Here is a 57,671-nt window from a genome sequence, read left to right on the forward strand (position 1 = left end):
GAGCACCTCTACCGGGAGGTGCGGGCCCCCAGGATCTACGAGGGCGCCAGCGAGGTGCAGCGCACGATCATCGCGAAGGAGCTCTACCGGGAGGTGGCGGCCCGATGAGCCTCGAACGCGTCAACCCGCCGGAGCTGTCCCCGGCGACCGGCTTCTCGCACGCGGTCGTCGCCACCGGCGGCCGGCTCGTGTTCCTGGCGGGCCAGACCGCCCTCGACGGCGCCGGCAAGGTGGTCGGGCAGACCCTGCCCGAGCAGTTCGAGCGGGCCCTGACCAACCTGCTGGCCGCCCTCGCCGCCGCGGGCGGCACCCCGGCCGACCTGGCCCGGGTCACCGTGTACGCGGCGGACGTGGCCGCCTACCGGGAGCACGCGAGTGAACTGGGGCGCGTGTGGCGGGCGTTGGCGGGTCGGGAGTATCCGGCGATGGCCGTGGTCGGCATCGTACGACTGTGGGACACCGAGGCCCTGGTCGAACTCGACGGCATCGCCGTGCTGCCCTGATCGGGGCCCGGCGCGCTGTCCCTCGGCGCGCTATCCCTCCAGGAGGGCGCCCATCCACTCCTCGATGCCCGCGACCGTGCGCGGCAGGGCCCCGGACATCAGGCGGGCGCCGTCCGAGGTGATGACCAGGTCGTCCTCGATGCGCACGCCGATGCCGCGCAGCTCTACGGGGAGGGTCTCGTCGTCGGGCTGGAGGTAGAGGCCGGGTTCCACGGTGAGGACCTGGCCCTCCTCCAGGACCCCGTCCAGGTAGGCGTCGGCCCGCGCCCGCGCGCAGTCGTGGACGTCGAGCCCGAGCATGTGGCCGCTGCTGCACAGGGTGTACCGCCGGTGCAGGTCGCCCCGCGCGTCCTTCAGGACGCCCCACTCGGCCAGCCCCTCGGCGATGACCCGCATCCCGGCCCGGTGGAAGTCGCGGAAGCTCGCGCCCGGGCGCAGCGCCGCCATGCCGGCGTCCTGGGCGGCCAACACCAGTTCGTACACCTGCCGTTGGACAGGTGAGAAGCGTCCCGACAGGGGGAGCGTGCGGGTGATGTCGGCGGTGTACAGGGTGTCCGTCTCGACGCCCGCGTCGAGCAGCAGCAGGTCGTCGCCGTTCAGCCGGCCGTCGTTGCGGATCCAGTGCAGTACGCAGGCGTGGGCGCCGGAGGCGGCGATCGTGTCGTAGCCGGTGCCGTTGCCCTCGGCCCGGGCGCGCAGGTTGAAGACGCCCTCGATCCAGCGCTCGCCGCGCGGGTGGGCGAGGGCGCGCGGCAGGGCCCGTACGACGTCCTCGAACCCGGCGGTGGTGTGGTCCACGGCCCGTTGGAGTTGGTCGACCTCCCACGCGTCCTTGACCAGCCGCAGTTCCGACAGGGCGCCGGCCAGCTCGTGGTCGGTCGCGGCGTCGCGGGCGGGCGGGGAGCCGAGGGCGTCCAGGTGCGCGCAGCGGATGCCGGTCAGCCGTTCGGCCTCCGCCAGGTCGGGGCGGCGGCCGACCCAGAACTCGCCGTGGCGGCGGTCGCGGTAGAACTCCTCGTTGCCGCCGGTCCGGGGCGAGCGCGGTCGGAGGTACAACACCGCCTCGTGGCCGCTCGGCCCGGCGGGCTCCAAAACCAGGACGTGTCCCACCTGGTCCTCGCCGGTGAGGCCGGTGAGCCAGGCGTACGCGCTGTGCGGCCGGAAGCGGTGGTCGCAGTCGTTGGAGCGGACCTTCAGCTCGCCCGCCGGTACGACGAGCCGCTCGCCGGGGAAGAGCGCCGAGAGGCGGGCCCGGCGAGCGGGGGTCACGTCGTGGGCGGCGACGCGGGCCGTGGCGGGCAGCGGGGAGGCCGCCCAGTCCGCCGCCATGAAGCGGGACAACTCGGCTGATACCGGCAGATCGTGACTGCCGATGTGGAGGCCGGAGGGGTGGTCGGTCATGGAGGCTCCCTCAAGAAGTACCGAACTGGTGGGCGCACAGGTCTTGTCAGTGCAATTTCACATTACTATGTTACAGCTCACACCTCGGCACGTTAATCCCCGTCAAACGCCGTGTGACGCAAGGCAGTTCCACCACTTCCCCCACCTCCCTGCCCACCAGGAGTTACCGGTGTCCCAGCACAGAGCTGTGCGTACGTCCCTCCTCTCCGCCGCCGTGGCGGTCACCCTCCTCGCCACCGCCGGCCAGGCCGTGACCCAGGCGTCCGAGCGGGGCACCCCCGCCGCCGTGAGCGGCGCCTCCGCGCCCGGCACCTTCGGCCCGGGGGCCGCGGCCGCCACGCCGAACCCCTTCGACGAGGTCGAGCGCCTCGCCAACGCCAAGGAGCCCGTCGAGGCACCCGCCCTGGCCCCCGGCGGCAAGGCCGCAGCCGGCGGTCAGGTGCCCGGCGCCGCACCGGCCGCTTCGGCGCCGGTGTCCGCCGCCGCCACCGAACGCTCCGAGAAGAGCCGCAAGGCCTCCGCCGAGGCCGCGCCCGTGGCGCGGAGCGTCGCGGCCGGCGTCCCCTGCACCCTCGACGGGATCACGAACCTCATCCCGGAGCAGTTCGCCGACTTCCTCGGCGACCAGGCCGTCCTCGCCGACGGCTGTCTGCGGGGCCTCATATGGACCTGGGACGCCCGCCTGACGTCCGTCATGTCCGACGCCCACGTGCAGGCGGTCTCCCGCCGGATCTCGACCCTCTCCGCGGCCCACGACGGCCGCAACTCCTCCCACCTGGAGGAGATGTTCACCTATCTGCACGCCGTCGCCTACCACGACCACGCGCGTTCCGAGATCGACGTCACCGACGCCCCGACGGTCAACGCCATGCGGCAGGCCATCGCCGACTTCGGCGCCGCCGCCCGCACCTTCGACGTCACCCGGACCAACGCCAACACCCTGCGCGAGGCCCTCTACGCGGCCAGCGCCCCCGGCCTGCGCCACCACCAACTCGGCCTGATCAAGAAGGTCCTGGCGACGATGGACCCGGCCCATCCGGCCACCCACCTCGATACCGCCTGGGCGGGCGCCGCGCTGGCCGCGCTCTCCGTCAACTACCTGGGTGTCTACCCGGGCAACCAGGACGCCGCCTTCCACGCGGCCGCGGCCGGCGACCCCTCGTACCGCGCCGCGTTCAAGACCTTCGCGACCCACACCCACCTCAAGGGCACCGCGAACGCCTGGGTGGTGCGCGACGCGCTCAGCGAGTACGCCCGCTTCGGCGAGATCGCCGGCCTGCGCGCCGGCATAGCCGCCGACCTCGGCGCGATGCTGGACCAGGTCAAGCGGGACTTCGGCAACGGCAGCGAGCAGTGGGCCAAGCTCGTCTCCTGGCTCAACTACTACGACGCCTGCAAGCCGTACGGCGTGTGCAAGGAGGACATCGAGAAGCAGATCTTCCCGTACACCTACACCTACGACAACGGCGCCATCAAGGTCCGCACCGGCCTCGACCGGGTCACCGTCGACCAGCTGTACTACGCGAGCAAGCAGGTCAAGGCCCAGTACCACCGCGTCCTCGGCACCGACCAGCCGCTCGCCGGTGACCCCAACTCCACTCTGAACATCGTGCTGTACGGGTCGCGCGCCGACTACGAGAACTACCACCCGATCCTGACGGGCTACGACACCAACAACGGCGGCATCTACATCGAGAACGGCGCCACCTTCTACACCTACCAGCGCCGCGTCCCGCAGGACTCCTCCCTCACCCTGGAAGAGCTCTTCCGCCACGAGTACACGCACTACCTCAACGGCCGCTACGCCGTACCCGGGTTCTTCGGCGAAGGCCCCTGGTACGAGGGCGACCGTACGACCGCCATGGACGAGGGCACCGCCGAGTTCTTCGACGGGGCCACCCGCGACAACGGCATCGCCGTCCGCAAGTCCCTCGTCAAGAGCATCATCGCCGACACGGCGAACGGCGGCCCGCGCATGACCGTCGAGCAGCTGCTGAACGCCACCTACGACGGCGACGGCTTCCGCTTCTACAGCTACGCCGGGACCTTCTTCGAGTTCCTCTGGACCGAGAAGCCCACGCTGCTGCGCGAGATGTACACCCACCTGCGCGCCAACGACGTGGCGGCGTACGACTCCTGGCGCCACCGGACGGGTGCGGACACCTACCTCCAGCGCGACTACACCCGCTTCCTGGACGCCCAGATCGCCAAGGTCGACCAACTGCACGTGCCGAACACCACCTTCACGCCGAACGACCGGCTGCGCGACTCCGCGCTCGCGTCGGTGAAGTCGACGTTCGCGACCGCCACCTACAACACCCCGGACTGCGTGGAGAACGGCGACCCCGGCAAGCGCCGCTTCACGTGCACGGGTCGGATCAGCGCGAACCTGAAGAACTGGCGCAGCGACGACCAGAACTTCAAGGACATGTCCGAGACGGTCGACTACTTCATCCTCGACCGGGCCGGGGCGGCCTCCACCAACCTGGCCGACATGAACTGCTCCTTCGGCCCGGTGGAGATCTGGACCAACAGGACGGCGGGGACCTCCCCCTACAGCTGTGAGGGCCCGCTCCGCAGCTGATCCGCCCCGGGCCGGCCCCTCATCCGAAGGGGGGGAGGGGCCGGCCCGTGGATCCTAGGCACCCTCCAAAGAATGTGACATATTACTGCCGTGTCCCAGACCCACTCCCCGGACGTCGTCATCATCGGCGCCGGCGTCGTCGGAGCCGCGTGCGCCTACTACGCCGCGCGCTCCGGGCTCTCCGTGGCGGTCGTCGACCGCGGTTCCGTCGCGGGCGGCACGACCGGCGCCGGGGAGGGCAACCTGCTGGTCTCCGACAAGGAGGCCGGCCCCGAACTCGACCTGGCCCTGCTCTCCACCACCCTGTGGCGCGAACTGGCCGCCGTCCTCCCGCCGGAGACGGAGTACGAGGCCAAGGGCGGCCTGGTCGTCGCCCCCGACGACACCACCCTGAAGGCCCTGCGCCACTTCGCCGACGGCCAGCGCGCCTCGGGGGTCGTCCCCACCGAGATCGGCCCGGACGCCCTGCACGACCTGGAACCCCACCTGGCTCCGGGTCTCGCCGGCGGCTTCCACTACCCGCAGGACGCCCAGGTCCAGCCGGCCCGGGCCGCCGCCCACCTCCTGGCCGCCTCGGGAGCCACCCTCCACCTGGGCGAGGAGGTCACCGACATCCTCCTCACGAACGGCGCCGTCCGCGGGATCCGCACCACCCGCCGCACCCTGCACACCCCGGCGGTGGTCAACGCCGCCGGCACCTGGGGCGGCCAGGTGGCCGCCCTCGCCGGAACCACCCTCCCGGTCCTGCCCCGCCGCGGCTTCGTCCTCGTCACCGAACCCCTGCCCCGCGTGGTCCGGCACAAGGTCTACGCCGCCGACTACATCGCCGACGTCGCCAGCGGATCCGCCGCCCTGCAGTCCTCGGCCGTCGTGGAGGGCACCCCGGCCGGCCCCGTCCTCATCGGCGCGACCCGCGAACGCGTCGGCTTCGACCGGAGCCCGTCCACCGAAGCCCTGCGCCGACTGGCCCGCCAGGCCGCGGCCCTCTTCCCGGTCCTGACCGACGTCCGCGTCCTGCGCAGCTACCACGGCTTCCGCCCCTACCTCCCCGACCACCTCCCCGCGATCGGCCCGGACCCCCGCGTCCCCGGCCTGCTCCACGCCTGCGGCCACGAGGGCGCCGGCATCGGCCTGGCCCCCGCCACCGCCGCCCTCATCACCGCCACCCTCACGAACACCCGCCCACCCCTGAACCCCCACCCCTTCCGCCCGAACCGCTTCCCATGACCCCCAACCAAGCAAGTGAGGGGCGCTGCGACCCGGCCGGGGGCCGGGACGGGGTGGGGGGTCGCCCGAAGCCACAACGTGATGTGTTGGCGCTGGAACCCCCTCAGCAACGCAGCCCCCCACAGGGCGCCATAAATCATGCCCGCCCCGGGCGACCCCCCCCCCCGTCCCGGCCCCCGGCCCCGCAGCCCACCCACACGCCGCGCCCCGCCCTCCCGCCCCCGCCCTCCCGCCCCCGCCGCGCCAAGCCCACCCGAGGAGCCCCCCTGATGCGCACCCCCCGCTCACTGGTGGGCGGCAGCCCCACGGCGACGTACGTCCTGCGCTTCGACGGCCGCGAGCTCACCGCACAGGCCGGCCAGAGCGTCGCGGCCGTCCTCTGGTCCGCCGGCATCCTCGCCTGGCGCACCACCCGCGAAGCCGGCGCCCCCCGGGGCGCGTTCTGCGGCATCGGCAGTTGCTACGACTGCCTCATCACCATCAACGGCCGCCCGAACCAACGCGCCTGCCTCGTCCCCGCCCGCCCGGGCGACAGCATCACCACCCAGGAAGGAACCGGCCGTGCCGACCTCGCGGTCTGAACACCCCGACCGGGCCCTGCCCCAGCCCCCCACCGGCCAGGCCCCCGCCGACCTCGCCATCGTCGGCGCCGGACCCGCCGGCCTGGCCGCCGCCGTGACGGCCGCCGACCTCGGCCTGCGCGTCACCGTCCTCGACGCCGCCGAACGCCCCGGCGGCCAGTTCTACCGCCACCCCGCCCCCGGCCTCGGAGCCGCCCGTCCCCAGGCCCTGCACCACGGCTGGCGCGCCTTCGCCGGCCGCGAAGCGGGCCTGCGCGCCCACGAGTCGGCCGGCCGCGTCGCGTACCTCTCCTTCCACCACGTCTGGACGGTGGTCCCGGACGCCGGGGCCTGGACCCTGCACGCGGTGGCCGGCCCGGGGGAGGAGCCGGCGGTCGTCCACGCCCGGGCCGTGCTCCTGGCCACCGGCGCCCACGAGCGCCAACTGCCCTTCCCCGGCTGGATCCTGCCCGGGGTCATCGGCGCCGGCGGGGCCCAAGCCATGCTCAAGGGCGGGCTCGTCCTGCCCGGCCGACGCATCGTCGTCGCCGGGAGCGGGCCCCTGCTGCTGGCGGTGGCCGGCTCCCTCGCCGCGGCCGGAGCCACCGTGCCCGCGGTCATCGAGGCCGGCGCGTACACCGCGTACGCCGCCCACACCGGCGCCCTGCTGCGCAACCCCGGCAAACTCGCCGAAGGCGCCACGTACGGCGGCGCCCTGCTGCGCCACCGTGTCCGGTTGCGCACCCGACACGCCGTGACCGAGGCGCACGGGAGCGACCGGGTCGAGGCCGTCACCGTCGCACGCCTGGACCGCGACTGGCGCCCGCTGCCCGGCACCTCGCACCGAATCCCCTGTGACGCCGTCGCCGTCGGCCACGGGCTGGTGCCCCAACTGGAACTGGCGACCGGCCTCGGCTGCGCCACCCTCCGCTCCCCGGACGGCACCGTCGCCCTCGACCTGGACGAGGAGCAGCGCACGTCCGTCCCCGGGATCTGGTCCGCCGGCGAGACCGGCGGCATCGGCGGCGCCGAACTCGCCCTGACCGAGGGGGAAATCGCCGCCCACGCGATCGCCGGCCGGCCCGCTCCGGCCGTACTCGCCCGCCGCCGCGCCCGACTGCGGGCCTTCGCCGGGGCGATGGCGGCCGCCCACCGACCCGGTCCGGGCTGGACCGACTGGCTGGACGACGGAACCGACGTGTGCCGCTGCGAGGAGGTCCCGGCGGGCCGGATCCGCGAGGCGGTCGGCGAGCTCGGCGCGCGGGACGCCCGTACGGTCAAGCTCCTCACCCGGGCCGGCATGGGCTGGTGCCAGGGCCGGATGTGCGGTCCGGCCGTGGCCGCCCTGGCGGGCGAGGTGCCGGCTCCCGACCGCCGACCGCTGTCCTGCCCGGTGCCGCTCGGCCAACTGGCCGCGCTACCGGCGCGTGAGCCCGCCGGGGCCGTGGCCAACGGCTCCTCGGGCGAGCCGACTTCCGGGGCGCGGCCCACGGCCGACGGTCCCTGAGGCCACCGCCCGGACCCGGCCCCGCCGGCCCCTTGTGGCCACGTCACACCCACTAGTAAAATGTCACACACCACACTAGGGAGTCACCTCATGAACCACGCGCCCACCCCCGCGCCCCGCACCGACACCCGCACCCGCCCCTGGCACGGAATCATGGTGGCCACCACCCTGCCCCTGCGCGAGGACCTCGGCGTCGACTACGACGCCTACGCCGAACACGTCCAGTGGCTGATCGCCAACGGCTGCGACGGCGTGGTCCCCAACGGCTCCCTCGGGGAGTACCAGACCCTCACCGACGAGGAACGCGCCCGCGTCGTACGCACCGCCGTCGAGGCCGCCGGCGACGGCAGCCGCGTCATGCCCGGCGTCGCCGCCTACGGCAGTGCCGAGGCCCGACGCTGGGCCGACCAGGCCGCCGAGGCCGGCGCGGGCTCCGTCCTGCTCCTGCCCCCCAACGCCTACCGCGCCGACGAGGCCGCCGTACGCGCCCACTACGCCGAGGTGGCCCGCGCCGGCCTGCCCGTCGTCGCGTACAACAACCCCATCGACACCAAGGTGGACCTCGTCCCGGCCCTCCTCGCCCGACTGCACGCGGACGGCTCCGTCGTCGCCGTCAAGGAGTTCAGCGGGGACGTACGGCGCGCCTACGAGATCGCCGAACTCGCCCCGGGCCTCGACCTGCTCATCGGCGCCGACGACGTACTCCTCGAACTCGCCCTCGCCGGGGCCGTCGGCTGGATCGCCGGATACCCCAACGCCCTGCCGGCCGCCTGCTCCACGCTCTACCGGGCCGCCGTCGCCGGCGACCTCACCACCGCGCTCCCCCTCTACAAGTCCCTGCACTCCCTGCTGCGTTGGGACTCCAAAACCGAGTTCGTCCAGGCCATCAAGCTCTCCATGGACCTGGCCGGCCGCCCCGGCGGTGCCACCCGCCCGCCCCGCCTCCCGCTCACCGGCGAGATCGAGGCCGCCGTCCGCGCCGCCACCGAGAAGGCGCTCGCGGAAGGCCTTTCCTAGCACCCGCGCCCGCTTCGCACCCGCCCCACCTCAGCCACCGCCCTGCCCGCCCGCCCGGACGGGCGGGCCCAGCCCCCAGGGGAACCCATGCGCACGCGCCACGTCTACCACGCGGTGGACTCGCACACCGAGGGGATGCCGACCCGGGTCATCACCGGGGGGGTCGGGGTGATCCCCGGCGCCACCATGGCCGAGAAACGGCTCCACTTCATGGCGCACACGGATCAGGTCCGCACCCTGCTGATGTACGAGCCGCGCGGCCACGCGGCGATGAGCGGCGCGATCCTGCAACCGCCGACCCGGCCCGACGCCGACTTCGGCGTCCTCTACATCGAGGTGTCGGGCCTGCTGCCCATGTGCGGCCACGGCACCATCGGGGTGGCCACCGTCCTGGTCGAGACCGGCATGGTCCCGGTGGTCGAACCGGTCACCACCGTCCGGCTCGACACCCCGGCCGGCCTGGTCCGCGTGGACGTCCGCGTCGAGGACGGCGCGGCCGGCGCCGTCACCCTCACCAACGTGCCCTCCTTCAGCGTCGGCCTCGACCTGAAGGCCGAGGTCCCCGGCTTCGGTACGGTCACCTACGACCTCGCCTACGGCGGCAACTTCTACGCCTTCGTCGAACTCGACTCCCTCGGGCTGCCCTTCGACCGGGCCCGCAAGGACGACCTGCTCGCCGCGGGCCTCGCCGTCATGGACGCCGTCAACGCCTCGCCCGAGCGGCCCGTCCACCCCGAGGACCCGGCGATCGCCGGCCTCAAGCACGTCTACCTCGCCGCCCCCGGCTCCGACGCCCGCCGCTCCCGCCACGCCATGGCCATCCACCCCGGCTGGTTCGACCGCTCGCCCTGCGGCACCGGAACCAGCGCGCGCATGGCCCAACTGCACGCCCGCGGCTTGCTGCCGCTCGACACCGACTTCGTCAACGAGTCCTTCATCGGCACCGAGTTCACCGGCCGACTGACCGCGCGGACCAGCGTCGCCGGCGTCCCCGCCGTCATCCCCACGATCACCGGCCGGGCTTGGATCACCGGCACCGCCCAGTACTTCCTGGACCCGTCCGACCCCTTCCCCGGAGGGTTCCTGCTGTGAGATCCGTACGGACCACCGACTACCACGCCGCCGGCGAACCCTTCCGGATCGTCGACACCTCGGACCCCGGTGGCGCCCCCGTGCCCGGCGACACCGTCGCCGAGCGCTGCGCCACCGCCATCGGACCCGGCGGCTCCGGGACCGCGCCGCGCCCCGGCCCTCTGGACGAGGTACGCCGGCTGCTCGTGCGCGAGCCGCGCGGACACGCCGGCATGTACGGGGGGTTCGTCGTGCCCCCGGACGACGACGGCGCCCATTTCGGGGTGCTGTTCTGGCACAAGGACGGCTACTCCACCGCCTGCGGCCACGGCACGATGGCCCTCGGAGCCTGGGCCGTGGACACCGGCCGGGTCCCGGCCCCGGCCGACGGCGACGTCGAGGTCCGCGTCGACGCGCCCTCCGGCCGGGTCCGCGCCACCGTCCACCGCGCCGACGGCCGCACCACCGGCATCACCTTCCGCAACGTCCCCGCCCGGGTGGGCGCCCGCAAGGTTCCCGTCGCCACCACCCTCGGCATCGCCGAGGTGGACATCGCCCACGCCGGGGCCTGCTACGCCTCGGTCCGCGCCCGGGACCTCGGGCTGGAGGTCACCCGCGCCGCCCTGCCCGCGCTCACCCGGGCCGGGCGGGAGATCCGGGCGGCCCTGGCCACGCACCCCGCCACCTGGCACCCCGACGGGCCCCTGCTGTCCGGGGTGTACGGGGTGATCCTGCACGAGGAGCTGCCCGACACCCCGTTCGGCCCGCACCAGCGCAACGTCACCGTCTTCGCCGACGGGCAGATCGACCGCTCGCCCTGCGGCTCCGGCACCTCGGCCCGGCTCGCGCTGCTCGCGGAGGACGGCCGGCTCGGCCCCGGGCAGGACCTGCTGCACGAGTCGATCGTCGGCTCCGTGTTCACCGGGCGCGTCCTGGACGGCGGCGTCACCGAGGTCACCGGCACGGCGTACCGCACCGGCGAGCACACCTTCACCATCGACCCGTACGACGCCCTCGGCGCGGGATTCACCCTGTGAGCGGGGGCTTCGAGCCCGGCGCGCCCGGGGACGCCGGCCGGCCCGAGCCGGCGCGACCGGGGCCGGAGCCGGTCGGGTCCGCCCCGCCCGCCCTCCTGCGGCTCGGGGCCGAGGAGATGGCCCGGCTCATCACCCCCGCCCGGGCGGCCGACGCCCTGGCCGCGGTGCTGCTCGGGGGCCTCGACCCGGAAACCTGCCCCGGGCGCACCGCCGTCGCCGTACCCGGCGGGGAGCTGCTCCTGATGCCGGCCGCTTCCGGGCCGTACGCGGGGGTGAAGATCGCCGGAGTCGCGCCGGGCAATCCCGCCCGGGGTCTGCCCCGCATCACCGGCAGCTACCTGCTGCTGGACGGGCCCACCCTGCGCCCGCTCGCCCTCCTCGACGGCGCGGCCCTCACCACCCTGCGCACCCCGGCCGTCTCCGCGCTGGCCCTGCGGCACCTCGCCCCGTCGGGGCGGCCGCTGCGGCTGGTCCTCTTCGGCTCGGGACCGCAGGCGTACGGCCACCTCGAAGCGGTGCTCGGGGTGCGGGAGTTGTCCGATCTGGTGGTCGTCGCCCGGGACCCGGCGCGGGCCGCGCGCCTGGTGGCGCACGCCGACGCCCTCGGCGTGCCGGCCCGTACCGGTCTGCCCGGGGACGTGGCGGGCGCGGACCTGGTGCTGTGCTGCACCACGGCCCGCGAACCCCTCTTCGACGGACGGCTGGTGTCGCCGGACGCGGTGGTCGTCGCCGTCGGCTCGCACGAGCCGGACGCCCGCGAGACCGACACCGCGCTCGTACGGCGGGCGGCCGTGTACGTGGAGTCGCGTGCGGCGGCCCTGCGCGAGGCGGGAGATCTGCTGGTGCCGGAGGCGGAGGGGGCGATCGGACCCGGTCATATCAGCGGCACCCTCGCTGACCTGGTCACGGGACGGATCGCGGTCGGGGGGAGGGCGGGTTGTCCACAGCTCTTCAAGAGCGTGGGCATGGCCTGGGAGGATCTTGCCGTGGCGGTCGCGTTGTTCGAGGCCGCCGGCGGAGCGAGCGGCGAAACGTGACATTGTACGCTGTGCCTCTGCCCGTCGGTGGTGGTGATGGTGTCGGGGGTTTCGGAGGACATGCAATGGGTGACCTGAAGCAGCACAGTCTCATCAAGGCCCAGGAAAGGCTCCGGGACCAGGTCGGCCACGCGCTCCGAGCGGCCCTGATAGCGGGTGAGCTGCGCCCCGGCAGCGTCTACTCGGCCCCCGGCCTCGCCGCCGAACTCGGCGTCTCCGCCACCCCCGTCCGCGAGGCGATGCTGGACCTGGCCCGCGAGGGCCTGGTCGAGCCGGTCCGCAACAAGGGCTTCCGGATCACCGAGGTCAGCGAACGCGATCTGGACCAGTACACCGAACTGCGCACGATGATCGAGGTCCCGACCATCGGCCGGATCACGAAGATCGCCACGGCCGATCAGTTGCAGGCCCTGCGGCCCGTCGCCGAGGAGATCGTCACCAACGCGCGGGAGCACAACCTCATCGGCTACCTGGAAGCCGACCGGCGCTTCCACCTCGGCCTGCTGGCCCTCGCCGGCAACGACCGGCTGGTGGAAACCGTCGGCGACCTGCGCAAGCGCTCCCGACTGTACGGCCTGACCGGCCTCGACGAGGCGGGCAAACTGGTCTCCTCCGCCGAGGAGCACATCGAACTGCTCGACCTGATGCTCACGGGCGACGCCGAAGCGGCCATGGAGTGCATGCAACGCCACCTCGGTCACGTCCGCTCCCTCTGGGCCCAGGGCCGCGACGAACCGGTCGGCCGCACCCCGGGCGGCCTCGGCTCCGGCCTCCCGGGCTCGGCCTGACGACCCGCGGTCCCGCCCCGCCCGGGCGGGGCGGCGCCCCGGCGGGGACCTCCCCGCCGGGCCGCCACCGACGGGTCGCCGCGACCGGTTCCGCGCTTCCCCACCGGGCGGCCGGACCGGACGGCATCATGGGCCCCATGACCGCTCCCGCCGCCGCTCGACTGCTCGCCACCCACGTCCAGGACACCCTCGGCGACGGCCCTTTCGCCGCGCCCGGCGGCTGGACACATATGGGGGCCGTCATCTGCGACGCGAGCTTCCACGCCCGCCGCAAGTACGGCTCGACCGTCCTGCCCCGGCTGCTCCGGTTGCGGGCGGACTGGCCCGACGCGGCGACCGTCCGCGGCTTCCGGGCCCGGCTGGCCGGTCATGACCTCGCCGCCGCCATGAACTTCAACAGCCCCCGCCGCGTGGCCACCGCCCACGCCCTAACGGACCTGCTGTTCGCGCGGGGCGTGGACACCCGCCAGGACCTCCACGACTGGCTCGACCACCGTGACCACCGCGCCGCCCTGCGCGGAGTGAAGGGCGTCGGGCCCAAGACCGTCGACTACCTCGGCAACCTGGTGGGCCGCTCCCAGGTCGCCGTGGACGTGCACCTGCGGACCTTCGCCGCGCATGCCGGCGTCCCGAACCTCCCGTACGAGCAACTGCGCACCGCCTACGAGGAGGCCGCCGCGCTCCTCGGCCACGAGCCCGCCGGCATGGAACACGCCGTCTGGCGCCGCATGTCGGGCGCCGCGTAGCCGCCGAGCCCGCAACTCCCGCCCCAGGGAGCGGATTTGGACACGGCTGGATAACAGGGCGGCAGACCCCTTGTCAGTACAATTTCACATTACTATGTTACCGGTCACATCCTAAAGCGCGGCCCTTCACTGGAGTGACCCATGACCAAGCGCACCCAACTCGCCCTCGCCACCACCGTGGTGGCCGCTCTCGCACTCGGTGCCTCGGGCTGCTCCGACCCCAAGAAGGGCGCCGGCGCCGCACCCTCCGCCGCGAACCCCGCCGCCGCCAACGACGGCAAGACCCTGGGCGGCGCCCCCGTCAAGGGCGGCACCCTGACCGTCCTGTCCAACCAGGACTTCGCCCACCTGGACCCCGCCCGCAACTGGGTCATGCCGGCCATGGACTTCGGCACCCGCCTCCTCTACCGCACGCTCGTCACCTTCAAGGCCGAGCCCGGCAAGGCGGGCAGCGAGCTGGTCCCCGACCTCGCCACCGACCTCGGCACCCCGTCCAACGGCGGCCGCACCTGGACCTTCACCCTCAAGGAAGGCGTCAAGTACGAGGACGGCTCGCCGATCAAGGCCCAGGACATCAAGTACAACGTCGAGCGCTCCTTCGCCCCCGACCTCACCGGCGGCCCCGACTACGCCGCCCAGTACCTGGCCGGCACCGAGGGCTACAAGGGCCCCCTCCAGGGCAAGCACCTCGACTCGGTGAAGACCCCGGACGACCGCACGATCGTCTTCGAACTCAAGCGCCCCGTCGCGGAGTTCTCCGCGACCGCCACGCTGCCCACCTTCGCCCCGGTCCCGCAGTCCCAGGAGAAGGGCACCCAGTACGACGCCCGCCCGTCCTCCTCCGGCCCGTACCGGATCGACACGTACGACCGGGACAAGAAGCTCGTCCTCGTCCGCAACGAGCACTGGGACCCCAAGACGGACACCGTCCGCAAGGCCTACCCCGACAGGTTCGTCGTGGTCATGGGACTCAAGGGCGGCCAGATCGACGACCGCATCATCGCGGGTGAGGGGGCCGACGCCTCCGCCGTCCAGTACTCCGACATGCGCCCCGAGAGCGCACCCAAGGTGCTGCCCAAGCCCGACGTCAAGGCGCGGCTGCTCGCCGAGTCCCAGGGGTGCACCGAGATGCTCCACCTGAACAACTCGCGCGCCCCGTTCGACGACCCGAAGGTCCGCGAGGCCCTGCAGTACGCCGTCGACAAGGAGGCCGTCGTCACCGCGGGCGGCGGCCCGGCCCTCAACGAGGTCGCCACCGCCTACCTGCCCCCGGCTCTCTCCGGCGGCAAGCAGGCCGACACCCTGAAGATCCCCGCCGCGGGCGACCCGGCCCGGGCCAAGGAACTCCTGAAGGCCGCCGGCAAGGAGAGCCTGAAGGTCTCCCTCGCCGTCTCCACCGGCGACAAGGGCAAGGCGGAGGCCATCCAGCAGGGCCTGTCCCGCGCCGGCATCGAGGTCGTCATCGACACCATCGACCCGGGCGCCTACTACGACGTCATCGGTGACCTCTCCACCACCCCCGACATGTCCCTCAGCGGCTGGTGCCCCGACTACCCCTCCGGCTCCACCTGGATCCCCTTCGTCTTCGACGGACGCACCATCAAGGACAAGGGCAACCAGGGCAACAACAGCCAGTTCCGCGACGAGGCCACCATCAAGCGGATCGACGAGATCAACGCCATGGCCGACGCCAAGCAGGCCAACCAGGCCTGGATCGACCTCGACGCCGAGATCATGAAGAAGTCCCCGGCCGTCCCGGTCCTGCTGGAGCGCAAGCCGCTCCTCGTCGGCCCGAACATCGCCGGCGCCTACGGCCACCCGGTGTGGACCGGCACCATCGACTACGCCACCGTCGGCCTCAAGGACCCGTCGAAGAGCCAGGGCTGAGGGCCCGGAGGCCTCCGACACCATGACCACCACCACACCGGGCGCCGCCGGCCGGGGACCCGCCGGCCAGGACGGCGCCCCCGCCCCGGACGCCGCCCCGTCCCACGGCGCCGCCCCGGCCGAGGCCGCCGCCCCGGCTCGGGACGTCCCCGCGGGCAGCAGCCCCTGGCAGCTCGCCCGGCGGGAACTGCGCCGTCGTCCCGCCGTCCGCGTCAGCCTCTGCGTCGTCCTGCTCTTCGTCCTGATGGCCGTCACCGCGCCCTGGCTGGCCGCGCTCGGCGGCTGGTCGCCCGAGGAGTTCGACAAGGCCGCCGTCGACCCCTACCTCGGCGGACTGCCGCTGGGCTCCTTCGGCGGGATCAGCCCCGAGCACTGGCTCGGCGTCGAACCCGTCACCGGCCGCGACCTGTTCGCCCGCGTCGTCCACGGCGCCCAGGTCTCCCTCCTCATAGCCTTCGCCGCCACCGCGATCGTCGTCGTCACCGGAACCGCCGCGGGCATCGCCGCCGGCTACTTCGGCGGCCGCACCGACGCCGTCCTGTCCCGCCTCATGGACCTGACGATGTCCTTCCCGTCCCTGATCTTCATGATCGCGCTGCTGTCCGTCGCGAAGGACGTCAACCGGATCGTCCTCATGACCGCCGTCATCGGCGTCTTCGGCTGGCCCGGCATCGCCCGCGTCGTCCGCGGCCAGACCCTCTCCCTCAAGCACCGCGAGTACGTCGACGCCGCCCGCGTCGGCGGCGCGAGCTCCTGGCGGATCCTGACCCGCGACATCCTCCCCGGTGTCGCCGGCCCCGTCATCGCCTACACCACCCTGCTCATCCCCGGCATGATCAGCACCGAGGCGGCGCTCAGCTACCTCGGCGTGGGCGTGCGCCCGCCGACCCCGTCCTGGGGCCAGATGATCGCCGAGTCCGTCGCCTTCTACGAGACCGACCCCATGTACTTCGTCATCCCCAGCGTCTTCCTCTTCCTCGCGGTGCTCGCCTTCACCCTGCTCGGAGACGCCCTGCGCGACATCCTCGACCCGAGGGGCGGCCGCACGTGATCCTCTACCTCGCCCGCCGGCTGCTCGCGCTGACCGGTGTCCTGCTCGCCATCGCCGCCGTCACCTTCCTCATCTTCTACGTGCTGCCCTCCGACCCGGCCGCCGCGGCCTGCGGCAAGACGTGCAGCGCCGAGCGGCTGGCCGACGTACGCGTCCACCTGGGCCTCGACCAGCCCCTGTGGAAGCAGTTCGCCGACTTCCTCACCGGGATCTTCACCGGCCGCACTCTCGGCACCGGCCAGTACGCCGTCGCCTGCGACTTCCCCTGCCTCGGCTACTCGTACGAGAGCTCGCTGCCCGTGTGGGACCTCCTCATGGACCGGCTCCCCGTCTCCGCCTCCCTCGCCCTCGGCGCCGCCGTGCTGTGGCTCGTCCTCGGCCTCGGCGCCGGCGTCACCGCCGCCCTGCGCAAGGACACGGCGACCGACAAGGCCCTGATGGTCGGCGCCGTCGCCGCCGCCTCCCTGCCCGTCTACTTCACCTCCGTCCTGCTCATCTACGGAGTCATCCGCATCGGCGGACTCCTGCCCTACCCCACCTACCGGGCCCTCACCGACGACCCGCTCGGCTGGGCGTCCAACCTGCTGCTGCCCTGGACGGCCCTCGCCCTCCTCTACGCCGCGATGTACGCCCGCCAGAGCCGCGGCTCGATGATCGAGGCGATGGCCGAGCCGTACATCCGCACCGCCCGCGCCAAGGGCATGCCCGAACGGACCGTCGTCGTCAAACACGGGCTGCGCGCCGGCATGACCCCGATCCTGACCCTCTTCGGCATGGACCTCGGCGGCCTCCTCGCAGGCGCCGTGATCACCGAATCCATCTTCGGACTGCCCGGCATCGGGCGGCTGTTCTACGGCGCGCTGGTCAGCTCCGACCAGCCGGTCGTCCTCGGCGTCACCCTGCTCGCCGCCTTCTTCATCGTCGTCGCCAACCTCGCCGTCGACCTCCTGTACGCCGTCATCGATCCGAGGGTGAGGTACTGATGACCGCCGCTGCGCTCCTCGAAGTGCGCGACCTCAGCGTCACGTTCACCACCCCGCGCGGCACCATACGGGCCGTCGACTCGCTCGGCTTCACCGTCGAGGCCGGGCGCACCCTCGGCATCGTCGGCGAGTCCGGTTCCGGGAAGTCCGTCACCTCCCTCGCCGTCATGGGCCTGCACCGGGGCGCCGAGGTCACCGGCTCCATCGCGCTGGCCGGGCAGGAGCTGACGGGCCTGCCGGAGAAACGGCTGTCGAAGCTGCGCGGGCGCCGCATCGCCATGATCTTCCAGGACCCGCTGTCCAGCCTGCACCCCTACTACACGGTCGGCGAGCAGATCGCCGAGCACTTCCGGGTGCACTTCCGGGCGGGCCGCGCCGCCGCCCGCAAACGGGCCGTCGACATGCTCGGCGAGGTCGGCATCCCCGAACCCGCCCGCCGGGCGGGGGAGTACCCGCACCAGTTCTCCGGCGGCATGCGGCAGCGCGCGATGATCGCGATGGCGTTGGCCTGCGAACCCGAACTGCTGATCGCCGACGAGCCGACGACCGCCCTCGACGTCACCGTGCAGGCCCAGATCCTGGAGCTGATCGCCCGGCTCCAGCAGGAACACGGCCTCGGCGTCGTGATGATCACCCATGACCTGGGCGTCGTCGCCCGGGTCGCCCACGAGGTACTGGTCATGTACGGCGGTCGGGCCGTCGAACAGGCGCCGGTCGACGCCCTGTTCGCCGACCCGGCCCACCCCTACACGCGCGGGCTCCTCGACTCGCTGCCCCGCCTCGACGACGCCGACGACGCGCCCCTGCGCGCCATCCCCGGCTCCCCGCCCTCCCTGCTGCTGCGGACCCCGGGCTGCGCGTTCGCCCCGCGCTGCCCGCGGGCCGCCGCCGGCACCGACACCGAACGCGCCCTGTGCGCGACGCGCCGCCCCGAACTCGGCCCGTACGCCGGCCCGGCGCGGGCGAGCGCCTGCCACCACAGCGGCCCCGCCGCCGTCCCGGAGGTCGTCCGATGAGCCCCGACCCCGCGCCGCGCGCCACCGGATCGACGGGCCCGCTGCTGTCCGTACGCGACCTGACGATGACCTTCCCCGGCAAACGGTCGGTGACCGGCCGGCGCGGGGCGCCCGTACGGGCCGTCGACGGAGTCTCCTTCGACCTGGAGGCCGGTGGCACGCTGGGCCTCGTCGGGGAGTCGGGCTGCGGGAAGTCCACCACCGGCCGGATGCTGGTCCGGCTGCTCGAACCCACCTCCGGCACCGTCACCTTCGAGGGTCGCGACATCAGCCGGCTGTCCCAGGGCGCCCTGCGGCCGGTCCGCAGGAACATCCAGATGGTGTTCCAGGACCCGCACTCCTCCCTCAACCCCCGCCAGACCGTGGCCAGGATCATCTCCGATCCCTTGCTGGTGCAGGGTCGCGGCGCGGCGGACGCCCGCCGCCGGGCGGCCGAACTGATGGAGCTGGTCGGGCTCATCCCCGAACACATCGACCGCTACCCGCACGAGTTCTCCGGTGGTCAGGCCCAACGGATCGGCATCGCGCGCTCGTTGGCCACCAGCCCGCGCCTGCTCATCGCGGACGAGCCGGTCTCCGCCCTCGACGTCTCCGTACAGGCGCAGATCGTCAACCTGATGGAGCGACTGCGCACCGAACTGGGCCTGGCCTACGTGTTCATCGCGCACGACCTGTCCGTGGTCAAACGGGTCAGCGACCGGGTCGCCGTCATGTACCTCGGCCGGATCGTCGAGATCGGTGACAAGAAGTCGCTGTACGAAGACCCCCAACACCCGTACACCCGAGCCCTGTTGTCCGCCGTGCCGTTGCCCGACCCGGCGGCGGAGCGGCGGCGCGAGCGGATCGTGCTGCTCGGCGACCCGCCGAGCCCCGCCGCCCCGCCGCCGGGCTGCACCTTCCACCCGCGCTGCCCCAAGGCGCGGGAACTGTGCCGTACCGAGCGGCCGTTGCTGCGGCCCGCCGCCTCGCGGGAGGTGGCCTGTCACTTCCCGGGTGACTGACGGGGATCACGGGAAGACGCGGGGCCCCGGGGACGATGACGTCCCCGGGGCCCTCGTCGTGCCCGCCGAACGGGGTCGGGAGGCTCGGCCGCTACGCCAGTTCGCGCCGGAAGAAGGCCAGTTGCTGCGCCATCACCTTCTCCCGGGTGCCGCCCGGGGTCATGTGGGTGACGCCGGGCAGGGCGAGGAGCTGATGGGGGCGGCCCGCGTCGGTGAGGGCGCGCGACAGGCGCAGGGTGTGCGAGGGGTGGACGTTGTCGTCGGCCAGGCCCGTCGTCAGGTGGAGCGGTCGGCTCAGCCCCGGGGCGTCCGCGATCAGCGAGTCCCGCTCGTACACCTTCGGGTGTTCGTCGGGCAGGCCCAGGTACCGCTCTGTGTAGGCGGTGTCGTAGTGACGGAAGTCCGTCGGGGCGGCCCCGGCGGCGGCGGCGTGGTACAGGTCCGGGCGGCGCAGCACCGCGAGGGCGGCCAGGTAGCCGCCGTAGGACCAGCCGCGGACGCCGACCCGGTCGAGGTCCAGGTCCGGGTGTCGTGCGCCGAGGGCCGTCAGGGCCGCGGCCTGGTCCTCCAGGGTGACGTCGGAGAAGCCCCGGTACACGGCGTGCGTGAAGGCGGGCGAGACGTACGGGGTGCCCCGGTTGTCGACGGTGACGACGGCGAAGCCCTGGTCGGCCCACCACTGTTTGGCCTGCCAGCGGACCGGCTCGGCGCTGATGTCCTGGTAGCCGGGGCCGCCGTACGCGTCGACCAGTACGGGCAGTCGGCGGCCCGGGACGTGGTCGCGGGGCAGGACCAGCGCGGTGGGGATCCCGTGCTCGGTGACCCGTTCCAGTACGGGGGCCACCCGGTACGGCAGCGGCGCGGACAGGTCGGCGGGGGTGAGCCGGCGTCCGTCGGCGGTGTGCAGGGTGCGCCGTATCCCGTCGGCGTCGGCGGAGGTCAGCAGCAGGGCGCCGGCCGCGGCGAGCGCGCCGTGCACGCCGGGGCCGTCGGCGAGCGCCGTCGTCTCCCCGGTGTCGGGGTCCAGCAGGAGCACCTGCTGTTCGGAGGGGTCGCGCAGGCCGGCCTCGATCAGCAGCCGGCCCCGGTGGATCCCGGCCACGCCGCGGATCTGGATCCCGTCGCCGGTCAGTGGTGCGCCGTCGACGGCGAGTCCGCGCGCGGCCCCGCCGGGGGTGTCGGCGGCGGTCAGCATCCGCCCGTCGGGGAGCCGGGCCGGGGTGCCGGGCAGCGGGTCCACCCACCGGGGGTGCGTGGTGCGCGACAGCTCCCGGGTCCGGCCGGTGGCCGGGTCGGCGCAGAGCAGCAGCACGGTCCGCTGGAGCCGGTCCTGGACGGTCAGCAGGATCTCGCCGTCCGCTTCCCAGGCCGCGTCGGACAGGTACGGGAAGGCCCGCGCGTCCCAGGCGAGCCGTACGGGGCGCCATGCCCCGAGCACCCACAGCTCGACCCCGGCGTTGGGCCCGCCCGCCTCGGGGTAGGCGAAGTCCTCGGCCGGGAGCTGCGGTTGGGCCGGGTCGGCGAACCAGCGCCGCGGCAGGGCGCTCTCGTCGACCCGGGCGGCGAGCAGGCGCAGCCCGTCGGGGGCCCACCAGTGCCCGCGGGCGCGCCCGAGTTCCTCGGCGGCGGCGAACTCGGCCAAGCCCCAGCGGGCCCCGTCGTCCGGGCTGATCCGGCCACCGGGGACGAGGTGGAGGGCGTCGTCGGCGACGTACGCGGTGCGCGAGCCGTCGGCGTTGGGGCGCGGGTCCAGGGCGGGCCCGGCGACCGGGAGTTCCTCGGGGCCGCCGACCCCGTCGCAGGTGACCGCGTACAACCGCCCGTACAGCGGGAACACGGCGCGACGGCCGTCCCCGGACAGGGCGTACGAGCCGATCCCGGCGGCCACGAGCCGGGTCCGCTCGCGCAACCGGCGCTCCGCGACGGGGAGTTCACCCGGCTCGGGGGACAGGACGCGGGGGTCGGCGAGGAGCGTCTCGGCGCCGGTGGTGGTGTCGAGGACCCACAGGCCGGCGAGCGGGTCGGTGGGGCCGCCTGAGCGGAGGAACCAGAGGAGGCGGCCGTCGTCGCCGAAGGAGAAGGCGTGCGGGGCGCCGTGGCCGAAGCGGGCCGTGTCGGCGGAGAGCCTGAGGAAATCGTCCATACGAGCCAGTGTGTCATGTGCAATATCACATGACATGAAGGGGAGCGATGTGGGCCGTCCGAGCGTTGGGCCATTCGAGTGGTGACCCCCGCGCACCGGGCATAGCGTCGACTAGGTGGACCCGAACGCACAGCCGATCAGCAACGGGGCCGCCGACACGGTCCGGGGGAGCGGACACGGGCCGGCGCTACTCGTCATCGCCTCCTGCCAGCTCATGGTCGTTCTCGACATCACCATCGTGAACATCGCGCTGCCGCACATCCAGACGGCGCTCGACTTCTCCACCGAAAGCCTCTCGTGGGTCGTCAACGCCTACACCCTCACCTTCGGCGGGCTGCTCCTGCTCGGCGGCCGGGTCGGCGACATCCTCGGCCGGCGGCGCGTCTTCGTCTTCGGCGTGATCCTCTTCGGCCTCGCCTCACTCCTCGGCGGATTCGCCCAGAACGCCGGGCAGTTGATGGCGGCCCGGGCCCTGCAGGGCGTCGGCGGCGCCATCGCCTCGCCCACCGCCCTCGCCCTGATCACCACCACGTTCCGCGAGGGCCCCCAACGCAACCGGGCCTTCGGCGTGTTCGCCGCCGTGTCGGCCGGCGGCGGCGCCATCGGCCTGCTCGCGGGCGGCGTCCTCGTCGAATGGCTCGACTGGCGCTGGGTCCTGTTCGTGAACGTCCCGATCGCCCTGCTGATCGCCCTCGCCACCCCGAAGGTCATCCGCGAATCCGCACGTCACCCCGGACACTTCGACATCGCCGGCGCCCTGCTGTCCACCCTCGGCATGGTCGCCCTCGTCTACGGGTTCATCCGCGCCTCCCAGGACGGCTGGCGCGACCCGATCACCCTCGGGTCGTTCGGGGCGGCCGTGGTCCTGCTGCTCCTGTTCGTCCTCAACGAGAGCCGCTCGCCGCAACCCATCACGCCCCTGCACATGTTCGCGGACCGCAACCGGGCCGGCACCTACGGGATCATGCTCTTCCTCGCCTGCGCGATCTTCGGCATGTTCTTCTTCCTGACCCTGTTCGTGCAGAACGTGCTCGGCTTCAGCCCCCTGCGCGCCGGCCTCGCGTTCCTCCCCATCAGCGTCATGATCGCGCTGGCGGCGGCCACCGCGTCCCAGTTGCTGCCCAAGTTCGGACCCAAACCCTTCATGGTCACCGGCGCCCTGTGCTGCGTGGCCGGACTGGCCTGGCTCACGCGGACCGACATCCACTCCACGTACCTGGGCAGCGTCCTCGGCCCGATGCTGATCTTCGCCACCGGCATGGGCCTGCAGTTCGTCTCCCTGACGCTGATGGCCCTGTCCAACGTCCCCGACCGGGAGTCGGGCGCGGCCTCCGGACTGCTCAACGCGATGCAGCAGGTGGGCGGCTCGCTCGGCCTGTCGATCCTGGTCACCGTCTTCGGCACGGCCGGCCGCAACGAGGCCCGCAGCCAGGTCCCGGCCTTCATGAGCGCCGCCGACCCCGGTCAGAAGGCCGCCTTCCTGCGCACGGGCCGGCTCCCCGATCCGTGGGGCGACCAGGTCCTCACCTCCGGCGTCAGCGCCGCCTTCGTCGTGGCGGCGCTCTTCACCCTGGTCGGCGCGGTCATCGCGCTGTTCGTGATCCAGGTCCGGCCCTCCGACCTGGCCCGACTCCAGGGCAACCACACCCCGACCGCCGTCCGGGAGGAGCCCGGTGGGTAGGGTCCGTCTGCTGACCACAGACACTGGGGGAAAACGATGTTCGGTTCGACCGCGCGGGGTGCCGCCGCCACGCTCATGACCTTGACCTTGGCGGCGTTGACCGTCTCCTGTGGGGCCGGTGACGACGACGCGAAGGCGTCGGCTTCCGCTTCCCCGTCCCCGTCCGCGCCCGCCTCCGCCCCGCCGTCCGCCGCGCCCTCCGCGCCCGCTTCGCCCCCGCCCTCCGCCGGCGGTTCCTCGACGGCTCCGACGAAGGCTCCCTCGCCCTCGGTCCCCGCCGCCGGGGCCCCGAGCGGCACGCCCGGCGAGGAGCCCGTGTCCCTCGTACGCGACGCCTTCGCCGGGCTCCAGGCCACGCTGAACGACTCCTGCACGCCCGGCAACTGCGCGTACTTCCTCGGCCGGGTCCACGACGAGCTGCACCGCATGGACCGCGCCATGAAGGCCGACCCCAAGGGGCCGGGACACTTCCCCGAGCCGATCAACCTGATCGCGAAGCTCGACAAGCAGCTCGGCGGCGACCGGAGCTTCGAGAACCTGAAGAAGAACCAGACGACCCTGATCGCCACCCGCGACAAGATCAACACCTGGATGCAGGGCCACCCGGACGACTACCGCTGACGTCCGTCTCCGCACGCGCGTACGGGGTCGCGCGTGCGGGGGCGCCGCCGCGGGATCACCCGGTCACGCGGCGGATCCGGCAGCGCGCGGGACCACGCGTCTCCAGGGTGATCCCGGCGCTCACCGGAATCTCGGTGTCCACGGCCTCGAACTCGTAGGCGCGCAGGATCACCGTCAGCGCTATCACGGACTCCAGCATCGAGAAGTGCTGCCCGATGCAGGCGCGCGGGCCGCCCCCGAAGGGGAACCAGGCGTAGCGCGGCCGTTCGGCCTCCGCCCCCGGCGCGAACCGTTCGGGGTCGAAACGCTCCGGGTCCGGCCAGTAGCGCGGGTGGCGGTGCGTCACCCACGACGCGAGGATCACGTCGGAGCCGGCCGGGATGGTGTGCCCGCAGACCTCGGTGGCCGCGACCGACTTGCGGCCGATCACCGGCGCCGCCGGGTACAGCCGCATCGCCTCCTTCAACACCTGGGTGAGGTAGGGGAGCCGATCGAGGTCGGCGGCCTCCGGCGTACGGTCGCCCAGGACGCGGGCGATCTCCTCGCGGGCCCGGGCCTGTTCCTCCGGGTGCCTGCCGAGCAGGTGCAGGGCGAAGGCCAGGGAGGTGGCGGTCGTCTCGTGGCCGGCCAGCAGGAAGATCAGTACCTGGTCGCGCAGCTCGGCGGCGTCGAAGGCGCCGTCGTCCGCGCTGTGGGCCTCGGCCAGCAGCGTCAGCAGGTCCTCGCCCCGGTCGCCGTCCGACGCCGGCGCCGCACCGCGCCGCTCGCCGACGATCCGGTCGCAGACCGCGTACAGCTCCTCCAGCGCGGCGGCCGCCCGCCGGTTGCCCGGGGTGGGCCAGGACCGCGGGGTCTTCACGGGGGAGTAGCCGCGGCGCAGCACGTACTGCGTGATGACCGGAAAACACCGGTCGACGACGTCGACCGTGGCGTCCGCGTCGGTGCCGAACAGGATCCGGGACACCGCCCGCAGGGCCAGGTGCGTCATCTCGTCGCGGACGTCGACGATCCCGTCCGGGGCCCCGGCCCAGCCGGCGACGGTCGCCTCGGTCTCGGCCACGACGGCGCCGGCGTACCCGTCGACCCGCTTGCGGGTGAACAGGGGTTGCACCAGCCGGCGCTGGCGCAGGTAATCCTCGTCCTGGCTGGTCAGCAGACCGTTGCCGAAGGAGTCCCGGACCTCCTGGTAGAAGGCGTTGTCCTTGCGGAAGTTGGCCGATTCCGTGGCCAGCACCTGCTGGGCGCCCTCGGCGGAGAACACGCAGTACAGCTCGGCGCGCAGCCCCGGCGGGCCGGCGGTGATCCGTACGACGTCACCGTGCCGCTCGCGGGCCCGCTGGTAGGTTCCGAGCGAGTCCGAGGTCAGGTCGAGGAGCGACCCGAGCAGCGGGACCCCCTCCAGCCCCGGAACCACGGTGCCCGCACTCGTCTCCACTGCCATGGCCGCCCCCTCGACGCCGTACCGAAGGGCCGATTCTGCCGCCCCGTCGGCGACCTCGGCGAGGGGGTGGGGGGCGGCCGGCCGAATACCGACGGCGGGTGGCGCCGCCGGTCGGCCTGAGTCGCCTTTCGTCGGCGGCCGTCGCCTTCGTCGCGGGACCGGCCGGCCCGGACCGGCCGGCCCGGACCGGCCGGCCCGGACGGCCCGGGCCCGATGGGCCTGATGGGCCTGATGGGCCTGATGGGCCTGATGGGCCTGATGGGCCTGATGGGCCTGATGGGCCGCCCGCCCCCCGGTCGCCTACTTGTCGCAGGCGATGCCGTCCTTGTCCCGGTCGAGGGCGTCGCGGTACCCGGGCTGGCCGCGCCGGATGGGCGCCGCCCCGGCGGCCTTCGCGGCGTCGCAGTTCTTGTAGTAGGTGCTGCCGCCGCCGCTCCCACCGGTCGTGCCGCCCGTGGTCGCCCCGGTGCCGGATCCGCCCGTGGTCCCCCCGGTGCCGGAGGTGGCCTTGGGCTTGGTCGGGGTCGGGGTCGGCTTGGGTGCGGCCGTCGTCGGGGCCTTGGAAGGGCGCAGGGTCGCGCCGGCCTTGTCCGGGCACGGCGTACCGGGCGCGACGATCGACAGCTCGGCGGCGCTGCCGGCCGTCACCTCGGCGCCGGCGGCCGGGGTCTGGAAGCAGACGTCCCACTGCGAACGGTCCGCGGGCAGCGTGACGTTGGCGTACGCGGCGCGCGCCTCGACCTTCTTGGTGATGACCTTCCGCACGTCCGTCTCGGCGGCGGCGAACTTCAGCCCGACGACGGCCGGCATGACCGGCGCCGCGGACGCGCTGAGCGAGGCCGGGGCGCCGGAGGACGGCGCGGCGGCCGGCTTGGCGTCCGTCCCCTTCTTGGGCGCGCTGTCCTCGCACCCGGTGAGCAACAGGACGACGGCCCCCACGGCGCCGACTATGGCAACACTCCTGGGCTGGAACACGGTGAGACCCCCCGGTCAACGACATCGATGGTGCGGAAACGAAAAACGCCGCAGTCTACTCGTGTCAGTCCCGCCAGGTCAGGCCTATGCAGTCATATTCCACTGACATCACACCCGCCGTCAGGGAGTCTCCATGTACGCCACGCGCCCCTCCCGGCGGGCCGCGTCGACCGCCCTCAGCCGCCTGAAGTTCACCGGGGTCATCACCCCCTCCCACTCCTCGACGGAACGCACCCCCACCTCCCGGTGCTCCGTCGGATCCAGGACGATCGCGGCGATCTGCTCGTCCGTGAGCGTGCCCCCGTCGAAGACGAAGCCGATGTGGTTCGCCGGCCACGCCTCGCCCTGGTGCCCGATGAAGTGCGACCCGATCAGCCGCGGCGGCCCGTCGAAGACGATCCCGGTCTCCTCCAGGCATTCCCGCACCGCGCACTGCCACGGGGTCTCACCGGGATCCATGTTCCCGCCCGGCCACTGCCACTCCTCGTACGCGTGCACCGCCCGCAACTGCACCGGCCGCCCGACGACATCGGTGAAGTAGAGACAGGCGTAGCTGGTCGCCCGAGCAATGGTCTGTACGTACTCCGCAGGCGGCAGCCACCCGTTCGCCATGGGGTTCCCCTCTCCTGGGTGCCGAGGCGCACCCCTGCCCAGTGTGCCCGGAGGCATCAGAGGCTGGCACAAGCCGAGGGGCCCCGTGGCCACGGCGGACGGTCAGCGCGGGAGCTGCCACCGCTCCCTGTACGTACGCTCGAGTGAGCGGGAAGAGGCGGATGCACGGGTGGTTCTTTCTGACGCGAGTCGCAACCCGCCGATCCCGCCGACAGGGTCGAACCCCGTACCCGGCACTCGGTACTCGCGCGACGCCAACCGCTACACGGTCGCAGTGGCCGCGGGAGGCGGGCCAGGCAACGATGATCAAATCAACTGACCCAATTCCCGCTGACGCAGACATTACGTCAGTGGACGCTTATACCCTCGTGATCGACGCGTGACTCATTCGAGTCGGGCCGCTTCGCCGTGCGCCGACGTGCGTGACTGGTCCTCGGGCGCGTCGGTTCATCCAGGGAGAGGGTTTCCGCCGAAGTGAAGATCACTCCTTCGGCCCGCGTGCTGCGCATGCTGGGCGAGATCGAGTTCGACGAGTGGCAGTGTGTGGCCGAGCTGGTCGACAACTCCTTCGATGATTTCAGTGAGATCGTCCGTTCCGGAGCGGAGTGGCCCGCTGGATACAAGGTGAGTGTGTCCTTGCCTTCTTCCGCCGGCGGGGAACTCGTCATCGCCGACACCGGCCAGGGGATGACGTACGAGCGCCTGGAACGCGCCGTGAGGGCCGGGTGGTCCGGCAATGACATGCACGACAAGCTCGGCTTGTTCGGCATGGGCTTCAACGTGGCCACCGCCCGCCTCGGCAAGCGCACTCGCGTCTTGACGACGCGACCGGGCGACACGAAGTGGATCGGTGTCGAGATCGACCTGGACCACATTCGGGACGACTTCGAGGCGACGGACATCACCGAGCCGAAGAGCGACCCCGCGCAGCACGGCACGAGGATCGTCATCGACCGCCTGAACAGAACGCGGGCCGATTGGCTGCGTCGCAACGGGTCTGCGCTCCGCAACGTGCTCGGCTCCGTCTACTCGTGGATCCTGGACGTGCGGGGCTTCGAGCTCTACGTGGGCGGGACGCGGGTCAAGCCGGTTCGGCACTGCCGTTGGGGGGACGACCGCTTCGTGCTCTACAACGGCAAGGAGCGTGTCCCCGCGTACATCGAGATCAAGGAGGACCTGCACGACGGGATCGCGTGCGCCGACTGCGGACAGTGGCAGCTGACGCACGGGGAACATTGCGCCGACTGCGGAAGTGGGAAGCTAAGCGTTCGCAAGCGCCAGATCCGGGGTTGGCTGGGCATCCAGCGTTACCTTCACAAGACCGACTACGGCATCGACTTCCTTCGCAACGGACGCAAGATCCTGCGCTGGGACAAGCAGTTGTTCACGTGGAGCAACCCCGATGGCGTAGTGGGCAACGAGGATCCCGAGTACCCCGTCGATCTCGCCCACCAGGGCGGTCGCATCATCGGCGAGATCCACCTCGACCACGTCCCCGTCACCTACCAGAAGGATGCCTTCGAGTACGGGGACCGGAGCTGGCGCAGCGCCGTGGAGGTCCTGCGAGGCCTGGCGCCGCTTCAGCCCAAGAGGGCCGAGGATTTCAACTACCCCGAGAACGTCAGCCCTCTGGCCCTCCTGTTCAAGGGGTATCGCCGTAACGATGCCGGACTGCGCTGCTTGGTACCCGGTGATGGTCGCAAGCCCATTCACGACGAGACACGCCGCTGGGGGCAAGAGTTCCAGAAGGGCAACCCCGACTTCCAGACGGACGAACGCTGGTGGCAGGCGATCCTCGAGCACGAGGAGACCAAGAACAAGGGGAAGCAGGCCAAGACGGTGGCCAGCGTTCCCAACCAGCCTGACGAGCAAGCGGTCATGGACGCCCTCGGTCCATCGGTCGACGCGCCCGGCCCGAGTGGTGTCGAGCCGGGCCCACAGGTGCCGCGCGTTGGTGGCACGCCGACCTTGGTGACGGAGACCAAGAAGACGGAAACCCGTAGCGAGCGGCTGGCACGCTATGAGATCGCCTCTACGCTGCACTCCTACCTCACCCGCCCGTTCGGTCACCCCGACCTCGGCTACTTGAACGTCGAGACCCGCCTCATCGAGAGAGGTGAGCCCCTCCTCGACGACCTGGGACAGGCCGTCCCGGTTCTGCTCGACCAGCGAGCCGGAAACGAGCTCACGGCCTTCGTCGACGCCGAGCACGACGTGTTCCGACGATTCGGCGCGGACTATTCCGACCTTCTCCTGACCGAACTGGCGCCCGTCCTGAAGGTGCGAGCGCGCTCCCAATGGGTGCCGTCCCAGCTGGTCGCGGGTATCCGCGCCCAGTCGCTCAAGGAGAGCGCGCTGGACGGCACGACCGTCGGCGCGGAGGCCCGTGACCTGCTGAACGAGATCCGTGGCCGAACCGCCGCCGAGCTCGACCGCTCTGGCGAATACCGCACGGCCTACGGTCACCTCACCGAGGAGGAGACCACGGCCGTCGAGCAATCGATGATCGCCTCGGGGCGCGTCGGTCAGGTGGGCCGCCTTGGTCGAGACGCGGGATTCATCTCCTACATCCCCGCCCTGGCACTCGTTCGTCTCGTGGAGACGATGCCCGAGGCGTTCCTGGACCGCCGAGTCTTTCGAGGTCCGTACGCCGATGTGAAGTCGCCGTCCGCGCGCTCCCTGAGCGTGGCCCGCGTCACGGGCTACCTCGCTGACGTGGCGACCATCGGCACCTTCGCCGGCGAGGCCACGGCCCTCCAGCTTCAGCGTGCCCGTCTGAGCATCACCCTCCTCGGCGACGAATTGGCCGGTGACGAGTGAGCGCGGTGTTCCTGTCCCCTTCCGAGCTGGGGGACGGGGGCCCGAACGGGCTGACCAAGGCCCTCGAACGGACGCTCTGGCACCTGGGATTCCATGACGTTCGCGTAGTGGACGGCGCCAACGACCACGGCGCGGATCTCCTCGCTGTCAGGAACCGGGAGCAGTGGGTCTTCCAGAGCAAATGGAAGGCGCACGGCACGGCGGACCATGCCGGCGTCGACGATCTCGAACGAGCTCGCACCCACTACAGGGCGGACAAGGCCGTCCTGGTGACCAACACGAACATCACCGCCTCGGCCGAGGCGCGCCGTCGCGCATTGGCCGACATCGGGGTCGACATCGCACTGTGGCACGGCGCCACACTCGCCGCCGTTGGTGCGCGCATGCCCGATCGTGTGCCGAGTCCGTACGAGCTGCGGCCATATCAGGTTGAGGCGGTGAGCGCGATCGAGCGTGATCTCGCCGTCGATGGCTCGGCCCTTCTCGTCCTGGCGACCGGGCTGGGGAAGACGGTGGTGGGCGGCGAGGTCATCGGCAACCTCCTCGGGTCCCGTTCGCAGGCCAGGGTCCTCGTGGTCGCGCACATGCGAGACCTCGTGGAACAACTGGAGAAGGCCCTGTGGCGACATATCCCCAAGACCGTTCCCACCCGCCTCCTCACCGGCGAGAACAGGCCCCGAGACCTGGACGGGGTGGTCGTCGCGACCGTCGAGTCGGCCTTGGCCGTAGCCCGGAACGGTTACCGCCCGGATCTCATCATGATCGACGAGACCCATCACGTGGCCGAGACCGGCAGGTTTGCGGAGCTCCTCGATCTGTGTTCCGCTGCGGCGCAGTTCGGAGTGACCGCCACCCCTTGGCGCGGTGACAAGTTCGACATCACGGCACGCTTCGGCTATCCCTCCTTCACGATGGGCATCGCCGAGGGCCTGGCAGCGGGCTTCCTGTCCGCCGTCGACTATCGGTTGTACGCCGACGGGGTCGATTGGGACGCCGTCAAGGAGATCAGTCGTCACGGCTACTCGATCAGGGACCTCAATCGGCACCTCTTCCTCCCGCAGCGGGACGAGGAGATCGTGGAACACCTCCGGGTGGCCTGGCGGGAGACGGTCGAGCCCCGGGCCATCGTGTTCTGCCAAACGATCGAGCACGCCGAGCACATGGCGGAGCTCCTCTCGGTCTCCGACCCGCAATGGGCCAAGGCCTCCTATCTCCACAGCGGTCTGCCCAAACGACACCGCAACGTCCTGCTGAACGAGTTCCGGCTGGGGCGTATCCCGGTCATCAGTTGTGTAGATGTGTTCAACGAGGGTGTTGATGTGCCCGACGTGAACCTCATAGCGTTCCTGCGCGTCACCCACAGTCGGAGGATCTTCGTCCAGCAGCTCGGCCGCGGTCTGCGCCTCAGCCCCGGCAAGAAGGCGCTCAAGGTCCTCGACTTCGTGACGGACATCCGCCGGGCCGCCGCGGCCCTGAACCTTCGTCGGACCCTGGAGGCCACCGAGGCCGAGCATCTGGAGCTCCCCCACACCTCCAGGATCGAGTTCGAGGACGAGACCGTCGGCTCCCTCATGGACATGTGGATCCAGGACGCCGCCGACCTTGAGACAGCGGCCGATGAGGTTCGCCTGCAGTTCCCCATGCCGAAAGGAATCCAGTGACCGACTACAAGATCCCGCCCGAGGTCGAGGCCGTCGTCCTGACCAAGGTCTTCGAGCAGGCCGCCGCAGCCGACTGGCTCAACCTCCAGGACAACGATCGCACCCGTCTGTACCAGGGGTGGACGGACGATCCCGAGATCGGCGGAAGGCTGATCGGGTTCGTCGGCATGGCCGCGAACGTCAGGCCGTGGCTCAAGGACGGCCCGATGAAGGAGTACCAGCGGGCTCGTCGGGGCGTGGGCAAATACGCCAAGTACGTGAAGAAGCCGGCCGCGACGATCGAGGAGATCATCGCGAAGACGCTGGGAGGGGACTGGGAGATCGTTCCTGGGTCCAAGAGGCAGAAGCCGATGCGGGCCAAGGTTCGAGAGGTCGGCTCGGAGGAGGAACTCCACTTCGTCGCCGGGCCCGACGCGAGCTTCAAGCACCTGGTGTGGCCCGCCGTCCTCGACCGCTCCGGAGGCGAGACCGCGCCTTGGACGATCTGCGTCATCGATCCCTTCCTCGCACCGCTCACACGGGAGGACAAGATCCGACACGACTCCCTGGCCAGGTTCTTGGGCGTTCGAGTCATCTACTTCAACGAGATGTAGGGGCAGCCGTGTTCGATGAGGCGTGGACGATCCAGGTGTGGGAGTCGGTCTTCGACGACCGTGCCCGCGCGATCGCCGAGACACGGGCCGCAGGCCGCACCCTGGAGGAAGTCGGGGCCGAGTTCGGGGTGAGTCGGGAACGAGTGAGGCAGGTCATCACGCAGTGTCAACGGAGGATCGTCGCCGCCGCCGATGTCGCCCAACAGGGGTGGCGCGAGACCCTGAGGTCGGCCGGGGCGTCGCCGGCCGTTCGCAGGGGAGTCCTGGCAGACGCGCTGGGGGTGAGAGACCACGTCGTCCTCGAATCGCTCCTGCTCGAGGCTGGACTGAGCGCCCCGCAGACCTGGACAGGTGCTCTTCGGGGGTGGTGGACAGCTCACCCCACCGCCCTCGACTCCGCGCTTCGCCAACTGGTGGCCGGCGTTCCCCTGCACGATGTGGCCCTCTCCGAAGCCGCCCGGGCGGCCGGTCTACCCACCGACATTCCCTTGATCCGTCTTCTTGACGATCCCCGCTCCAAGGTCGCTCGCAACGCCGATGGGCACTGGATTCGCCGCAACGCACGGGGACGCGACTCCGCTTACCTCCATCTACTTGAGGCCGGTTCTCCCCTCACCGCCGATGAACTGGTCACACCCATGTCCGTGCCGACTGAGAAGGCAGCGCGAGGGGCACTGCGCCGGGACGACCGGTTTGTCCAGATTCGACCCGAGGGGACGTGGGCACTGACCGAGTGGGCGCACCTTCGGCTCACCCCGTACAGCAACGCCGTCGAGGCCCTGGTGGCGGTGGTGACCGAACAGGGGCCGATCTCACGGGCAGCCCTCTTCGCGAGAGTCACCGAGCTGTACCCCGTCACGGCGTGGCGGCTCACGCAGTGTCTGCTCAATGACCGGATCGGCCAAACCGTCGACGGCCTCATCGACCTGGTCGCCAGAGGAGCCGAGTCGATAGTGGAAGCCGAGCCCGCCAAGCCGGCTGACATGGCCATGAGTGGTGATGTCCTGGGCGCCCGGATACTCGTCGACCGGGATGTCCTGAGAGGAAGCGGGGTGCGGGTGCGCTCCTGGCTGACCTGGCGGCTTGGCCTCCGTCAAGCCCCCATGAGTCGCACATTCACCACCGCTGGTGGGCACGAGCCCGTCACCATCCGCCGCGGCACGAGCTTCGCCCAGGTCTCCACCCTCCGTCGGCACGCGCTCGAACTCGGAGTGGTGGAGGGGTGCGCCCTCGCGCTCCTCCTGAACCTCAAGGACGAAAGCGCGCAGGTCCGGCACGGCTGTGAGGAGGGATCCTGTCCGGCCGGGGCTACGGACTCCGCCTGACCCCGCCCCCGCCCACGAGGCTCGCGGACGCGGCCGGACAGGGCTGGAACCCCTGGTGGGTTCAGCGCGCCCAGCCGCCTAACCCCCGCTCTCCTTGATGAGGGCCTTGCCTTCACCCATGGGCTTCGCCCCACCCGTCGCCCGACGTGCCTGGACCCGTTGGGCGATTAGCTCGGCCGCTGATTCCGGAGCCTCGTGTTCCCAGACTCGGATCACGGTCCAGCCGGCGGAGCGGAGAGCCTCGTTCGTCTCGATGTCCCTGTTCCTGTTGCCCTCGATCTTGTCCCGCCAAAACTCGGCGTTCCGGGTCGAGGGGCGATAGTGCTCGGGACAGCCATGCCAGTAGCAGCCGTCCACGAAGACGGCGACCCGCGTACCAGGGAACACGAGGTCCGCTCGGCGCCGGATCTCGGGAACGGGGCGGGCGTCCACCCGATAGCGAAGGCCGCGGCGATACAACAATCGTCGCAAAGCGAGCTCGGGACCGGTGTCCTTGCCGCGATTGGCGCGCATCACGGCGCGGACACTGGGGGAGGACGCCTTGGAATCGGCCGGTAGGGGGTGATCACCCACCAGCCCCATCGCATGGGCCTGGCGCCACGCCTCGGCGAGGTTCGCCCCACGAGTGGCTCCGTCCACCTCGCATACGTACCGCTCCCGCGTAACGCCGTCCTGCGACCAGCGGAGATAGGCCCGAATGCGCCGTGTGCGCCGGTACAGCTTGAGCGCGATGGAGGCACGTGAGTGGGAACCGTCGTCGAGAGCGATGGCGCGCCGGGCGCGTCCGCCGGCGGCGCGGTCCTGTTCCAGCGCGGGGAGGGCGGAACCCCCCCGGCGTTTGTACGCGCGTTCGGGTGGAAGGCTCTCCTTCCACCGTCCGTCGCCTTCCCTCGGCCGAGGCACGGCGCTACTGCCCCGCCGCGTCCAGCGCGGTGGCTACAGCCTTGGCGAAGAACTCGCCGAGGACCACCGGGACCGCGTTGCCGAGCTGGCGCATCTGCTCCCCGCGGGGGCCGGAGCCAACCCACTTGTCGGGGAAGGTCATCACACGGGCCGTCTCACGAACAGTCATGTAGCGGTGGGCATGTCGCCATTCCCCGGGCGCCGTGGGGTCCTCGACGAGATCGTCGAGTTCCAGTACGGACTCGCCGCCGGGGACACCGTGGACGCCCGCCTTCACGGTCTTGGCGGGACGGTCGAGCTCGTTCGGGGTGTGCCCCTTGTAGATCCTCGCCCCCGGCCAGCCGACGTGTCCGGGGAACGCGGCCCCCCCGAAGTCGCGCTTCTCGTCGAGGTGTCTCGTATCGACAGGGGGGAGGGCCAGAAGCCTCTCGTCGGTGCCGTAGCCCGCGATGGCGTCGCGGAGGGTACGCCAGGGCAGGCACCCGTCGTTCTCGATCGCCTTGGGAAGGCGCGCCAAGACGCGGTCCCTGACATGAGGCTCCACGTGGTGGCGCCTCCAGTAGCCGTCCGCCTCCAGCATGGAGCGGTAGAGGGCGTGGTCCGAGTAGCGGCGCCTCCTCACGTGCTCCGCGAAATCCCTGACGATCCCCACTCCCAGGTCGGCGCGGAAGGCGACGATGACGACGCGGTTGCGGATTTGCGGGACGCCGTAATCCGCCGCGTTGACCGGGAACGCGATCACCCTGTAGTGGTCGGGACTCCTGTCATCGACGGGGAGGCCCCCGTCGATGTCCAGACTGTGGCTCACCGGGTCGGGATCCCCCAGCGCACCCAGGAGGGCGTCGTTGTGCCTCTGCCACGTCTTCCTGGGGTCGCGCTCCATGAAAGGCAGACGCAGCTCGTTCTTGATGTACCCGAAGTAGTCGGAGAACGACGGGCGCAGAATGCCTCGAACGTTCTCGCAGATCACGGCCTTGGGTCGCATCTCGCGGACGGCGTTGAACACGGCGGGAAACATGTTCCGCTTGTCCTCGTCGCCCTTGGCGACGCCCCCGGCGCTGAACGGCTGACAGGGGGGACCGCCGGCGAGGACGTCGACCTCGCCCTCGAACTTCCGGAGATCGAGCTCGCGCACGTCCCCGGGGTAGAGGGGCGCGGGCTCGCCGACGCGCGGAGGGGCAGGGGTCGTCTCCCCGATCTCCACAAGCCCGTCATCACCGAGGGTCCTACCGGCGCTGGCGAGGAGGGTCTCGCAGGCCCGCTTGTTGAACTCGTTGAAAAGGAGCGGACGGAAGCCCGCGCGGTGAACCCCCATGGCGAGGCCGCCCCCGCCCGCGAACAGTTCCACGCTCGTGCGGATGCGAGGGGCAGTGGTCTCTTCTTGCTGGTCACCCATGGGTGAATCGTACCGCGGAGCCACTTAGACGCCGGCGTCCCGAATTCGAACTGGTGAGCGACAAGTGAAGGATCATAGAGTAAGCCGCGTTCTGTGCCGGCGGGAAGGGGAGAGGGATGGCGGAAAGCGACGGGGCGAATGAGCGTGGCCTGTACCACAAGGACTTCCGGCTGAGCATCACCAAGGCGCTCGGGGACCAACTCGCCGAGGCGCTGAAGAGCATTGGGCGGGCTCCCCTCGACGAGGAGCGCCTGGCAGAGCTGGAAGAGCGGCCGGGAGTCTACCAGCTCTACGTCAACGACAGCTTCGTGTACGTGGGAAAGGCGGACGCCAATAACAAGGGCCTCCCGGGGCGACTCGGCAACCACCTGCGCAAGCTGTCGGGCCGTCGCAACCTCGCCCTCGCCGACGTCAGCTTCTCGTGTCTGTACGTGGACGAGGACTTCTCCGCCGTCGCTCCCGAACGTCTCCTCATCAACCATCACAAGGAGCGCGGCGGGGTCCCGTGGAACAACAGCGGCTTCGGGGGCAAGGACCCCGGGCGGAGGCGTGACACGACGGTCCTGAAGAAGGATCACTTCGACGTGCGGTACCCCATCAACCTCGACGCACCCATCCGCGGGCTCGCCGCCGGGACGACTGACCTGCGAACCTACTTGAAAGACCTCAAGGCCGCCCTGCCCTACAACTTCCGGTACGAGGAGCCCGTCTCCGCGGCGGACACCCTCATCGGGGTGCCGGGCGGACCCCTCACGGCAGACGAAGCGCTCCGTCGGGCCTCGGCCATCCTGCCCGCCTCCTGGCAGATAACGGCCCTCCTGAACTACGTGATCATGTACGAGGAGGATCGCCGCTACAAGAGCGCGACGCGCTACTACCGTTCCGGCGAGAGGGTCGAGCAGCAGCCGGAAAAGTCCTCGGCGCCGCTGACATCCGAGGACCTCGGCGAAAGCGAATAGGGGGCCCACCGGCAGGCGGTCGCCAGGAGCCCGGTGGCACGGCTCGTGACGTTGAGCCATCGGATTCCCGCGAGTGTTGGTGGTGCCACCGTTGACGCGGTCCTCGCGTGGACGGGAGTCGCCCGGTGCCGACTCTCGCCCGATCCCGTGCCCGGGACGGGTCCCCAACACGTCACCGCCCCCTTTCAACCCGTGTCCGCGCAGGCCGGGAAGGGGGCGCTGACGGCCGCCGCGCGGGTCAGATGTCGCGGAAGATCTCGATCTGGGCGCCCACCGAGTTGAGGCGTTCGGCGAGTTCCTCGTAGCCGCGGTTGATGACGTAGACGTTGCGCAGGACCGAGGTGCCCTCGGCGGCCATCATGGCCAGGAGGACGACCACGGCCGGGCGCAGGGCCGGCGGGCACATCATCTCCGCCGCGCGCCAGCGGGTCGGGCCCTCGACCAGGACGCGGTGGGGGTCCAGGAGTTGGAGGCGGCCACCGAGGCGGTTGAGGTCGGTCAGGTAGATGGCCCGGTTGTCGTACACCCAGTCGTGGATCAGGGTCTGGCCCTGGGCGACGGCGGCGATGGCGGCGAAGAACGGGACGTTGTCGATGTTCAGCCCGGGGAACGGCATCGGGTGGATCTTGTCGATGGGGGCTTCGAGCTTCGACGGGCGGACCGTGAGGTCGACCAGGCGGGTGCGGCCGTTGTCGGCGACGTACTCGGCCGAGCGGTCGTGGTCCAGGCCCATCTCCTCCAGGACCGCGAGCTCGATCTCCATGAACTCGATCGGGACCCGGCGGATCGTCAGCTCCGACTCGGTGACGACCGCGGCGGCCAGCAGGCTCATCGCCTCGACCGGGTCCTCGGAGGGGGAGTAGTCCACGTCGACGTCGATGTTCGGGACGCCGTGGACGGTGAGGGTGGTGGTGCCGATCCCCTCGACCTTGACGCCCAGGGCCTCCAGGAAGAAGCACAGGTCCTGGACCATGTAGTTGGACGAGGCGTTGCGGATGACGGTGACGCCGTCGTGGCGGGCCGCGGCCAGCAGCGCGTTCTCGGTGACGGTGTCCCCGCGCTCGGTCAGCACGATCGGACGGTCGGGCGAGACGCCGGCCTCCACCTGCGCGTGGTAGATGCCCTCGGTCGCGGTGATGTCCAGGCCGAAGCGGCGCAGGGCGATCATGTGCGGCTCGATGGTGCGGGTGCCGAGGTCGCAGCCGCCGGCGTAGGGCAGCCGGAAGTGGTCCATGCGGTGCAGCAGCGGGCCCAGGAACATGATGATGCTGCGGGTGCGGCGGGCGGCGTCCGCGTCCATGGCGTCCATGTCCAGCCGCGCCGGCGGGATGAGCTCCAGGTCGACGCCGTCGTTGATCCAGCGGGTGCGCACGCCGATGGAGTTCAGGACCTCCAGGAGGCGGTACACCTCCTCGATGCGGGCGACGCGACGGAGCACCGTACGGCCCTTGTTGAGGAGCGAGGCGCACAGCAGGGCCACGCACGCGTTCTTGCTCGTCTTGACGTCGATGGCGCCGGACAGGCGGCGTCCACCGACGACCCGCAGGTGCATCGGACCGGCGTAGCCCAGAGAGACGATCTCGCTGTCGAGCGCTTCGCCGATGCGGGCGATCATCTCAAGGCTGATGTTCTGGTTGCCGCGCTCGATCCGGTTCACGGCGCTCTGGCTGGTGCCGAGGGCGTCCGCGAGTTGACTCTGCGTCCAGCCACGGTGCTGCCGGGCGTCACGGATGAGCTTGCCGATGCGTACGAGGTAGTCGTCTGCCATGGGTGCACGGTATCTCAGATATGAGATGGCGCTCGCGCTGGGTGTGGCAGACGGGTGTCACTGACCGTCAGATTCGGTGCCGGGTCCGCCGTGTGGCGGGTGGGTGTGGTGGGGAAGGGGAGTCGACTTCGGGTGGTCTGCGGACCGATATGCCGCATACGGGACAGTGTTCCGCAGACCGTGTCGAAGTCGGTGAGGCAAAGCCCGCCGCCCCCGCCACGCCCACCCCGCCCGCTCAGCCCGCCGTGCAGCCGCAGGCGCGGTGGCGGCCGCCGTGCACCGCCGCGGCGGAGACCGGGCGCGGGCCCGACGCCGTCACCCCGGCCGCCCGCCCCGCCGCCCGGGCCGAAGTCGCCCTGCCCGCCGCCGAATCCGCGTCGTGCACGACCCGGCCGCCGACCAGGGTCAGCCGTACCTCCGTACCGCTGATGTCGGCCACCGGGCAGCGCGTCACGTCACGGTCCAGGAGCACCAGGTCGGCCGCCCTGCCCTGCTCCACGGTCCCCGTCAGCCCCTCCTGACGCAGCTGCCACGCCGTCCCCGAGGTGTGCATCCGCAGGACGCTGCTCCGCCCCAGCCCCTCCAGCTCCCGGTACAGCGGACCCGAGCCGTGGGCCCCCTGCCGGTCGATCGCCGTCCGCAACTGGTTCCACACCTGGAGCGCGTCCACGGGCCAGTCGGAGCCGCCGGCCAGGCGCGCCCCGGCCCGCTCCAGGCTGCGCGCCGGGTACATCCACCGGTGACGTCGCGGGCCGATGTACGGCAGCAGCGCCTCCATCGTCCAGGTGTCCCGCGCCGCCCACTGGAGCTGCATGCAGGCCGCCACCCCGAGTTGCGCGAAGCGCCGCAGGTCGGCCGGGTCCACGAGCTGGAGGTGCGCCACCGCGTTGCGCGGATCGCGCGACCCGGTCGCCCGGCGGGCGTACGCGTATCCGTCCAGGGCGGTGCGGACCGCCCGGTCGCCCAGCCCGTGGGCGTGCATCTGCCAGCCCGCCGAGTTGAAGGCGGCGGTGAGCCGGCCGTAGTCCGTCGCCGAGGTGTAGAGCTCGCCCCGGTTCTCCGTCGGCTTCCCCGCGCCGTCCAGGTACGGCTCCAGCAGCGCGGCCGTCTGCGCCGGGTGCTCGATCACCCCGTCCAGGAACACCTTCACCATCCCGAACCGCACGCCCGGCACCCCCTCGAACTCCCGCCGCAGCCCCCGCGCGTACGCCAGGGCGGCCTTGGGGTCCTTCGCCTGCGCGGCGTCGAGCCGGATCGCCGGGACGATCCGCTGCGGCAGCCGGCCCGCCCCCGCCAGCTCCTGGTAGAGGCTCAGCTCGTGCCGGCCCACCAGGGCGTCCATCATCGTGGTGACCCCGGAGGCCGCCGCCAGCTCCAGCACGGCGGCGCACGCCGCGACGAGTTCCGCCCGGGAGGGCTCCGGCACGTGCCGCTTCACCAGGTCCTGGGCGTCGTCCTTGAGCACCCCCGTGGGCAGCCCGTCCGTACCCTTGACGATCCGGCCGCCGACCGGGTCGGGGGTGGTGGCCGTGATCCCGGCGATGTCCAGGGCCCGCCGGTTGGCCCAGAGGTTGTGCCCGTCCCCGCCGACGAGGATCACGGGCCGCCGGGTCGCCAGCGCGTCCAGCATCCGGTGGTGCGGAGGCGTCCCGATCGGCAGCAGTCCGACCGGGTTCCAGTCCTCCACCACCAGCCAGCGGTCCGGCTCGGCCCCCGCGCCCCCGCTGTCCGCGAGGAAACCGCCGAGGATCGCCCGCAGCTCGGCCTCCGTGGTCTCCGCGCCCTCCAACGAGGGCCGCAGCGACCGGTCCCCGGCGCCCAGCGGGTGCACGTGACCGTCGTGGATACCGCTCATCACGGTGTTCCCGCGCGCGTCGACCGTTTCGGTGTCCCGGCCGACGTACCGGCGCAGCGCCGCGTCCGGGCCCACCGCCAGGATCCGGCCGTCCCGCCCGACCGCCACCGACCGGCCCGGGCCGTCCGTCGCGTCCGGACCGCCCCGCTCCACCCCGGTGAACACCCGGGCGTTGTGCAGGACGAGCGCCGCCGAAGCGCGCCCCGAGGAGCCCGCGGCCGCCACCGCGGGCGACGCGGTCGCACCGAGCAGCCCCGCCGCGCCGACGGCGCCGGCCGCCGCGAGCAACCCCCGCCGTGACAGGGGGGACGCGGAAGCGGAACCAGAAGCAGAAACAGCAGCGGGGGAACCGTGGCGGGGCAGGGGCAGGGGTGTCGTCATGGCCGCTCCGAACGCAACAGGGGAGATCAGTGGATGTGGCGAGGAGGAGGACACTCCCTGATTAAGCCCGTAACCAGAACCCGCCCCGTCCCACGGAATCCGCAGCAGCGCCGCCCGCGAACCCGCCGCGAACCCGCCTGCGAACCCTGCGGCAGCGAGGCCCGCGAACCCGCCCCCGGAACCCGTGGCAGCCGCCCACCCCCCGAGGGCCCATCCGTCCGTACGATGACCGCGTGCCAGGACCGGGACCGACCATCGCCGACATCGCGCGCGCCGCCGAGGTCTCCACCGCGACCGTCTCGCACGCCCTCAACGGCACCGGCCGGCTCGGCGAGGGCACCCGCCGCCGGGTCCGCGAGACCGCCGCCGCCCTCGGGTACGGAGCCCACCGCGGCCCCCGTACCCGCACCCTCGGCGTGGCCGTCACCACCTACGCCGGCTCGGCGTGGGACTTCGCGGGGGTCGCCTACTTCTCCCGGCTGCTCACCGCCGCCACCTCCGCCGCCCACGCCCACGGATACGCGCTGACCACCCTGCCCGCCGACCGGGGCGCCGAGCCCCTGTGGCACACCCTCGCCGTCGACGGGATGCTGCTGCTCGACAGCCCGGACGGCGACCGGGTACTGCGGGCCCTGCGGGCGCGCGGGCTCCCGGTGGTCTTCGACGGCCGCCCCACCGATCCGCGGCCCGACGACGTGTGGGTCGACAACGACCACGCCGCCACCACCCGCGAGGTCCTCGATCACCTCGCCGCCTCCGGCGCCCGCCGGATCGCCCTGCACTCCGGCTACGGTCGCGAGTTCTACACCGGGGCCGTCACCTCGGCCTACGCGCAGTGGTGCGCGGAGCGCGGCCGCAGGGCCCGGGTCGTCGTCTTCGACCCCGAGGACGCGGCGGGCCGCGCCTTCGACGCCGCGTTCGCCGCGCCGGACCGTCCCGACGCCGTCTACAGCGTGTACGACCCGGGCGGTCGGCAGGTGCTCGCCGCCGCCGCGCGCCACGGAATCCGCACGCCCCGGGACCTGCTCCTGGTCTGCGCGAGCGAGGATCCGGCGTACGAGACCTCCGAGCCCTCCGTGACGACCGTCACGCTGAGACCTGAGCGGATTGCCGTGACGGCGGTGTCCGCGCTGGTCACACTGATCGAATCCGGGCATGCGGAATCCCCCGGCCAGCGCACCGTGGCGGCAGGACTGAGGGTGCGTGCCTCGTCCCTTCCCCCGGACATGTACTAGAGTTATCTCGACATCGAGATAACTGCCCCGGGCGTACCGCAGCCGTCCCGCCGGTAAGGGTTACCTAACTTAGCCTCACCTTAGCGGACTGGCCAGAGCGCCACACGGCAGGATTGCGGTAATACGCGCGAAATCATGCATGAAGGAGACTGTCGTGTCGGCGAACAGCTTCGACGCCCGCAGCACGCTGCAGGTGGGCGACGAGTCGTACGAGATCTTCAAGCTGGACAAGGTCGAGGGCTCCGCCCGCCTTCCCTACAGCCTGAAGGTCCTGCTGGAGAACCTGCTCCGCACCGAGGACGGCGCGAACATCACCGCCGACCACATCCGGTCGCTCGGCAACTGGGACTCGCAGGCCCAGCCCAGCGAGGAGATCCAGTTCACGCCGGCTCGCGTGATCATGCAGGACTTCACCGGCGTCCCCTGCGTCGTCGACCTCGCCACCATGCGCGAGGCCGTCAAGGCCCTGGGCGGCGACGCCTCCAAGATCAACCCGCTGGCCCCGGCCGAGCTGGTCATCGACCACTCGGTCATCGCCGACAAGTTCGGCACCCGCGAGGCGTTCGCCCAGAACGTCGAGCTGGAGTACGGCCGCAACAAGGAGCGCTACCAGTTCCTGCGCTGGGGCCAGACCGCCTTCGACGAGTTCAAGGTCGTCCCCCCGGGCACCGGCATCGTCCACCAGGTCAACATCGAGCACCTGGCCCGCACGGTCATGGTCCGGGGCGGCCAGGCCTACCCCGACACCCTCGTCGGCACCGACTCGCACACCACCATGGTCAACGGCCTGGGCGTGCTGGGCTGGGGCGTCGGTGGCATCGAGGCCGAGGCCGCGATGCTCGGCCAGCCAGTCTCCATGCTGATCCCGCGCGTCGTCGGCTTCAAGCTGACCGGCGAGCTGCCGGCCGGCACCACCGCCACCGACCTCGTGCTGACCATCACCGAGATGCTCCGCAAGCACGGCGTCGTCGGCAAGTTCGTCGAGTTCTACGGTGAGGGCGTCGCCGCCACCTCCCTCGCGAACCGCGCCACCATCGGCAACATGTCGCCGGAGTTCGGCTCCACCGCCGCGATGTTCCCGATCGACGACGAGACCCTGAAGTACCTGCGCCTGACGGGCCGCGACGCCCAGCAGGTCGCCCTGGTCGAGGCGTACGCCAAGGAGCAGGGCCTGTGGCTGGACCCGGCCGCCGAGCCGGACTTCTCCGAGAAGCTGGAGCTCGACCTCTCCACGGTCGTCCCCTCCATCGCCGGCCCGAAGCGCCCGCAGGACCGCATCGTCCTCGCGAACGCCGCCGAGCAGTTCGCCGTGGACGTACGCAACTACGTCAGCGACGACGAGGAGGCCGGCAAGGAGTCCTTCCCGGCGTCCGACGCCCCGGCGTCCTCCAACGGTGTGCCCACCAAGCCCACCCTGGTGACCCTGGCCGACGGCACCTCCTTCGAGATCGACCACGGCGCCGTCACCGTCGCCGCGATCACCTCCTGCACCAACACCTCGAACCCCTACGTCATGGTCGCCGCGGCGCTCGTGGCCAAGAAGGCGTCCGAGAAGGGCCTGACCCGCAAGCCCTGGGTCAAGACCACCCTCGCCCCGGGTTCGAAGGTCGTCACCGACTACTTCGACAAGGCCGGTCTGACCCCGTACCTCGACAAGATGGGCTTCAACCTCGTCGGGTACGGCTGCACCACCTGCATCGGCAACTCCGGTCCGCTGGACGAGGAGATCTCGAAGGCGATCAACGAGGCCGACCTCGCGGTCACCTCGGTCCTCTCGGGCAACCGCAACTTCGAGGGCCGCATCAACCCCGACGTCAAGATGAACTACCTGGCCTCCCCGCCGCTGGTCGTCGCGTACGCCATCGCGGGCTCCATGAAGGTGGACATCACCAAGGACGCGCTGGGCACCGACCTCGACGGCAAGCCGGTCTTCCTGGCCGACATCTGGCCCTCGGAGGCCGAGGTCAACGACGTCGTGGCCAACGCCATCGGCGAGGACATGTTCAACAAGTCCTACCAGGACGTCTTCGCGGGCGACGCCCAGTGGCAGGCGCTGGAGATCCCGACCGGCAACACCTTCGAGTGGGACCCGCAGTCCACCTACGTGCGCAAGCCCCCGTACTTCGAGGGCATGACGATGGAGACCACTCCGGTCTCCGACATCGCCGGCGCGCGCGTGCTGGCGAAGCTGGGCGACTCGGTCACCACCGACCACATCTCCCCGGCCGGTGCGATCAAGGCCGACACCCCGGCCGGCAAGTACCTCACGGAGCACGGCGTCGAACGCCGCGACTTCAACTCGTACGGTTCCCGCCGCGGCAACCACGAGGTCATGATCCGCGGTACCTTCGCCAACATCCGCCTGCGCAACCAGATCGCGGCGGGCACCGAGGGCGGCTTCACCCGCGACTTCACCGTCGAGGGCGCGCCGGTCTCCTTCATCTACGACGCCTCCCAGAACTACCAGGCCGCCGGCATCCCGCTGGTCATCCTGGCGGGCAAGGAGTACGGCTCGGGCTCGTCCCGCGACTGGGCCGCCAAGGGCACCGCGCTGCTCGGCGTCAAGGCCGTCATCGCCGAGTCCTACGAGCGCATCCACCGCTCCAACCTGATCGGCATGGGCGTGCTGCCCCTGCAGTTCCCCGAGGGCGCCACCGCCGCCTCCCTGGGCCTCACCGGCGAGGAGACCTTCTCCTTCACCGGTGTGGAGGAGCTGAACAACGGCACCACCCCGCGCACCGTCAAGGTCACCACCGACACCGGTGTGGAGTTCGACGCGGTCGTGCGCATCGACACGCCGGGCGAGGCGGACTACTACCGCAACGGCGGCATCATGCAGTACGTGCTCCGCAACCTCATCCGAGGCTAAGGGCGCGCCGGGCGGAGCGATCCGCCCGCGATCGGCACCATAGGGCCGTATCCCCGTACAAGGGGATACGGCCCTTCCGTTTGTTCGGTCCGCTCCTGGGGGAGCAGGCCAGGTGACGGTGAGGTCTCAACTCGGAAAAGCCGGGGACGATCCTTGTGCACGATCTTGCTCAGCCGAGCGGAAGTGGACTATACCTGTGCCCGTCCGGACCACCGCGAAATGAGCGGCCCCGGACCGGGGGACGGCGGGGACCTGCGGTGATGCCGCATGCACGGGAACTGCCGTGCTCTCCCGCCGCCTTCACACTCCTGACGAAGGCGAGGACTTGAGCATGGGATCCACCTCCGCCCACGGCGAGAACAGCACCGGTGAGGGCCTCGGCCGCCGGGACCTGATCAAGCGCTCCGCGGCACTCGGCCTGATCGCCGTCCCGACGATGAGCTTCCTGTCCGCGTGCGCCTCCGGCGGCGAGGCGGCCCCCAAGGGCAACGAGTCCAAGGCGGCCACCTCCCCCGAGAACCCGTTCGGCGTCGCCAAGGGCGGCAAGCTGGAGGTGGTCGTCTTCAAGGGCGGATTCGGTGACGACTACGCCAAGGCCTGGGAAGCCGCCTTCGACAAGAAGTGGGGCACCACCAGCTCCCACCTCGGCACCCAGGAGATCACCGCCAAGCTCCAGCCGCGTTTCAACGGCGGCAACCCGCCGGACGTCGTCGACGACGCCGGTGCCCAGCAGATCAAGCTGGACGTGCTCTTCAAGGGCGGCCAGCTCGCCGACCTCACCCAGGTGCTCGACGCCCCCTCGCTCGACGACCCCGCCAAGAAGGTGCGCGACACCCTCATCAAGGGCACGATCGAACAGGGCACCCAGGGCGGCAAGTTCGTCGCGCTGAACTACGTCTACACCGTCTTCGGCCTGTGGTACTCCGGCAAGCTCTTCAAGGAGAAGGGCTGGACGCCGCCCAAGACCTGGGACGAGTTCCTCGCGGTCTGCACCAAGGCCAAGGAAGCCGGCATCGGCGGCCTCGCCCACCAGGGCAAGTTCCCGTACTACATCAACGTCGTCATCATGGACCTGATCGCCAAGAAGGGCGGTCTGGAGGCCATGAAGGCCATCGACAACCTGGAGCCGAACGCCTTCGAGGGCAGCCCGGCGGCCCTGGCCGCGGTCGAGGCGGTCTACGAGGTCGTCGAGAAGGGCCTCCTGATGCCGGGCACCAACGGCCTCACCCACACGGAGTCCCAGACCGCCTGGAACCAGTACAAGGCGGCGTTCATCCCCTCCGGGTCCTGGCTGGAGAACGAGCAGCTGAAGCAGACCCCGGAGGACTTCGACATGAAGTTCCTGCCGATGCCCGTACTGGCCGACAGCAAGCTCCCCGTCGAGGCCATCCGGGCCGGCGCCGGCGAGCCCTTCATCGTCCCCGAGAAGGCCGGCAACAAGGCCGGTGGCCTGGAGTTCCTGCGCTCGATGCTGTCCCGCGAATGGTCGACGATCTTCGCCCAGCAGGCCAACTCGCTCACCGTCGTCAAGGACGGCGTCGACCCCGGCGTCAAGCTGCGGTCCGGCACCCAGTCCGCGGTCGAAGCCCTCAAGAGCGCGGGCGACAACACCTTCAACTACCTGTACACCGAGTGGTACAGCGAGATGGGCACCGAGATCGAGAACGCGTCCAACGAGCTGATGGCCCAGCGCATCCAGCCCAAGGAATGGATCAAGCGGGCCCAGGCCGCGGTGGACAAGGCGGCCAAGGACCCGAACGCCAAGAACAACAAGCGCAGCTGACCCCGCGTCCACCGGGCACCCGGAACCACCAGGGACGGACACCATGAGCCAAGTAGCCACGAGCAGAGGGCGGGGCGGCTTCATCGCCGGATTCCTCGTCCTGCCCCTCGCGCTGTACCTGACCTTCGTCATCTGGCCGTACATCCAGACGTTCGGCTATTCCTTCACCAACTGGTCGGGTCAGTCACCGACGTTCGAGCTCGTCGGACTGGACAACTACGCGGCGCTGATGAAGGACCAGGTCTTCCTCGGGGCCCTGTGGCACAACCTGCTGCTCCTGGTGTTCGTCCCCGCGGTCACCATCCTGCTCGCCCTCTTCTTCGCCTTCATGGTGAACGCGGGAGGGCGCAGCGGGGCCGGTGGCGTCCGGGGCGTGCGCGGATCGGCCTTCTACAAGATCATCTACTTCTTCCCGCAGGTCCTGTCCCTCGCCATCCTCGCGGTGCTGTTCGGCGCCGTGTACCGCAGTGACGAGGGAGGCCTGCTCAACGGCTTCCTCACCCGGATCGGCGTCGTCGACCCGGCGCACCCCATCGAATGGCTCAACGAGCCCGACCTGGTGCTCTGGTGCCTGCTCCTCGTGGTCGTCTGGCACGGCGTCGGCTTCTACCTGGTGCTCTTCTCGGCGGCCATGCAGTCCGTGCCGAGGGACATCTACGAAGCCGCCCTGCTGGACGGCGCCGGCCGCGCCCAGACCTTCTTGAAGGTCACGCTGCCGCTGCTCTGGGACTCCGTGCAGACCTCGGCGGTCTACCTGGGCATCGCCGCGATGGACATGTTCGTCCTCGTGTCGACGATGACCTCCGGGCAGTTCGGCGGCGGACCCGACCACCACAGCGAGGTCATGGCCACGGTCCTGATGCGCAACTTCCTCTACTTCGGCAAGAGCGGATACGCCTGCGCCATGGGCGTGGTCATGCTGATCCTGACCCTGATCCTTTCCCTTGTCACGCTGCGCGCCACCCGCCGCGAGCGCATCGAGTTCTGAGCGGGAGACACGATGACCACAGTGATCAAGGCCCCCGGTGAGGCCGCAGCCGAGAAGTCCGGCGGCGACGGCGGTCGCCCGAAGGGGGGCGCGAAGCGCACCTCCGACGGCATGGCGCTCAACGTCTTCTCCCACGGCTTCCTGGCCGTCTGGGCGATACTGATCGTCCTGCCGCTGTTCTGGCTGACGCTCGGCTCCTTCAAGACCGACTCGCAGATCGGCGGCTCGGCCCTCAGCTGGCCCTCCAACTGGAACTTCGACGCCTTCGGTCGGGCCTGGGAGAAGGGCATCGGGGACTACTTCGCCAACACGCTGATCGTGATGGTGTTCTCCGTGCCGCTCACCATGCTGTTGGGCTCCATGGCGGCGTACGTGCTGGCCCGGTACCCCTTCAAGGGCAACCGGATCATCTACTACTTCTTCGTCAGCGGGGCCATGTTCCCCGTGTTCCTGGCGCTCGTACCGCTGTTCTTCATGGTCAAGCGGCTGGACATGCTGAACAGCTACCAGGGTCTGATCCTGGTCTACGTCGCCTACTCGATGCCGTTCACCGTCTTCTTCATGCACTCCTTCTTCCGCACCCTGCCCACGGCGGTGCACGAGGCGGCGGTGATCGACGGGGCCTCCGACACCCGGATCTTCTTCCAGGTGATGCTGCCGATGGCCAAGCCCGGCCTGATCAGCGTGGGGATATTCAATGTCCTGGGCCAGTGGAACCAGTACATCCTGCCCTCCGTGCTGATGCAGCCCCAGAGCGGATCGGACCCCGAGCGCTACATGCTCACCCAGGGCCTGATCCAACTCCAGTACCAGATGGGGTACGAGACGGACCTGCCGGTGCTGTTCGCCGGCGTGACCATCGCGATGATCCCGATGCTGGTGGTCTACCTGTCCTTCCAGCGCCAGATCCAGGCCGGACTGACCTCCGCGACCCTCAAGTAGCGGACCCGGGGCGGCGCGGGATCAGGCCCGCTCCGCCCGCTCCGGCAGCACCGACCAGCTGACCGCCGAGACCGCCGGATCGAGCGAGAGGTTGCTGACGGCCTCCTCCAGCGTCCGGCCCTGCGTCCCCTCGGCGGTCAGCAGCGCCGATACGGTGACCAGGCCGGTGGCCGGCCCGTCCTGGCTGCGGATCTCGCGCAGCTGGTACCCGGGCCGGCCCAGCGCGTCCACCACCCGGTGGCGGATGTGGGCCTCCTCGGCCTCCAGGCACACCGCCTCGAAGTGGTAGTCGGCCGCCACCTCCGCCCCGCCGCGCGGCTCGCGGTCCAGGCGCCGGCCCAGCGGGCGCAGCAGGAGGTTGGTCCCCACCACGCCCGCCGTGCCGAAGGCCGCCAGGACGAAGAGGCCGACCCCCGCCAGGCAGCCCACGGCCGCCGAGCACCACAGGGTGGCGGCCGTGTTCAGGCCCCGTACGCCGAGCCCGTCCCGCATGATCACTCCGGCGCCGAGGAAGCCGATCCCGGAGACGACCTGGGCGGCGACCCGGGAGCCGTCGTGGTTCACCTCGGAGACGGTCCCGAGGAACCCGTACTGCGAGAGCAGCACGAACAGCGCGGCCCCGCCCGCGACCAGGGCGTTCGTACGCAGTCCCGCCAGGCGGGCCCGCCACTGCCGTTCCAGGCCGATCAGCGCGCCGAAGCCGAGCGCGGCGCCGAGGTGGCCGGCCATCTCCCATTCGCTGAGCAGCGTCATCGGCCCGTCCTCCTTCCTTCGTCAGGTGTTCCTACAGCCAGGTGCCGAAGCGGCGGATGTACCAGGTCTTCACGAACTGGGTGAGCGTGCAGTACGCGAGCAGCACGCCGATCAGCCACGGGAAGTAGCCGGCCGGCAGGGCCACGAAGCCCAGCGAGGCGGCCAATGGCGAGAACGGCAGCCACAGACCGGTCAGCACCGCGAGGACGGTCATCGCCATCACCGGCCACGAGGCCCGCGACTGGAGGAAGGGGATCCGGCGGGTACGGATCATGTGGACGACCAGGGTCTGCGAGAGCAGGCCCTCGACGAACCAGCCGGACTGGAACAGCGCCTGGTGCGCGTCGCTGTTCGCGGCGAACACGTTCCACATGATCACGAACATGGCGATGTCGAAGATCGAGCTGATCGGACCGATGGTGACCATGAAGCGGAAGATGCCCTTGGCGTCCCAGTTGCGGGGCTTGCGCAGGTACTCCGGGTCCATCCGGTCCCAGGGCGTGGCCAGTTGGGCGATGTCGTAGACCAGGTTCTGCACCAGCAGCATGATCGCGAGCATCGGCTGGAAGGGGATGAACGCGCTCGCCACCAGCACGGAGAAGACGTTGCCGAAGTTCGACGACGCGGTCATCTTGATGTACTTGATCGTGTTGCCGAAGGTGGTCCGGCCCTGGACGACGCCCTGTTCCAGGACGGTCAGGTCCTTCTCCAGCAGGATGATGTCCGCCGACTCCTTGGCGATGTCCACCGCGGTGTCCACCGAGATGCCGACGTCGGCGTCCCGCAGGGCGGCCGCGTCGTTGATCCCGTCCCCGAGGAAGCCGACGGTGCGCCCGTCGGCCCGCAGGGCCCGCACGATGCGGGCCTTCTGGACGGGGTTGGTCTTGGCGAACACCGTCGTACGGGCGGCCAGCGCGCGCAGCGCCGTGTCGTCGAGGGCGTCGACCTCGGCGCCGGAGACGACGTGGCCCACCTCGATGCCGACCTCGGCGCAGACCCGGGCGGCGACCAGTTCGTTGTCCCCGGTGACGACCTTGACCGCGATGCCCTTGTCGGCCAGGCCCCGCAGGGCCGCGGCGGCGGAGGCCTTCGGCGGGTCGAGGAAGGCGAGGAAGCCGACCAGGGTCAGCCCGTCCTCGTCCGCGACGGTGTAGGTGTCGCGCGGCACGGCGACCGTGCGGGTGGCGACGGCGAGGACCCGAAGGCCGCGGCGGTTGTTGTCCTCGGCGATCCTGGCCACGCGCCGGCGCAGGTCCGCGGTCAGCTCGGTCCGCTCGCCGCGGTCCCTCAGGTGGGTGCACAGGCCGAGGACCTCTTCGACGGCGCCCTTGGTGATCATGACGTGTTCGGCGCGGCCGGGGCCGGCCGCCAGGCCGTTGCGGTTCAGGACCACGGTCATCCGGCGTCGGGCGAAGTCGAAGGGGATCTCGTCGACCATCGAGAACCGTGCGTCGACGACAACCTCCTCGGCCTCGTCCACGCGGTCGATGACGGCCCGGTCCATGAGGTTGCGCAGCCCCGTCTGGAAGTGCGCGTTGAGGTAGCCGTACTCCAGGACCTCGGTGTCCTCGTCGCCGTGGACGTCGAGGTGGCGGTCCAGGACGATCCGGTCCTCGGTGAGGGTGCCGGTCTTGGCCGTGCACAGGACGTCCATCGCGCCCAGGTTCTGGATCGCGTTGAGCCGCTTGACGACCACCTTGCGGCGGGACATCGCCACCGCGCCGCGGGCTAGGTTGGCGGAGACGACCATCGGCAGCATCTCGGGGGTCAGGCCCACCGCGACGGCGACACCGAAGAGGAGGGCCTCGTTCCAGTCGCCCTTGGTCAGGCCGTTGATCACGAAGACGACCGGGACCATCACCAGCATGAAGCGGATCAGCAGGAAGCTGACCTTGCGCACCCCGGTGTCGAAGTTGGTCTGCGGACGCTCGCCGACGAGCGAGCCGGCCATCGAGCCGAACCAGGTGTCCGCGCCGGTGGCCACGACCACGCCGGTCGCGGTCCCGGAGGTGACCGAGGTCCCCATCAGGCAGAGGTTGTCGGCCTCGACCGGGTCGCGGACGGTGCGGGTGCCCGGGTCGTCCGCCCGGATGTCGGCCTTGGCGACCGGCAGCGACTCCCCGGACAGGGCGGCCTGCGAGACCATCAGGTCCTTGGCGGCGACGAGCCGCAGGTCGGCCGGGATCAGGTCGCCCGCGGCCAGCTTCACGAGGTCACCGGGGACCACCTGGTCCATCGGCACCTCGAAGGTGGTCGGCGCGGACCCGCCGCCGGCCCGGCGCTGCACCGCGCAGGTGGTGGTGACGAGCTTCTTCAGGGCGTCGGCGGCGCGGCCGGAGCGGAACTCCTGCCAGAAGCGCAGCAGTCCGCTGATCCCCACCATCACGGAGAGGATGACGACGCCCGGGTCCGCCGGATCCTGCCAGAACATGACGGCGCCGAGGAGGACCAGGACCCCGATGACGGGGTTCCCGTAGGCCTTCGCGAGCTGGAGGGGCCAGCGGGGGGCGCGCTCGCGGGCCACGACGTTGGCGCCGTACCGCTCCAGGCGCAGGGCCGCTTCGGCGTGGGTGAGTCCGGCGCGCGAGGTGTCCAGGTCCTGGAGCACCTGGACGCCCGTGCGGGCGCCGATCGCGGCGAGGCGCTCACCGACGAGGCGGGTTCCGGTCTCCAACTCTGCGGCCTTGCGCTCGCGGCGGCTCCGGCCCGGCGGTGCGAGCTTCGTCGGGGTACGAGGGGTGAGCATGGTCATGACGAATACCTCCCTCCACGGTGTCCGGGCAGCACGGAGCCGCACGGTCACGTGGAGTGATCATGGGTCGGCGCGCGGCGGCCGCGGGGCCGGGGCGCCGGTGGGCATGGATGACGCGGGCCCGGCACGCAGCGTGCAGGGCATGCGGAAGGAGTGGTGCGGTGCCTCAATGGAAAGGGCGCGGGAACGGCGCGGTCGCGCCGCCGTGCTCATCCGGTGGAGGGTCGGCGGTCCGATCCGAAGGGTCGGTCGATCGGAAGGTCAGCCGAGCAGGGCACTGCGAGGACTTCGATCGGGACTCATCCCGAACACCTCCTCGCGTAGCGCCGTCATTTCGGGCGCCCGTCCGGCCGGAAAGGCCGCAGAGGACCGGCGCCTCAGCGACCGTAACACGATCCGGGAGGTCCCTGATCATACTTTTGGTCACCAGTGTCCTTTTCGTGCTGCGTCAGCCTCTTGACGTGTGGAGGCCCAAAGGCTCGACTTAAGGTTCACAAGTTGGAGAGACGCCGGAGTCTCGGAGCACCTAGCCGCGACGGCCCGGCCAGGGGGGCGACGGTTCGCCGTCGCTTATGGGCAGGAGTGGATGAGTCGTGCAGACTCCCGGATCGCAGTCGTCGCTGCATCGCGCGAATCTGGAACGGGTCGTGCGGGCCGTGCGGCTCGCCGGTTCGCTGACCCAGGCGGAGATCGCCCGCGCCACCGGACTGTCGGCGGCCACGGTCTCCAACATCGTCCGCGAGCTCAAGGAGGCCGGCACCGTCGAGGTCATCGACACCTCGGCCGGTGGCCGCCGGGCCCGCAGCGTCTCGCTCAGCGGGGACGCGGGGATCGTGATCGGCGTGGACTTCGGCCACACCCACCTGCGGGTGGCCGTCGGCAACCTCGCGCACCAGGTGCTGGCCGAGGAGTCCGAGCCGCTCGACGTGGACGCGTCCTGGGTGGAGGGCTTCGACCGGGCCGAGGCGCTGGTCGGACGGCTGATCGAGGGCGTCGGAGTGGGCCGGGACAAGGTGATCGGCGTCGGCCTCGGCGTACCCGGCCCCATCGACGTGGAGTCCGGGACCCTGGGTTCCACCGCCATCCTGCCGGGTTGGGCGGGCATCAACCCGCGCCAGGAGCTCTCGCAGCGCCTGGGCGTGCCGGTGTACGTGGACAACGACGCGAACCTCGGCGCGCTCGGCGAGTCGGTCTGGGGGAGCGGGCGCGGCGTCAAGGACCTCGCCTACATCAAGGTGGCCAGCGGCGTCGGCGCGGGCCTGGTGATCAACGGTCAGATCTACCGCGGGCCGGGCGGCACGGCCGGCGAGATCGGGCACATCACCCTGGACGAGTCGGGGCCCGTCTGCCGCTGCGGCAACCGCGGTTGCCTGGAGACCTTCGCCGCGGCCCGTTACGTGCTGCCGCTCCTGGAGAGCAGCCACGGACCGGACCTGACGATGGAACGGGTGGTCGAGCTGGCCCGCGCCGGGGACCCCGGCTGCCGCCGGGTCGTCACCGACGTCGGCCGGCACATCGGCAGCGGGGTGGCCAGCCTCTGCAACCTCCTGAACCCGAGCCGGGTGGTCCTCGGCGGCTCGCTCGCGGAGGCCGGGGAACTGGTCCTGACGCCCATCCGGGAGTCCGTCGGGCGGTACGCGATCCCCAGCGCGGCCCGGCAGTTGTCGGTCCTCACGGGGTCGCTGGGGGGCCGCGCGGAGGTGCTCGGAGCCCTGGCCCTCGTCCTCAGTGAGATGGGCGATTCGACGCTTTTGGCGGAAAATGGGATCGGAGTGCGAGCGCCCGCCGTCATGTCTTCAGTTAGATAACGGATGGCACCGTTGTCATCTCGTTAAGGATTCACTCCTTGACGGCAAAGTTGCGGCCGGGGTTGACTCACATCCACCTCGGCCGCAGTGTTGCGGCCTCGTCAGGGAGGTTCAAGTAATGAACACGCGTATGCGTAGAGCCGCCGTAGCCGTCGCCGCCGGTGCCATGGCCGTTTCGCTGGCCGCCTGTGGAAGCGCCAAGGAGGCCGGTGACGCCCCGAAGGACTCCGCCGCCGCCGGTGACGCCATCAAGATCGGTCTGCTCCTGCCGGAGAACCAGACCGCTCGCTACGAGAAGTTCGACAAGCCGCTGATCGAGAAGAAGATCGCGGATCTCACCGGTGGCAAGGCCGAGGTCGTCTACGCCAACGCCAAGCAGGACGCGACCACGCAGAACTCCCAGGTCGAAACGATGATCACCAACAAGGTGAACGCGCTGATCATCGACGCCGTCGACGCCAAGGCCATCGCGGGTTCGGTCAAGAAGGCCAAGGACGCCGGTATTCCGGTCGTCGCCTACGACCGCCTCGCCGAGGGCCCGATCGACGCCTACACCTCCTTCGACAACGAAGAGGTCGGCAAGGTCCAGGGCAAGGCCCTGCTGGAGGCGCTGGGCGACAAGGCCAAGGACGGCCAGATCGTCATGATGAACGGCTCCGTCACCGACCCGAACGCCGCGCTGTTCAAGAAGGGCGCCCACTCCGTCCTCGACGGCAAGGTGAACATCGGCAAGGAGTACGACACCAAGGAGTGGAAGCCGGAGAACGCCAACACCAACATGGCGGGCGCCCTCTCGGCCCTCGGCAAGGACAAGGTCGTCGGCGTCTACTCCGCCAACGACGGCATGGCCGGCGGCATCATCACCGCCCTCAAGGCGGCCGGCCTGTCCCCGCTGCCCCCGGTCACCGGCCAGGACGCCGAACTCGCCGGTGTGCAGCGGATCGTGTCGGGCGAGCAGTTCATGAGCGTCTACAAGCCGTACGCCCCCGAGGCCGCGGCCGCCGCCGAGATGGCCGTCGCCCTCGCCAAGGGCGAGAAGATCGACGGGATCATCAACCAGAAGGTCGACAGCCCGACCTCCAAGGGTGTTCCGTCCGTCCTGATCCCGGTCGTCTCGCTGACCAAGGACAACATCAAGGACACCGTCGTCAAGGACGGCGTCTACACGGTCGAAGAGATCTGCGCCGACAAGTACGCGGCCGCCTGCGCCACCCTCGGCCTCAAGTAGGCCCCGTCGCCCGCGGCCACGGCCGCGGCGGCCCCCGCGCCTGCCCGGCGCCCCGCCCCAACTTCCCGCCACCCGCGGGGCGCCGGGCAGAAACGTTTCTTGCATTCCCCCGCCTCCGTGGGGTTCCCCATCCGCCCCGCTCCTGCTCTTTTGCACGACATCCCCGCCGGTCAGGCGGCGAAGGAGATGGTTCATGTGTCCGCTGCGCCCGTGCTGGCGTTGCGAGGGGTTTCGAAGAGGTTCGGCGCCGTCCAGGCCCTGACCGACGTAGAACTCGAAATCCACTCCGGTGAGGTGGTCGCCCTGGTCGGCGACAACGGCGCCGGCAAGTCCACGCTGGTCAAGACGATCGCCGGCGTGCACCCCATCGATGACGGCGTCATCGAGTGGCAGGGCCGCCCGGTCTCCATCAACAAGCCCCACGACGCCCAGAGCCTGGGCATCGCGACGGTCTACCAGGACCTCGCGCTGTGCGACAACATCGACGTCGTCGGCAACCTCTTCCTGGGCCGCGAGCTCAAGCGCTTCGGCGTCCTCGACGAGGTGGAGATGGAGCGCCGCGCCCGCGAGCTCCTCACCACCCTGTCCATCCGGATCCCCAGTGTCCGCATCCCCATCGCCTCGCTCTCGGGCGGCCAGCGCCAGACCGTGGCGATCGCCCGCTCGATGCTGGGCGAGCCCCGGCTCGTCATCCTCGACGAGCCCACCGCCGCACTCGGCGTCGAGCAGACCGCACAGGTCCTCGACCTCGTGGAGCGGCTGCGCGAGCGCGGCCACGCCGTCATCCTCATCAGCCACAACATGGCCGATGTGAAGGCCGTCGCCGACAAGGTGGCGGTCCTGCGGCTGGGCCGCAACAACGGTGTCTTCAGCGTCGCCGACACCTCGCAGGAAGAGATCATCTCCGCCATCACCGGGGCCACGGACAACGCCGTGACCCGCCGGGCGGCCCGCACCGGGGAGGCCCGCAAGTGAGCACCCAGAATCCCGCCGCCGATCCCCTGGGCAAGGGGCCGACCGGGCACGTCGACCCGGTCAACGCCCCCGCCGCGGCCGACGCCATCCCCGCGGTGGACCCCCGACTGCTGGTGCGCGAGCAGGGCCTCTCCGGGTACCTGAGCGAGTTCGGGCGCAAGATGAAGGCCGGCGACCTGGGCTCCATCCCGGTCGTCCTCGGCCTGATCATCATCTGGAGCATCTTCCAGGGGCTGAACTCGAACTTCCTCTCCCCGGAGAACCTCACCAACATCGCGATCACCATGGTCGCGACGGGCATGATGGCCGTCGGCATCATCTTCGTGCTGCTGCTCGGCGAGATCGACCTCTCGGTCGGCTCCGTCAGCGGCGTCTCGGGCGCGATCGTCGCCGTCCTGTCCGTCACCCACGGGGTCAACGAGTGGCTCGCGATCCTCGCGGCCGTCGTCGGCGGCGCCCTCATCGGGGCGGTCCACGGCTTCTTCTTCGCCCGGATCGGCGCCCCCGCCTTCGCCGTCACCCTGTCGGGCCTGCTGTTCTGGTCCGGCGCGATGCTGCAGATCCTCGGCAGCAACGGCACGATCAACCTCGACTCCGACGGCGTGGTCGGCAAGCTCACGACGTACTTCTTCTCCGACGTGGCCGCCGGCTACGGCCTCGCGGCGCTCGCCGTGATCGGGTACTTCCTGGCCACCTTCTTCGACAACCGCCGCAGGGAGGCCGCCGGGGTCCCCTCGCGGCCGCTCACCGAGATCCTGCTGCGCACCGGCGTGCTCGCCGTCTTCACCTTCGGCCCCGCCGTGGTGTTCAACCAGTACAAGGGCCTGCCGCTCGCGGTGGTGCTCTTCGTCCTGGCCCTGGTCGGTACGGACTTCCTGCTGCGCCGCACCTCCTTCGGCCGGAACGTCTTCGCGCTCGGCGGCAGCGTCGAGGCGTCCCGCCGCGCGGGCATCAACGTCAACGGGATCCGCATCGCGGTCTTCGCGATCGCCGGCACCTTCGCCGCCATCGGCGGGCTCTTCTGGGCCTCCAAGATCGCGGCGGCCAACCAGAGCGCCGGCGCCGGCGACCTGCTGATGAACGTGATCGCGGCGGCCGTCATCGGCGGCACCAGCCTCTTCGGCGGCCGGGGCCGGACCTGGAACGCCCTCCTCGGCGTCATGGTCATCACCTCCATCCAGTACGGTCTGGCCCTGGAGGGGATCGCGACGCCGATCCAGTACATGATCACCGGAGCGGTCCTGCTCGCCACGGTGGTCATCGACTCGGTCACCCGCAAGACCCAGAAGACGGCCGGACGCGCCTGACCGCGCGCCCTCGGGCGTTCCCAGGCGGTAAGACCCGTCACAGTGCCCGGTGCCACTTCGTGTGGCACCGGGCACCTGTGCGTACATGTGTGCGTCACGTGTGCGCACGGGTGTGCGGGTATGGGCCCGTTTGGGATGTGTGATTCCGCGCCGGGGTGTACAGGTATGACAAAAGCGGGACCTTCCCGGTACCGCCCGATGACCGCCCCCGCGAGCGGAACATTAGACTCGACAGACCAGCAAGCAACTGCAAGGAGGCACGGGTGCTGCTGACCCGCATCAAGGGACCGCGCGATCTGGACCGGCTCAGCCAGGAGGAGCTCGACCAGCTCGCCGCCGAGATCAGGTCCTTCCTCGTCGACGCCGTCTCCAAGACCGGCGGGCACCTCGGCCCCAACCTGGGGGTGGTCGAACTGACGATCGCCCTGCACCGGGTCTTCGAGTCCCCGAAGGACAAGGTCCTCTTCGACACCGGGCACCA

General features: G+C 71.0%; 45 protein-coding genes (2 of these 45 running past the window's edge). 34 read left to right on the forward strand and 11 right to left on the reverse strand.

What is annotated here, in order from left to right; translation table 11 throughout:
• Both ACZ4XJ_RS23695 and ACZ4XJ_RS23700 read left to right on the forward strand, forming a co-directional pair.
• Nucleotides 1–108, forward strand: partial view of an acyl-CoA dehydrogenase family protein gene (locus ACZ4XJ_RS23695; protein ID WP_468497245.1) — the 3' end only. The gene continues 1,017 nt to the left of window position 1, outside the view; only the last 108 of its 1,125 coding nucleotides appear in the window; its start codon lies off the left edge, out of view; the stop codon is at nucleotides 106–108.
• On the forward strand, nucleotides 105–503 hold the full coding sequence (locus ACZ4XJ_RS23700; RefSeq protein WP_362882103.1) for a RidA family protein: 399 nt from the start codon (nucleotides 105–107) through the stop codon (nucleotides 501–503). Before ACZ4XJ_RS23695 ends, ACZ4XJ_RS23700 begins: the two co-directional genes overlap by 4 nt.
• Before the next feature lie 30 nt (nucleotides 504–533).
• Here the strand turns inward: ACZ4XJ_RS23700 and ACZ4XJ_RS23705 are convergent, their stop codons facing one another.
• The gene (locus ACZ4XJ_RS23705; protein WP_362882105.1) at nucleotides 534–1,904 is read right to left on the reverse strand and encodes an aminopeptidase P family protein; all 1,371 of its coding nucleotides are present in this window, start codon (nucleotides 1,902–1,904) and stop codon (nucleotides 534–536) included.
• Between the two features lie 169 nt (nucleotides 1,905–2,073).
• Here ACZ4XJ_RS23705 and ACZ4XJ_RS23710 point away from each other — a divergent pair, with 169 nt between their 5' ends.
• The 15 genes from ACZ4XJ_RS23710 to ACZ4XJ_RS23780 all read left to right on the forward strand — a co-directional run bounded on the left by ACZ4XJ_RS23710 (nucleotide 2,074) and on the right by ACZ4XJ_RS23780 (nucleotide 19,416).
• Entirely contained in the window at nucleotides 2,074–4,488 is a 2,415-nt protein-coding gene (locus ACZ4XJ_RS23710) for a collagenase (RefSeq protein ID WP_468497246.1), read from the forward strand.
• Between the two features lie 90 nt (nucleotides 4,489–4,578).
• Nucleotides 4,579–5,715, forward strand: a complete 1,137-nt coding sequence (locus ACZ4XJ_RS23715) for an NAD(P)/FAD-dependent oxidoreductase (RefSeq protein WP_468497247.1) — start codon at nucleotides 4,579–4,581, stop codon at nucleotides 5,713–5,715.
• A 266-nt stretch (nucleotides 5,716–5,981) separates the two neighbouring features.
• Nucleotides 5,982–6,296 carry a (2Fe-2S)-binding protein gene (locus ACZ4XJ_RS23720; protein WP_383994905.1) on the forward strand — a complete coding sequence of 105 codons (315 nt, stop codon included), beginning with the start codon at nucleotides 5,982–5,984 and terminating at the stop codon, nucleotides 6,294–6,296.
• Nucleotides 6,277–7,782 carry an FAD/NAD(P)-dependent oxidoreductase gene (locus ACZ4XJ_RS23725; RefSeq protein WP_468497248.1) on the forward strand — a complete coding sequence of 502 codons (1,506 nt, stop codon included), beginning with the start codon at nucleotides 6,277–6,279 and terminating at the stop codon, nucleotides 7,780–7,782. The genes ACZ4XJ_RS23720 and ACZ4XJ_RS23725 overlap by 20 nt, the downstream gene beginning before the upstream one ends.
• A 90-nt stretch (nucleotides 7,783–7,872) precedes the next feature.
• The gene (locus ACZ4XJ_RS23730; RefSeq protein ID WP_468497249.1) at nucleotides 7,873–8,799 is read left to right on the forward strand and encodes a dihydrodipicolinate synthase family protein; all 927 of its coding nucleotides are present in this window, start codon (nucleotides 7,873–7,875) and stop codon (nucleotides 8,797–8,799) included.
• Between the two features lie 87 nt (nucleotides 8,800–8,886).
• Nucleotides 8,887–9,891, forward strand: a complete 1,005-nt coding sequence (locus tag ACZ4XJ_RS23735) for a proline racemase family protein (RefSeq protein ID WP_362882114.1) — start codon at nucleotides 8,887–8,889, stop codon at nucleotides 9,889–9,891.
• Complete coding sequence (locus ACZ4XJ_RS23740) at nucleotides 9,888–10,907, forward strand: proline racemase family protein (RefSeq protein ID WP_468497250.1); 1,020 nt, start codon at nucleotides 9,888–9,890, stop codon at nucleotides 10,905–10,907. The genes ACZ4XJ_RS23735 and ACZ4XJ_RS23740 overlap by 4 nt, the downstream gene beginning before the upstream one ends.
• Nucleotides 10,908–11,023: 116 nt before the next feature.
• Complete coding sequence (locus ACZ4XJ_RS23745) at nucleotides 11,024–11,944, forward strand: ornithine cyclodeaminase family protein (protein ID WP_468497326.1); 921 nt, start codon at nucleotides 11,024–11,026, stop codon at nucleotides 11,942–11,944.
• A gap of 65 nt (nucleotides 11,945–12,009) precedes the next feature.
• Entirely contained in the window at nucleotides 12,010–12,732 is a 723-nt protein-coding gene (locus ACZ4XJ_RS23750) for a GntR family transcriptional regulator (RefSeq protein ID WP_362882120.1), read from the forward strand.
• A gap of 137 nt (nucleotides 12,733–12,869) precedes the next feature.
• Nucleotides 12,870–13,478: an HhH-GDP family DNA glycosylase gene (locus ACZ4XJ_RS23755; RefSeq protein ID WP_468497251.1), complete on the forward strand. Its 609-nt coding sequence runs from the start codon at nucleotides 12,870–12,872 to the stop codon at nucleotides 13,476–13,478.
• A 141-nt stretch (nucleotides 13,479–13,619) separates the two neighbouring features.
• Nucleotides 13,620–15,365: an ABC transporter substrate-binding protein gene (locus ACZ4XJ_RS23760; RefSeq protein ID WP_468497252.1), complete on the forward strand. Its 1,746-nt coding sequence runs from the start codon at nucleotides 13,620–13,622 to the stop codon at nucleotides 15,363–15,365.
• Between the two features lie 22 nt (nucleotides 15,366–15,387).
• Nucleotides 15,388–16,416: an ABC transporter permease gene (locus ACZ4XJ_RS23765; RefSeq protein WP_468497253.1), complete on the forward strand. Its 1,029-nt coding sequence runs from the start codon at nucleotides 15,388–15,390 to the stop codon at nucleotides 16,414–16,416.
• Nucleotides 16,413–17,399, forward strand: a complete 987-nt coding sequence (locus ACZ4XJ_RS23770; RefSeq protein ID WP_383994759.1) for an ABC transporter permease — start codon at nucleotides 16,413–16,415, stop codon at nucleotides 17,397–17,399. Before ACZ4XJ_RS23765 ends, ACZ4XJ_RS23770 begins: the two co-directional genes overlap by 4 nt.
• Nucleotides 17,399–18,415, forward strand: a complete 1,017-nt coding sequence (locus tag ACZ4XJ_RS23775; protein ID WP_468497254.1) for an ABC transporter ATP-binding protein — start codon at nucleotides 17,399–17,401, stop codon at nucleotides 18,413–18,415. Before ACZ4XJ_RS23770 ends, ACZ4XJ_RS23775 begins: the two co-directional genes overlap by 1 nt.
• Nucleotides 18,412–19,416 carry an ABC transporter ATP-binding protein gene (locus ACZ4XJ_RS23780; RefSeq protein WP_468497255.1) on the forward strand — a complete coding sequence of 335 codons (1,005 nt, stop codon included), beginning with the start codon at nucleotides 18,412–18,414 and terminating at the stop codon, nucleotides 19,414–19,416. Before ACZ4XJ_RS23775 ends, ACZ4XJ_RS23780 begins: the two co-directional genes overlap by 4 nt.
• Nucleotides 19,417–19,507: 91 nt before the next feature.
• On the opposite strand, the gene ACZ4XJ_RS23785 is transcribed toward ACZ4XJ_RS23780, so the two are convergent.
• Nucleotides 19,508–21,559: a S9 family peptidase gene (locus tag ACZ4XJ_RS23785; RefSeq protein WP_468497256.1), complete on the reverse strand. Its 2,052-nt coding sequence runs from the start codon at nucleotides 21,557–21,559 to the stop codon at nucleotides 19,508–19,510.
• Nucleotides 21,560–21,674: 115 nt separating this feature from the next.
• Here ACZ4XJ_RS23785 and ACZ4XJ_RS23790 point away from each other — a divergent pair, with 115 nt between their 5' ends.
• Nucleotides 21,675–23,240 carry an MFS transporter gene (locus tag ACZ4XJ_RS23790; protein ID WP_468497257.1) on the forward strand — a complete coding sequence of 522 codons (1,566 nt, stop codon included), beginning with the start codon at nucleotides 21,675–21,677 and terminating at the stop codon, nucleotides 23,238–23,240.
• A 75-nt stretch (nucleotides 23,241–23,315) separates the two neighbouring features.
• On the forward strand, nucleotides 23,316–23,861 hold the full coding sequence (locus tag ACZ4XJ_RS23795) for a hypothetical protein (protein WP_468497258.1): 546 nt from the start codon (nucleotides 23,316–23,318) through the stop codon (nucleotides 23,859–23,861).
• A gap of 55 nt (nucleotides 23,862–23,916) precedes the next feature.
• On the opposite strand, the gene ACZ4XJ_RS23800 is transcribed toward ACZ4XJ_RS23795, so the two are convergent.
• From ACZ4XJ_RS23800 to ACZ4XJ_RS23810, 3 genes are all read right to left on the reverse strand, one after another.
• Nucleotides 23,917–25,302: a cytochrome P450 gene (locus ACZ4XJ_RS23800; RefSeq protein WP_468497259.1), complete on the reverse strand. Its 1,386-nt coding sequence runs from the start codon at nucleotides 25,300–25,302 to the stop codon at nucleotides 23,917–23,919.
• A 300-nt stretch (nucleotides 25,303–25,602) separates the two neighbouring features.
• Nucleotides 25,603–26,241: an excalibur calcium-binding domain-containing protein gene (locus ACZ4XJ_RS23805; protein WP_468497260.1), complete on the reverse strand. Its 639-nt coding sequence runs from the start codon at nucleotides 26,239–26,241 to the stop codon at nucleotides 25,603–25,605.
• A 156-nt stretch (nucleotides 26,242–26,397) separates the two neighbouring features.
• Complete coding sequence (locus ACZ4XJ_RS23810) at nucleotides 26,398–26,889, reverse strand: NUDIX domain-containing protein (protein ID WP_468497261.1); 492 nt, start codon at nucleotides 26,887–26,889, stop codon at nucleotides 26,398–26,400.
• Between the two features lie 474 nt (nucleotides 26,890–27,363).
• Between ACZ4XJ_RS23810 and ACZ4XJ_RS23815 the strand changes: the two genes are divergently transcribed.
• From ACZ4XJ_RS23815 to ACZ4XJ_RS23830, 4 genes are read left to right on the forward strand one after another with little or no spacing between them, the layout of a single operon-like run.
• The gene (locus tag ACZ4XJ_RS23815; protein ID WP_468497262.1) at nucleotides 27,364–29,709 is read left to right on the forward strand and encodes an ATP-binding protein; all 2,346 of its coding nucleotides are present in this window, start codon (nucleotides 27,364–27,366) and stop codon (nucleotides 29,707–29,709) included.
• Between the two features lie 5 nt (nucleotides 29,710–29,714).
• The gene (locus tag ACZ4XJ_RS23820; RefSeq protein WP_468497327.1) at nucleotides 29,715–31,370 is read left to right on the forward strand and encodes a DEAD/DEAH box helicase family protein; all 1,656 of its coding nucleotides are present in this window, start codon (nucleotides 29,715–29,717) and stop codon (nucleotides 31,368–31,370) included.
• A complete protein-coding gene (locus ACZ4XJ_RS23825) occupies nucleotides 31,367–31,963 on the forward strand; it encodes a hypothetical protein (protein ID WP_468497263.1) in 597 nt (198 codons plus the stop codon). Before ACZ4XJ_RS23820 ends, ACZ4XJ_RS23825 begins: the two co-directional genes overlap by 4 nt.
• Nucleotides 31,964–31,971: 8 nt before the next feature.
• Nucleotides 31,972–33,288 (forward strand): sigma factor-like helix-turn-helix DNA-binding protein, encoded by a 1,317-nt coding sequence (locus tag ACZ4XJ_RS23830; protein WP_468497264.1) that lies wholly within the window; start codon nucleotides 31,972–31,974, stop codon nucleotides 33,286–33,288.
• A 78-nt stretch (nucleotides 33,289–33,366) separates the two neighbouring features.
• On the opposite strand, the gene ACZ4XJ_RS23835 is transcribed toward ACZ4XJ_RS23830, so the two are convergent.
• Entirely contained in the window at nucleotides 33,367–33,927 is a 561-nt protein-coding gene (locus tag ACZ4XJ_RS23835; RefSeq protein ID WP_468497265.1) for a very short patch repair endonuclease, read from the reverse strand.
• A 268-nt stretch (nucleotides 33,928–34,195) separates the two neighbouring features.
• Nucleotides 34,196–35,587, reverse strand: a complete 1,392-nt coding sequence (locus tag ACZ4XJ_RS23840; RefSeq protein WP_468497266.1) for a DNA cytosine methyltransferase — start codon at nucleotides 35,585–35,587, stop codon at nucleotides 34,196–34,198.
• A gap of 116 nt (nucleotides 35,588–35,703) precedes the next feature.
• Between ACZ4XJ_RS23840 and ACZ4XJ_RS23845 the strand changes: the two genes are divergently transcribed.
• Complete coding sequence (locus ACZ4XJ_RS23845; protein WP_468497267.1) at nucleotides 35,704–36,546, forward strand: GIY-YIG nuclease family protein; 843 nt, start codon at nucleotides 35,704–35,706, stop codon at nucleotides 36,544–36,546.
• Between the two features lie 238 nt (nucleotides 36,547–36,784).
• On the opposite strand, the gene ACZ4XJ_RS23850 is transcribed toward ACZ4XJ_RS23845, so the two are convergent.
• Together ACZ4XJ_RS23850 and ACZ4XJ_RS23855 are read right to left on the reverse strand one after the other, a co-directional pair.
• Complete coding sequence (locus ACZ4XJ_RS23850; RefSeq protein WP_362882288.1) at nucleotides 36,785–38,314, reverse strand: helix-turn-helix domain-containing protein; 1,530 nt, start codon at nucleotides 38,312–38,314, stop codon at nucleotides 36,785–36,787.
• 235 nt (nucleotides 38,315–38,549) lie between these two features.
• On the reverse strand, nucleotides 38,550–40,550 hold the full coding sequence (locus ACZ4XJ_RS23855; RefSeq protein ID WP_468497268.1) for an amidohydrolase: 2,001 nt from the start codon (nucleotides 40,548–40,550) through the stop codon (nucleotides 38,550–38,552).
• Nucleotides 40,551–40,783: 233 nt separating this feature from the next.
• On the opposite strand from ACZ4XJ_RS23855, the gene ACZ4XJ_RS23860 reads away from it, so the two are divergent.
• From ACZ4XJ_RS23860 to ACZ4XJ_RS23880, 5 genes are all read left to right on the forward strand, one after another.
• The gene (locus ACZ4XJ_RS23860) at nucleotides 40,784–41,785 is read left to right on the forward strand and encodes a LacI family DNA-binding transcriptional regulator (RefSeq protein WP_468497269.1); all 1,002 of its coding nucleotides are present in this window, start codon (nucleotides 40,784–40,786) and stop codon (nucleotides 41,783–41,785) included.
• A 139-nt stretch (nucleotides 41,786–41,924) separates the two neighbouring features.
• On the forward strand, nucleotides 41,925–44,654 hold the full coding sequence (gene acnA / locus ACZ4XJ_RS23865) for an aconitate hydratase AcnA (RefSeq protein WP_362882293.1): 2,730 nt from the start codon (nucleotides 41,925–41,927) through the stop codon (nucleotides 44,652–44,654).
• Nucleotides 44,655–44,985: 331 nt separating this feature from the next.
• Nucleotides 44,986–46,437, forward strand: a complete 1,452-nt coding sequence (ngcE, locus tag ACZ4XJ_RS23870) for an N-acetylglucosamine/diacetylchitobiose ABC transporter substrate-binding protein (RefSeq protein ID WP_468497270.1) — start codon at nucleotides 44,986–44,988, stop codon at nucleotides 46,435–46,437.
• 43 nt (nucleotides 46,438–46,480) lie between these two features.
• Nucleotides 46,481–47,425, forward strand: coding sequence for a carbohydrate ABC transporter permease (locus ACZ4XJ_RS23875; RefSeq protein ID WP_362882297.1), 945 nt, complete (start codon nucleotides 46,481–46,483; stop codon nucleotides 47,423–47,425).
• 12 nt (nucleotides 47,426–47,437) lie between these two features.
• Entirely contained in the window at nucleotides 47,438–48,367 is a 930-nt protein-coding gene (locus ACZ4XJ_RS23880) for a carbohydrate ABC transporter permease (protein WP_362882299.1), read from the forward strand.
• 21 nt (nucleotides 48,368–48,388) lie between these two features.
• On the opposite strand, the gene ACZ4XJ_RS23885 is transcribed toward ACZ4XJ_RS23880, so the two are convergent.
• Nucleotides 48,389–49,120: an MgtC/SapB family protein gene (locus ACZ4XJ_RS23885; RefSeq protein ID WP_383994801.1), complete on the reverse strand. Its 732-nt coding sequence runs from the start codon at nucleotides 49,118–49,120 to the stop codon at nucleotides 48,389–48,391.
• A 31-nt stretch (nucleotides 49,121–49,151) separates the two neighbouring features.
• Complete coding sequence (gene mgtA / locus ACZ4XJ_RS23890; RefSeq protein WP_468497271.1) at nucleotides 49,152–51,872, reverse strand: magnesium-translocating P-type ATPase; 2,721 nt, start codon at nucleotides 51,870–51,872, stop codon at nucleotides 49,152–49,154.
• A 593-nt stretch (nucleotides 51,873–52,465) separates the two neighbouring features.
• Between mgtA and ACZ4XJ_RS23895 the strand changes: the two genes are divergently transcribed.
• The 5 genes from ACZ4XJ_RS23895 to dxs form a co-directional block, all read left to right on the forward strand.
• Complete coding sequence (locus ACZ4XJ_RS23895) at nucleotides 52,466–53,680, forward strand: ROK family transcriptional regulator (protein ID WP_362882304.1); 1,215 nt, start codon at nucleotides 52,466–52,468, stop codon at nucleotides 53,678–53,680.
• Between the two features lie 118 nt (nucleotides 53,681–53,798).
• Complete coding sequence (locus ACZ4XJ_RS23900) at nucleotides 53,799–54,908, forward strand: sugar ABC transporter substrate-binding protein (protein WP_281206070.1); 1,110 nt, start codon at nucleotides 53,799–53,801, stop codon at nucleotides 54,906–54,908.
• 186 nt (nucleotides 54,909–55,094) lie between these two features.
• Entirely contained in the window at nucleotides 55,095–55,883 is a 789-nt protein-coding gene (locus ACZ4XJ_RS23905) for an ATP-binding cassette domain-containing protein (RefSeq protein ID WP_362882306.1), read from the forward strand.
• 26 nt (nucleotides 55,884–55,909) lie between these two features.
• Nucleotides 55,910–57,190: a sugar ABC transporter permease gene (locus tag ACZ4XJ_RS23910; protein ID WP_468497328.1), complete on the forward strand. Its 1,281-nt coding sequence runs from the start codon at nucleotides 55,910–55,912 to the stop codon at nucleotides 57,188–57,190.
• 263 nt (nucleotides 57,191–57,453) lie between these two features.
• A protein-coding gene (gene dxs / locus ACZ4XJ_RS23915) for a 1-deoxy-D-xylulose-5-phosphate synthase (protein ID WP_362882308.1) crosses the window boundary here: on the forward strand, nucleotides 57,454–57,671 show its beginning. 1,699 nt of this gene lie beyond the right edge of the window; the window shows 218 of its 1,917 coding nt (coding positions 1–218); it begins with the start codon at nucleotides 57,454–57,456; the stop codon falls past the right edge of the window.

Source organism: Streptomyces sp. NPDC029836 (genome assembly GCF_055574495.1).

Bases quoted from the DNA above. Each gene is read 5' to 3' on its own strand.
- ACZ4XJ_RS23700 (WP_362882103.1), top strand. From the start codon at position 105: ATGAGCCTCGAACGCGTCAACCCGCCGGAGCTGTCCCCGGCGACCGGC.
- ACZ4XJ_RS23705 (WP_362882105.1), bottom strand. From the start codon at position 1,904: ATGACCGACCACCCCTCCGGCCTCCACATCGGCAGTCACGATCTGCCG.
- ACZ4XJ_RS23730 (WP_468497249.1), top strand. From the start codon at position 7,873: ATGAACCACGCGCCCACCCCCGCGCCCCGCACCGACACCCGCACCCGC.
- ACZ4XJ_RS23735 (WP_362882114.1), top strand. From the start codon at position 8,887: ATGCGCACGCGCCACGTCTACCACGCGGTGGACTCGCACACCGAGGGG.
- ACZ4XJ_RS23745 (WP_468497326.1), top strand. From the start codon at position 11,024: ATGGCCCGGCTCATCACCCCCGCCCGGGCGGCCGACGCCCTGGCCGCG.
- ACZ4XJ_RS23750 (WP_362882120.1), top strand. From the start codon at position 12,010: ATGGGTGACCTGAAGCAGCACAGTCTCATCAAGGCCCAGGAAAGGCTC.
- ACZ4XJ_RS23755 (WP_468497251.1), top strand. From the start codon at position 12,870: ATGACCGCTCCCGCCGCCGCTCGACTGCTCGCCACCCACGTCCAGGAC.
- ACZ4XJ_RS23760 (WP_468497252.1), top strand. From the start codon at position 13,620: ATGACCAAGCGCACCCAACTCGCCCTCGCCACCACCGTGGTGGCCGCT.
- ACZ4XJ_RS23765 (WP_468497253.1), top strand. From the start codon at position 15,388: ATGACCACCACCACACCGGGCGCCGCCGGCCGGGGACCCGCCGGCCAG.
- ACZ4XJ_RS23775 (WP_468497254.1), top strand. From the start codon at position 17,399: ATGACCGCCGCTGCGCTCCTCGAAGTGCGCGACCTCAGCGTCACGTTC.
- ACZ4XJ_RS23780 (WP_468497255.1), top strand. From the start codon at position 18,412: ATGAGCCCCGACCCCGCGCCGCGCGCCACCGGATCGACGGGCCCGCTG.
- ACZ4XJ_RS23785 (WP_468497256.1), bottom strand. From the start codon at position 21,559: ATGGACGATTTCCTCAGGCTCTCCGCCGACACGGCCCGCTTCGGCCAC.
- ACZ4XJ_RS23795 (WP_468497258.1), top strand. From the start codon at position 23,316: ATGACCTTGACCTTGGCGGCGTTGACCGTCTCCTGTGGGGCCGGTGAC.
- ACZ4XJ_RS23800 (WP_468497259.1), bottom strand. From the start codon at position 25,302: ATGGCAGTGGAGACGAGTGCGGGCACCGTGGTTCCGGGGCTGGAGGGG.
- ACZ4XJ_RS23810 (WP_468497261.1), bottom strand. From the start codon at position 26,889: ATGGCGAACGGGTGGCTGCCGCCTGCGGAGTACGTACAGACCATTGCT.
- ACZ4XJ_RS23840 (WP_468497266.1), bottom strand. From the start codon at position 35,587: ATGGGTGACCAGCAAGAAGAGACCACTGCCCCTCGCATCCGCACGAGC.
- ACZ4XJ_RS23845 (WP_468497267.1), top strand. From the start codon at position 35,704: ATGGCGGAAAGCGACGGGGCGAATGAGCGTGGCCTGTACCACAAGGAC.
- ACZ4XJ_RS23850 (WP_362882288.1), bottom strand. From the start codon at position 38,314: ATGGCAGACGACTACCTCGTACGCATCGGCAAGCTCATCCGTGACGCC.
- ACZ4XJ_RS23855 (WP_468497268.1), bottom strand. From the start codon at position 40,550: ATGACGACACCCCTGCCCCTGCCCCGCCACGGTTCCCCCGCTGCTGTT.
- acnA (WP_362882293.1), top strand. From the start codon at position 41,925: ATGAAGGAGACTGTCGTGTCGGCGAACAGCTTCGACGCCCGCAGCACG.
- ngcE (WP_468497270.1), top strand. From the start codon at position 44,986: ATGGGATCCACCTCCGCCCACGGCGAGAACAGCACCGGTGAGGGCCTC.
- ACZ4XJ_RS23875 (WP_362882297.1), top strand. From the start codon at position 46,481: ATGAGCCAAGTAGCCACGAGCAGAGGGCGGGGCGGCTTCATCGCCGGA.
- ACZ4XJ_RS23880 (WP_362882299.1), top strand. From the start codon at position 47,438: ATGACCACAGTGATCAAGGCCCCCGGTGAGGCCGCAGCCGAGAAGTCC.
- ACZ4XJ_RS23885 (WP_383994801.1), bottom strand. From the start codon at position 49,120: ATGACGCTGCTCAGCGAATGGGAGATGGCCGGCCACCTCGGCGCCGCG.
- mgtA (WP_468497271.1), bottom strand. From the start codon at position 51,872: ATGACCATGCTCACCCCTCGTACCCCGACGAAGCTCGCACCGCCGGGC.
- ACZ4XJ_RS23900 (WP_281206070.1), top strand. From the start codon at position 53,799: ATGAACACGCGTATGCGTAGAGCCGCCGTAGCCGTCGCCGCCGGTGCC.
- ACZ4XJ_RS23905 (WP_362882306.1), top strand. From the start codon at position 55,095: ATGGTTCATGTGTCCGCTGCGCCCGTGCTGGCGTTGCGAGGGGTTTCG.